This window comes from Pantoea ananatis PA13, from assembly GCF_000233595.1.
In the GTDB taxonomy this organism is placed as follows: domain Bacteria; phylum Pseudomonadota; class Gammaproteobacteria; order Enterobacterales; family Enterobacteriaceae; genus Pantoea; species Pantoea ananatis.
In genome coordinates, this window is the sequence record NC_017554.1 from 3,389,443 (window position 1) to 3,443,447 (window position 54,005).

At 55.0% G+C, this 54,005-nt stretch carries 64 protein-coding genes, 1 tRNA gene and 1 other annotated feature (2 of these 66 only partly in view); of the genes, 43 read left to right on the forward strand and 22 right to left on the reverse strand.

Annotation, left to right across the window (positions count from 1 at the left end; genetic code table 11):
* From PAGR_RS24455 to PAGR_RS16135, 20 genes are all read left to right on the forward strand, one after another.
* On the forward strand, positions 1-156 hold the 3' portion of the coding sequence (locus PAGR_RS24455) for a transcriptional antitermination N peptide (RefSeq protein ID WP_014606393.1). Its footprint begins 120 nt before the window's first position; only the last 156 of its 276 coding nucleotides appear in the window; the start codon falls outside the window, past its left edge; its stop codon occupies positions 154-156.
* A gap of 7 nt (positions 157-163) precedes the next feature.
* Positions 164-538, forward strand: coding sequence for a beta-sandwich lipoprotein (locus PAGR_RS16050; RefSeq protein ID WP_014606394.1), 375 nt, complete (start codon positions 164-166; stop codon positions 536-538).
* Between the two features lie 120 nt (positions 539-658).
* Positions 659-910, forward strand: a complete 252-nt coding sequence (locus tag PAGR_RS16055) for a hypothetical protein (RefSeq protein ID WP_014606395.1) — start codon at positions 659-661, stop codon at positions 908-910.
* 3 nt (positions 911-913) lie between these two features.
* On the forward strand, positions 914-1,138 hold the full coding sequence (locus PAGR_RS16060) for a DUF551 domain-containing protein (RefSeq protein WP_044042428.1): 225 nt from the start codon (positions 914-916) through the stop codon (positions 1,136-1,138).
* A 134-nt stretch (positions 1,139-1,272) separates the two neighbouring features.
* Positions 1,273-2,244 (forward strand): coiled-coil domain-containing protein, encoded by a 972-nt coding sequence (locus PAGR_RS16065; RefSeq protein WP_014606396.1) that lies wholly within the window; start codon positions 1,273-1,275, stop codon positions 2,242-2,244.
* Positions 2,245-2,267: 23 nt separating this feature from the next.
* On the forward strand, positions 2,268-2,405 hold the full coding sequence (locus tag PAGR_RS23765; protein ID WP_151243572.1) for a protease FtsH-inhibitory lysogeny factor CIII: 138 nt from the start codon (positions 2,268-2,270) through the stop codon (positions 2,403-2,405).
* Positions 2,406-2,517: 112 nt separating this feature from the next.
* A complete protein-coding gene (locus PAGR_RS16070; protein WP_014606397.1) occupies positions 2,518-2,829 on the forward strand; it encodes a hypothetical protein in 312 nt (103 codons plus the stop codon).
* The gene (locus PAGR_RS16075; RefSeq protein WP_193372487.1) at positions 2,826-3,725 is read left to right on the forward strand and encodes a RecT family recombinase; all 900 of its coding nucleotides are present in this window, start codon (positions 2,826-2,828) and stop codon (positions 3,723-3,725) included. Before PAGR_RS16070 ends, PAGR_RS16075 begins: the two co-directional genes overlap by 4 nt.
* Positions 3,722-4,204, forward strand: a complete 483-nt coding sequence (locus PAGR_RS16080) for a siphovirus Gp157 family protein (protein ID WP_014606399.1) — start codon at positions 3,722-3,724, stop codon at positions 4,202-4,204. Before PAGR_RS16075 ends, PAGR_RS16080 begins: the two co-directional genes overlap by 4 nt.
* 12 nt (positions 4,205-4,216) lie before the next feature.
* On the forward strand, positions 4,217-4,615 hold the full coding sequence (locus tag PAGR_RS16085) for a hypothetical protein (RefSeq protein WP_014606400.1): 399 nt from the start codon (positions 4,217-4,219) through the stop codon (positions 4,613-4,615).
* A gap of 14 nt (positions 4,616-4,629) precedes the next feature.
* Complete coding sequence (locus tag PAGR_RS23770; protein WP_151243573.1) at positions 4,630-4,842, forward strand: hypothetical protein; 213 nt, start codon at positions 4,630-4,632, stop codon at positions 4,840-4,842.
* Entirely contained in the window at positions 4,839-5,465 is a 627-nt protein-coding gene (locus PAGR_RS24185) for a YfdS family phage-associated protein (RefSeq protein WP_014606401.1), read from the forward strand. Before PAGR_RS23770 ends, PAGR_RS24185 begins: the two co-directional genes overlap by 4 nt.
* A 1-nt stretch (position 5,466) precedes the next feature.
* Positions 5,467-5,700: a hypothetical protein gene (locus PAGR_RS16095; RefSeq protein WP_014606402.1), complete on the forward strand. Its 234-nt coding sequence runs from the start codon at positions 5,467-5,469 to the stop codon at positions 5,698-5,700.
* A complete protein-coding gene (locus PAGR_RS16100; protein ID WP_044042430.1) occupies positions 5,690-6,016 on the forward strand; it encodes a hypothetical protein in 327 nt (108 codons plus the stop codon). Before PAGR_RS16095 ends, PAGR_RS16100 begins: the two co-directional genes overlap by 11 nt.
* Before the next feature lie 276 nt (positions 6,017-6,292).
* On the forward strand, positions 6,293-6,502 hold the full coding sequence (locus PAGR_RS16110) for a hypothetical protein (RefSeq protein WP_044042433.1): 210 nt from the start codon (positions 6,293-6,295) through the stop codon (positions 6,500-6,502).
* Positions 6,499-6,750, forward strand: coding sequence for a hypothetical protein (locus tag PAGR_RS16115; protein ID WP_044042434.1), 252 nt, complete (start codon positions 6,499-6,501; stop codon positions 6,748-6,750). Before PAGR_RS16110 ends, PAGR_RS16115 begins: the two co-directional genes overlap by 4 nt.
* Positions 6,751-6,759: 9 nt before the next feature.
* The gene (locus tag PAGR_RS16120) at positions 6,760-6,984 is read left to right on the forward strand and encodes a hypothetical protein (protein WP_014606403.1); all 225 of its coding nucleotides are present in this window, start codon (positions 6,760-6,762) and stop codon (positions 6,982-6,984) included.
* 249 nt (positions 6,985-7,233) lie between these two features.
* On the forward strand, positions 7,234-7,830 hold the full coding sequence (locus PAGR_RS16130) for an MT-A70 family methyltransferase (protein WP_014606404.1): 597 nt from the start codon (positions 7,234-7,236) through the stop codon (positions 7,828-7,830).
* A 100-nt stretch (positions 7,831-7,930) separates the two neighbouring features.
* Positions 7,931-8,278 (forward strand): helix-turn-helix domain-containing protein, encoded by a 348-nt coding sequence (locus PAGR_RS24190; protein WP_014606405.1) that lies wholly within the window; start codon positions 7,931-7,933, stop codon positions 8,276-8,278.
* The gene (locus tag PAGR_RS16135; RefSeq protein ID WP_237711090.1) at positions 8,161-9,318 is read left to right on the forward strand and encodes a tyrosine-type recombinase/integrase; all 1,158 of its coding nucleotides are present in this window, start codon (positions 8,161-8,163) and stop codon (positions 9,316-9,318) included. Before PAGR_RS24190 ends, PAGR_RS16135 begins: the two co-directional genes overlap by 118 nt.
* Before the next feature lie 15 nt (positions 9,319-9,333).
* Here the strand turns inward: PAGR_RS16135 and PAGR_RS16140 are convergent.
* Positions 9,334-9,410: transfer RNA gene (locus PAGR_RS16140), tRNA-Arg, on the reverse strand.
* 94 nt (positions 9,411-9,504) lie between these two features.
* The gene (locus tag PAGR_RS16145) at positions 9,505-10,008 is read right to left on the reverse strand and encodes a DUF1198 family protein (protein ID WP_014606407.1); all 504 of its coding nucleotides are present in this window, start codon (positions 10,006-10,008) and stop codon (positions 9,505-9,507) included.
* Between the two features lie 174 nt (positions 10,009-10,182).
* On the opposite strand from PAGR_RS16145, the gene folD reads away from it, so the two are divergent.
* Positions 10,183-11,049 carry a bifunctional methylenetetrahydrofolate dehydrogenase/methenyltetrahydrofolate cyclohydrolase FolD gene (gene folD / locus PAGR_RS16150; protein ID WP_013024950.1) on the forward strand — a complete coding sequence of 289 codons (867 nt, stop codon included), beginning with the start codon at positions 10,183-10,185 and terminating at the stop codon, positions 11,047-11,049.
* A complete protein-coding gene (gene ybcJ, locus PAGR_RS16155) occupies positions 11,049-11,261 on the forward strand; it encodes a ribosome-associated protein YbcJ (protein WP_013024949.1) in 213 nt (70 codons plus the stop codon). The genes folD and ybcJ overlap by 1 nt, the downstream gene beginning before the upstream one ends.
* A 28-nt stretch (positions 11,262-11,289) precedes the next feature.
* On the opposite strand, the gene PAGR_RS16160 is transcribed toward ybcJ, so the two are convergent.
* Both PAGR_RS16160 and cysS read right to left on the reverse strand, forming a co-directional pair.
* The gene (locus tag PAGR_RS16160) at positions 11,290-12,396 is read right to left on the reverse strand and encodes an AAA family ATPase (protein WP_014593112.1); all 1,107 of its coding nucleotides are present in this window, start codon (positions 12,394-12,396) and stop codon (positions 11,290-11,292) included.
* A gap of 42 nt (positions 12,397-12,438) precedes the next feature.
* Entirely contained in the window at positions 12,439-13,824 is a 1,386-nt protein-coding gene (gene cysS / locus PAGR_RS16165) for a cysteine--tRNA ligase (RefSeq protein ID WP_014606408.1), read from the reverse strand.
* 214 nt (positions 13,825-14,038) lie between these two features.
* On the opposite strand from cysS, the gene ppiB reads away from it, so the two are divergent.
* Both ppiB and lpxH read left to right on the forward strand, forming a co-directional pair.
* On the forward strand, positions 14,039-14,533 hold the full coding sequence (gene ppiB / locus PAGR_RS16170; protein WP_014593110.1) for a peptidylprolyl isomerase B: 495 nt from the start codon (positions 14,039-14,041) through the stop codon (positions 14,531-14,533).
* A complete protein-coding gene (gene lpxH, locus PAGR_RS16175) occupies positions 14,533-15,249 on the forward strand; it encodes a UDP-2,3-diacylglucosamine diphosphatase (RefSeq protein ID WP_014593109.1) in 717 nt (238 codons plus the stop codon). The genes ppiB and lpxH overlap by 1 nt, the downstream gene beginning before the upstream one ends.
* Here lpxH and PAGR_RS16180 read toward each other — a convergent pair.
* Positions 15,225-16,547 (reverse strand): DUF2254 domain-containing protein, encoded by a 1,323-nt coding sequence (locus tag PAGR_RS16180; RefSeq protein WP_014606409.1) that lies wholly within the window; start codon positions 16,545-16,547, stop codon positions 15,225-15,227. The two genes, lpxH and PAGR_RS16180, sit on opposite strands and share 25 nt — an antisense overlap.
* A 267-nt stretch (positions 16,548-16,814) precedes the next feature.
* Between PAGR_RS16180 and purE the strand changes: the two genes are divergently transcribed.
* Positions 16,815-17,324 (forward strand): 5-(carboxyamino)imidazole ribonucleotide mutase, encoded by a 510-nt coding sequence (gene purE, locus PAGR_RS16185; RefSeq protein WP_014606410.1) that lies wholly within the window; start codon positions 16,815-16,817, stop codon positions 17,322-17,324.
* The gene (gene purK, locus PAGR_RS16190) at positions 17,321-18,385 is read left to right on the forward strand and encodes a 5-(carboxyamino)imidazole ribonucleotide synthase (RefSeq protein ID WP_014606411.1); all 1,065 of its coding nucleotides are present in this window, start codon (positions 17,321-17,323) and stop codon (positions 18,383-18,385) included. The genes purE and purK overlap by 4 nt, the downstream gene beginning before the upstream one ends.
* Before the next feature lie 42 nt (positions 18,386-18,427).
* Here purK and ybbP read toward each other — a convergent pair whose 3' ends face one another.
* Positions 18,428-20,845, reverse strand: a complete 2,418-nt coding sequence (ybbP, locus tag PAGR_RS16195; RefSeq protein ID WP_014606412.1) for a putative ABC transporter permease subunit YbbP — start codon at positions 20,843-20,845, stop codon at positions 18,428-18,430.
* Positions 20,842-21,528, reverse strand: coding sequence for a putative ABC transporter ATP-binding protein YbbA (gene ybbA / locus PAGR_RS16200; protein WP_013024940.1), 687 nt, complete (start codon positions 21,526-21,528; stop codon positions 20,842-20,844). The genes ybbP and ybbA overlap by 4 nt, the downstream gene beginning before the upstream one ends.
* On the opposite strand from ybbA, the gene tesA reads away from it, so the two are divergent.
* From tesA to PAGR_RS16225, 5 genes are all read left to right on the forward strand, one after another.
* Positions 21,496-22,119 (forward strand): multifunctional acyl-CoA thioesterase I/protease I/lysophospholipase L1, encoded by a 624-nt coding sequence (gene tesA, locus PAGR_RS16205; RefSeq protein ID WP_022622644.1) that lies wholly within the window; start codon positions 21,496-21,498, stop codon positions 22,117-22,119. The two genes, ybbA and tesA, sit on opposite strands and share 33 nt — an antisense overlap.
* 20 nt (positions 22,120-22,139) lie before the next feature.
* Positions 22,140-22,913: an SDR family oxidoreductase gene (locus PAGR_RS16210; protein ID WP_014606414.1), complete on the forward strand. Its 774-nt coding sequence runs from the start codon at positions 22,140-22,142 to the stop codon at positions 22,911-22,913.
* Between the two features lie 79 nt (positions 22,914-22,992).
* A complete protein-coding gene (locus PAGR_RS16215) occupies positions 22,993-23,850 on the forward strand; it encodes a co-chaperone YbbN (RefSeq protein ID WP_014593103.1) in 858 nt (285 codons plus the stop codon).
* Between the two features lie 58 nt (positions 23,851-23,908).
* Positions 23,909-24,823 carry an SPFH domain-containing protein gene (locus tag PAGR_RS16220; RefSeq protein WP_014606415.1) on the forward strand — a complete coding sequence of 305 codons (915 nt, stop codon included), beginning with the start codon at positions 23,909-23,911 and terminating at the stop codon, positions 24,821-24,823.
* Positions 24,823-25,281, forward strand: a complete 459-nt coding sequence (locus PAGR_RS16225) for an NfeD family protein (protein WP_014606416.1) — start codon at positions 24,823-24,825, stop codon at positions 25,279-25,281. Before PAGR_RS16220 ends, PAGR_RS16225 begins: the two co-directional genes overlap by 1 nt.
* On the opposite strand, the gene cueR is transcribed toward PAGR_RS16225, so the two are convergent.
* On the reverse strand, positions 25,257-25,673 hold the full coding sequence (gene cueR, locus PAGR_RS16230; RefSeq protein WP_014593101.1) for a Cu(I)-responsive transcriptional regulator: 417 nt from the start codon (positions 25,671-25,673) through the stop codon (positions 25,257-25,259). The genes PAGR_RS16225 and cueR overlap by 25 nt on opposite strands.
* 422 nt (positions 25,674-26,095) lie before the next feature.
* On the opposite strand from cueR, the gene PAGR_RS16235 reads away from it, so the two are divergent.
* From PAGR_RS16235 to ybaK, 4 genes are all read left to right on the forward strand, one after another.
* The gene (locus PAGR_RS16235; protein ID WP_013024933.1) at positions 26,096-26,428 is read left to right on the forward strand and encodes a hypothetical protein; all 333 of its coding nucleotides are present in this window, start codon (positions 26,096-26,098) and stop codon (positions 26,426-26,428) included.
* A 501-nt stretch (positions 26,429-26,929) separates the two neighbouring features.
* Positions 26,930-29,440 carry a copper-exporting P-type ATPase CopA gene (gene copA, locus PAGR_RS16240; RefSeq protein WP_014606417.1) on the forward strand — a complete coding sequence of 837 codons (2,511 nt, stop codon included), beginning with the start codon at positions 26,930-26,932 and terminating at the stop codon, positions 29,438-29,440.
* Positions 29,441-29,515: 75 nt separating this feature from the next.
* On the forward strand, positions 29,516-30,319 hold the full coding sequence (locus PAGR_RS16245; protein WP_013024931.1) for a TraB/GumN family protein: 804 nt from the start codon (positions 29,516-29,518) through the stop codon (positions 30,317-30,319).
* Between the two features lie 182 nt (positions 30,320-30,501).
* Complete coding sequence (gene ybaK, locus PAGR_RS16250) at positions 30,502-30,981, forward strand: Cys-tRNA(Pro)/Cys-tRNA(Cys) deacylase YbaK (RefSeq protein WP_013024930.1); 480 nt, start codon at positions 30,502-30,504, stop codon at positions 30,979-30,981.
* Here ybaK and PAGR_RS16255 read toward each other — a convergent pair.
* Positions 30,978-31,847 (reverse strand): LysR family transcriptional regulator, encoded by an 870-nt coding sequence (locus PAGR_RS16255; protein WP_014606418.1) that lies wholly within the window; start codon positions 31,845-31,847, stop codon positions 30,978-30,980. The genes ybaK and PAGR_RS16255 overlap by 4 nt on opposite strands.
* A gap of 87 nt (positions 31,848-31,934) precedes the next feature.
* On the opposite strand from PAGR_RS16255, the gene PAGR_RS16260 reads away from it, so the two are divergent.
* Positions 31,935-32,366, forward strand: a complete 432-nt coding sequence (locus tag PAGR_RS16260) for a multidrug/biocide efflux PACE transporter (protein ID WP_014606419.1) — start codon at positions 31,935-31,937, stop codon at positions 32,364-32,366.
* A 33-nt stretch (positions 32,367-32,399) separates the two neighbouring features.
* Here the strand turns inward: PAGR_RS16260 and ushA are convergent, their stop codons facing one another.
* A complete protein-coding gene (gene ushA / locus PAGR_RS16265) occupies positions 32,400-34,121 on the reverse strand; it encodes a bifunctional UDP-sugar hydrolase/5'-nucleotidase UshA (RefSeq protein ID WP_246872115.1) in 1,722 nt (573 codons plus the stop codon).
* Positions 34,122-34,928: 807 nt separating this feature from the next.
* Here ushA and ybaL point away from each other — a divergent pair.
* Entirely contained in the window at positions 34,929-36,626 is a 1,698-nt protein-coding gene (gene ybaL, locus PAGR_RS16270; protein WP_014606421.1) for a YbaL family putative K(+) efflux transporter, read from the forward strand.
* Between the two features lie 54 nt (positions 36,627-36,680).
* Here the strand turns inward: ybaL and PAGR_RS16275 are convergent, their stop codons facing one another.
* From PAGR_RS16275 to PAGR_RS16310, 8 genes are all read right to left on the reverse strand, one after another.
* Positions 36,681-37,982, reverse strand: a complete 1,302-nt coding sequence (locus tag PAGR_RS16275) for an inosine/guanosine kinase (protein WP_029568497.1) — start codon at positions 37,980-37,982, stop codon at positions 36,681-36,683.
* Between the two features lie 233 nt (positions 37,983-38,215).
* A complete protein-coding gene (gene adk, locus PAGR_RS16280) occupies positions 38,216-38,860 on the reverse strand; it encodes an adenylate kinase (protein WP_014606422.1) in 645 nt (214 codons plus the stop codon).
* A 279-nt stretch (positions 38,861-39,139) separates the two neighbouring features.
* Positions 39,140-41,008: a molecular chaperone HtpG gene (gene htpG, locus PAGR_RS16285; RefSeq protein WP_170934917.1), complete on the reverse strand. Its 1,869-nt coding sequence runs from the start codon at positions 41,006-41,008 to the stop codon at positions 39,140-39,142.
* 104 nt (positions 41,009-41,112) lie between these two features.
* Positions 41,113-41,718, reverse strand: a complete 606-nt coding sequence (gene recR, locus PAGR_RS16290; RefSeq protein WP_014606423.1) for a recombination mediator RecR — start codon at positions 41,716-41,718, stop codon at positions 41,113-41,115.
* Positions 41,718-42,047: a YbaB/EbfC family nucleoid-associated protein gene (locus tag PAGR_RS16295; RefSeq protein WP_013024920.1), complete on the reverse strand. Its 330-nt coding sequence runs from the start codon at positions 42,045-42,047 to the stop codon at positions 41,718-41,720. The genes recR and PAGR_RS16295 overlap by 1 nt, the downstream gene beginning before the upstream one ends.
* A gap of 56 nt (positions 42,048-42,103) precedes the next feature.
* Positions 42,104-44,074: a DNA polymerase III subunit gamma/tau gene (gene dnaX / locus PAGR_RS16300; protein ID WP_014606424.1), complete on the reverse strand. Its 1,971-nt coding sequence runs from the start codon at positions 44,072-44,074 to the stop codon at positions 42,104-42,106.
* Positions 42,701-42,762 (reverse strand) — a sequence feature (DnaX frameshifting element). It overlaps the preceding gene by 62 nt.
* A 156-nt stretch (positions 44,075-44,230) precedes the next feature.
* The gene (gene apt, locus PAGR_RS16305) at positions 44,231-44,782 is read right to left on the reverse strand and encodes an adenine phosphoribosyltransferase (protein WP_014606425.1); all 552 of its coding nucleotides are present in this window, start codon (positions 44,780-44,782) and stop codon (positions 44,231-44,233) included.
* Positions 44,783-44,935: 153 nt separating this feature from the next.
* Positions 44,936-45,325 (reverse strand): DUF454 family protein, encoded by a 390-nt coding sequence (locus PAGR_RS16310; protein ID WP_013024916.1) that lies wholly within the window; start codon positions 45,323-45,325, stop codon positions 44,936-44,938.
* A 57-nt stretch (positions 45,326-45,382) separates the two neighbouring features.
* Between PAGR_RS16310 and priC the strand changes: the two genes are divergently transcribed.
* Complete coding sequence (gene priC, locus PAGR_RS16315; RefSeq protein WP_014593092.1) at positions 45,383-45,913, forward strand: primosomal replication protein PriC; 531 nt, start codon at positions 45,383-45,385, stop codon at positions 45,911-45,913.
* Positions 45,914-45,988: 75 nt separating this feature from the next.
* A complete protein-coding gene (gene rsmS / locus PAGR_RS23285; protein WP_013024914.1) occupies positions 45,989-46,144 on the forward strand; it encodes a pleiotropic regulatory protein RsmS in 156 nt (51 codons plus the stop codon).
* Here the strand turns inward: rsmS and acrR are convergent.
* On the reverse strand, positions 46,141-46,779 hold the full coding sequence (gene acrR / locus PAGR_RS16320) for a multidrug efflux transporter transcriptional repressor AcrR (protein ID WP_014593091.1): 639 nt from the start codon (positions 46,777-46,779) through the stop codon (positions 46,141-46,143). The two genes, rsmS and acrR, sit on opposite strands and share 4 nt — an antisense overlap.
* Before the next feature lie 142 nt (positions 46,780-46,921).
* Here acrR and PAGR_RS16325 point away from each other — a divergent pair, with 142 nt between their 5' ends.
* From PAGR_RS16325 to ykgO, 4 genes are all read left to right on the forward strand, one after another.
* Positions 46,922-48,127 (forward strand): efflux RND transporter periplasmic adaptor subunit, encoded by a 1,206-nt coding sequence (locus tag PAGR_RS16325; RefSeq protein WP_013024912.1) that lies wholly within the window; start codon positions 46,922-46,924, stop codon positions 48,125-48,127.
* A 16-nt stretch (positions 48,128-48,143) separates the two neighbouring features.
* Positions 48,144-51,293, forward strand: a complete 3,150-nt coding sequence (locus PAGR_RS16330) for a multidrug efflux RND transporter permease subunit AcrB (RefSeq protein WP_014606426.1) — start codon at positions 48,144-48,146, stop codon at positions 51,291-51,293.
* Positions 51,294-51,582: 289 nt separating this feature from the next.
* On the forward strand, positions 51,583-51,837 hold the full coding sequence (locus PAGR_RS16335) for a type B 50S ribosomal protein L31 (protein WP_014606427.1): 255 nt from the start codon (positions 51,583-51,585) through the stop codon (positions 51,835-51,837).
* Positions 51,838-51,848: 11 nt separating this feature from the next.
* Positions 51,849-51,989: a type B 50S ribosomal protein L36 gene (gene ykgO / locus PAGR_RS16340; RefSeq protein ID WP_014606428.1), complete on the forward strand. Its 141-nt coding sequence runs from the start codon at positions 51,849-51,851 to the stop codon at positions 51,987-51,989.
* 59 nt (positions 51,990-52,048) lie between these two features.
* Here ykgO and PAGR_RS16345 read toward each other — a convergent pair whose 3' ends face one another.
* The 3 genes in view from PAGR_RS16345 to PAGR_RS16355 are tightly spaced (at most 12 nt apart) and all read right to left on the reverse strand, a layout consistent with a single transcriptional unit that may run on beyond the window.
* Positions 52,049-52,927: a metal ABC transporter substrate-binding protein gene (locus PAGR_RS16345; RefSeq protein WP_013024908.1), complete on the reverse strand. Its 879-nt coding sequence runs from the start codon at positions 52,925-52,927 to the stop codon at positions 52,049-52,051.
* 12 nt (positions 52,928-52,939) lie between these two features.
* On the reverse strand, positions 52,940-53,779 hold the full coding sequence (locus tag PAGR_RS16350; RefSeq protein WP_013024907.1) for a metal ABC transporter permease: 840 nt from the start codon (positions 53,777-53,779) through the stop codon (positions 52,940-52,942).
* Positions 53,776-54,005, reverse strand: partial view of a metal ABC transporter ATP-binding protein gene (locus tag PAGR_RS16355; RefSeq protein WP_014606429.1) — the end only. 439 nt of this gene lie beyond the right edge of the window; only the last 230 of its 669 coding nucleotides appear in the window; its start codon lies off the right edge, out of view; its stop codon occupies positions 53,776-53,778. Before PAGR_RS16355 ends, PAGR_RS16350 begins: the two co-directional genes overlap by 4 nt.

Genomic DNA, 54,005 nt, shown 5'->3' on the forward strand with positions numbered 1-54,005 from the left:
GCTGGCACCGGATGCAGCCTGACAGTCTCCCGCGCAATCAACTCTCCTTCTCTGCGTAGTAAGCATGAGAGTGGGTCAGCTTGTTTGCCAGAGGTTGCCTTGTATCAGGCAGGTCACAGAGCTGTCCGCAAGGACGCAACGCACATTGTTAAGTGAGGGTGGAATGAAAAAAATAATAACGGTGGTTGGAATGCTAATTCTTGCAGGTTGCGATAGCGCCAGCGATGTTGCCAGCCGGAACCTGTCAACAGCCTCTGACAACTTCGAAGTTAACCGGCGGTTCGTGTTCTACAACGGCATCACCGGCGACTATATCCTCACCATTGAGGGCCTTTGCTCCAAAGACAATTCCAGCACCGATAAAACCCTGGGTGTTGTCTGTAAAGTTGGTCCGAACACTTACAAAAAGCACATGCTCGGTCTATCAGACAACGTGACTTGGTTTATGGAGCAAATGCAGCCAGTCAATGCCAGTGAATACCACTATCGAGTAGTGTTTAAGCCGTCCGTAATCATCCCAGATATTGAAATCAAATAGGTCGCTTAGGCGGCCTTTTTACTGGAGCACTCCCATGATATCCACTGACAACTATTGGCTAGGCTGGGCAGTCTTTGCGGTTATGGGAGTGTGTGTTTATGCGTTTGTTTAGGGGGTTGTATGAGTGAAGAAGCGGGTGGATATGCATTCCCGATACCAAATGCGGATTTCCAAACATTTGCTCCAAAAACTGTTGATGAGTATAGGCGCATACAGTCTGGAATGACGCTTCGTGATTATTTTGCAGCAAAAGCACTAGCCAGCATTCCGCTTTCAATTGATAGCAGAGAGCAGGAGCTTATTGCCAATGCAGCTTACAGGCAGGCCGACGCAATGCTACGTGCCCGGGCCAGTAACCACTACAGGAGATAGAGGATGGAATGGATTAAGTGCAGTGAGCAAATGCCAAATGATGAGGAAGCAGTGGCTGTTGTTGTAAATGGTGAGGTGCAGCTCGAGGCGTTCTCAGTTGAAGAAATAAAGAGCGATGAAGGCGAGTGTGATTTGTGGTTCATTTCACGCGTTGATGATTATCACGAGGGTTTCCTTGCATCCAAGGTTTCTCATTGGACCCCATGGTTTTCTCCCCCAACTGAGTGACACCGTAAAGCTGTCTGTTTAGACGGCTTTGAGGTGCTACGCACCAACGCCTTTAGAGGGCTCAGATAACCAGACAGTAATACCCTTAACGGCCGGCGCAATGTCGGCCTTTCTTTTTCCTGAAGGATAACGAAATGAGCGAGTCAACGGATTTAGCCTTGGTTGAAATAAAGCCGGAACAGGCACCTGCACTTTATGTAAAGAATGGCCTTGATGCTTACCTTGATCAAATTCGCCAGTTTGCGAAAGAGGTTCCTGATGTAAGCACGAAAAAAGGGCGCGACCGAATCGGATCACTCGCCCGCTCTGTTGGTGCCAGCAAAAAAGCTATCGAAGAGCCTGGGCGTGCTTACCTGAGACACCTCAAAGAGGCCGTCAAGCCAGCCGAAGAAGAGCTTCGCCGCTTTACCCGGGAATGTGATCTGATTCGTGACGCAATACTCGCACCACGCGCTGAGTGGGAAGCTGAGCAGGAGCGCATTAAAGCCGAGGAAGAGGCGCGCATTGCCGCTGAGAAGATGGCGGCGCAAATCGAATCAGATTACGAAATCGCCCTCCTCATGGATGAGAAGATTGATCGTGAGCGTGCGGAAGCTGCTGCAGAAGCAGAGCGTAAGCGCATTGCACACGAAGAGGAAATTCGTCGCCAGGCTGCTGAACAGGCTCGCATTGAAGCCGAACAAGCAGCACAGCGTGAACGTGATGCTGCAGCCAAACGCGAAGCCGATTTGCAGGCAGCAAAGGAAAAAGCTGAGGCTGATGCCAAAGCTGCGCAAGAACGCGCAGAGCGTGAAAAGCGTGAAGCGGCAGAACTGGCAGAGCGCCAGCGCATTGAAGCAGCCCAGCGCGCAGAGCGGGAAAAGCAGGAGGCTATCGAAGCTGAGCGCCGCAAGGCTGAAGCAGCAGAAGACGCACGCAAAGCTGAAGAAAGGCGCATCGCTGATGACGCAGCTGCGCGGGCAGCAAATGAAGCACATCGCAAGGCAATTGGCACAGCAGTAGTCAACGCACTAATTGCGCACGCTGGCCTGTCACGTGATGACGCAATCAAAACGCTTGTAGCACTGAAAGACGATCTTATTCCCCATACCAGCATCACCTACTAATTATCTAACACAGGATACCCACGATGAACTATGCCATCGCGGGCGGCACCATCGTGGGTGTCGCCTCATTAAACACGTCTCAACTTTCCCGCTTAACCGAACAGCTTCGCCGTATTGGCCGCTGGTTCATTGACACGCTTACACAGCCTGGGAGGCCATAGCCATGAAAACCAACTTCTTTAAACGCGCTCAGGAGCTTTCAAGAGAGGCTCAGCTATACGGCGACAAGGTTAAGTGGGCTATGGCAATGAAGCTGTTAAGGAGGGCGTGCAAATGAGATTCAACATCAAAGAAAAACGCGAGATTCAGGATATTGCAGACACCCTTCCTGATGATGAATTAGAGCGCATCGGCAAGGAAGTCGATGACAACATGGAACGTCACAAGATTAACCCGCTGATTGCGCCCGCCTGCCAGTTCCTGACACGTTTTTTCGACTACCCAGCTATTGAGATGTTCGATGAGGACGACGACCAGCACATTGAGGCTGAAGCGTTCCTGCGCGACATGATGGTGAAGGTGGCACGGCGCGAGCGGGCAATTGCAATCTGGACCATTAAAAACAGCTTTGACGAGGTGGCGTGATGAATATTGTTGAGTTCGTGAAGTCTCAGGAGTCGCTTTTTTCCGGCGCTGTGACTGACCAGTCTGTTACATGGTCAAAGGAAAGCCAGTTCGCCATTCAATTATTTCAGAAAAACGACTTCCTAGCCAAAACCGCAATAGCCAACCCAACCAGCGCGCAGAACGCAATCATAAACGTGGCAGCCATTGGTATCAGCCTTAACCCTGCAAGCAAGCTGGCTTACCTGGTTCCAAGGGATGGCATGGTTTGCCTCGATATTTCCTATATGGGTTTACTCCACATAGCCCAGTCAGCAGGCGTAATTCGCTGGGGCCAGTGCAAGCTTGTGCATGCAAATGACAGCTACGAATCGAATGGCCTCGATAAAGCACCCACGCACAAATACAACGCCTTTGCATCTCCTGAGCATCGAGGCGAAGTAGTTGGCGGTTATTGCACAGTTAAAACCTGCGACGGTGATTATCTCACGGAAGAGATGAGCTTGGCGGAAATTAAGCAAACGGAAGCAACCAGCAAAGCTAAAAACGGGCCATGGAAAAACTTCTGGTCAGAGATGGCGCGTAAGACGATCGTCAAGCGCGCGAGCAAATACTGGCCTCGAGCTGAGCGTCTGGATAACGCCACCAACATGCTGAATGAGGATGAGGGCGTTTTCACTGAGCCTGTAATGTCTCATACGCCAACCGAGCGAGTGATTGAAGGTGAAAGCCAGCGACAGACAGAAACTGAAAATAAGGTTTCTGAGCTTTGCGATCAGATGGGAATGGCCGAAACACTAAATGAGCTTAAAGGTCTTTTCCAGCAAGCCTATCGCATGACCAATGGCATGCCGCTGCAGAAAAACGTTCAGCAGATTTATGCCGAAGCAAAATCCAAGCTTGAGGTGACTCAATGACAGCCTTATATCAAATCGCAAATGAATTCGCGAAGCTGTGCGACTCTGGCATGGAGCCTGAATTAATTGCCGATACGCTTGATGCGATTGAGTGGGAGTTAGAGGGAAAGGTTGAGCAGATACTGGCTATATGCAAGAACGAGCTGGCAATGGTTGCTGCTCTCAAGGATGAGGCAAAAAACCTTACTGAACGCGCCAGAGCCACAGAAAATCGAATCGCAAGCATGAAGGAATACATTGCTCTCTCTCTTGATGCGGCGGGAAAGAAAACCCTTAAAGCGGGGATTCATCAGGTGACAGTTCGCGCCCCATCTAAATCGGTAGAAATAACTGATGCCAATGCATTACCTACCGATTTTGTAGAGTACGAGACCACAATAAAGCCTGACAAGTTGGCAATTAAGCATCAGTTAGAGGCTGGAATTGATATCCCCGGGGCGATCATACGGATCGGGAAGCCATCTTTGGTTATTAAGTAGCGAGGTTCTGAAATGAGAAAGCTCGCTCAGTACCGGCGCAACAATCACCCGAACAGCGGATTCAAAGAGAAAGTCACCTTCCAGCTATCCAAAAGACCACAAACAGGGCGCGAATTAAGCGCCTTTTTTCATGTGACGCTCGGTGAGTTTAACGGGCTGATGCGCGGCTGTTTGCGCGGTAAGACGGCGGTGATTGAGGCAGCCAATCCGGTGCCGGTTGATGGATGCACCGATTATACCTACACGCTAATCAGCACCAGTCGAATCACGCCAGCAAGACCGCAAACCATGATCATCAGTCGCCGGTCACTGGCAGAGCGCGGAGAAGATAAACGCCAGCAGCATATCGAAGCCGCTAAACGCCGGGCGCGCTTAATCAAAAAAGGCATCAATCCCGGCCTGTTTGACTAACCGGACACACTCCCATGCAAACACTTCACCGCAGGCAATGCCGTATACCGGCCTATCGCCTCAACAGCTTCATGTTCATCGTATTAGCCGATGAGCAGTTAGCCATGGTTACCAACGTCAGGCACCTTGCCAGTAAGGTGCTTTGTTACATCAACGATAAGCAAGAGTCATTCGATAACGATGAGCTTGTCGTGGTGTCTGTAGCGGATTCAGGAGAAGGGAAATGAAAATCACCGAACACGAAATGCGCGGGTTACTGGCGGGCAAATGCTTACCTGGCGACATGCGTATTAACGAAGAATTACCGGTTTATCTGGTACGCAAGTTTGATGAGTTGCAGCAGAGGCTGGATGCGCTGGCGGCGGAGAGCGATACCAATCTTCGCAGTGCTGCAAGCGAACTGAATACATCCTGGATGTTGCACAAAACAATGATGGGCGCTCAGGCCGCGCTTCTCTGCCTGTCTCAGGGGGACATTCTTTCTGCCAAAGAATGGCTGGAAGGCACCACTGACGAAGCAATTATTGAAATGCCTGACGATTTGAATCCCCGCGACCTCCAGGAGTGGTTTGACAGCAATATGGTCAGCAACGGCGGCTCCAACGGCTTCCTGACGCATAGCGAGGCGCTTGAGTTGTTACGTAAACGAGCGCCAGCCACCGACGCTTACATGAACTCGGTGCGGGCGGAAGGCGTGGAAATTCTGACATCAAGGTTGCAAACGCTGATTGATGAAGGAGTGTTTGACGCTAAAGAAATTGGCGTGGCAGCGGGTGCTGTTTATGAAGGTGCTCAAATAGCTGCAAGCCTCCGCTCCGGCACCCATGACACTGCGGATAAGGCGGGTTGATATGGATAAGTTCGTCCGTCATTACGACAGCAAAGAAAAAGAAACCTCTTTCACTCTCAAGTCGAGCGGTAAAGTCGTAACCCGCCTGGCAACCAAACTGAGTCGCGATGACTGGGAACAGATGCACGCTCTTTTAGGAATGGTCTATCGCATGGGCATTCAGGACGGAAGCGAAGACCGCGCTAAACAGATTCGCACCGCATTAGGTTTTTCGGAGGCCAAACATGACAACTAATTCCCCCAATCCATTTGTAGGTGATGTGCAGGCGCTGATTGATTGGCTAAAGCCGCAGATTGCCGAACTGGAAAACATCTGCGATGAGCTTCCTTTTGGCCTGGATGAAGATGACGCAATGCAGCTTAAGGTTATGCGCTTTGCTCTGGATCGCCTTAACGCCACCGCACAGCCAGTAAGCGATGGCTTGTATCGTATCGCCAATCACATAGCTGGAGCCAAAAACTCATTGCCGCAGGAGTGGCAGGATTGGGCCGAAGAGATTGAGTCAGATTTGCGCAAGCTGGCAGCAGCGCCGGGAGGTCAGGATGATTAGTGATGCGCGCATTGATGAGCTAGCCAGCGATAATGTTATTTGCGTTGTGAGTTGGGATGAGCGAATCGCTATGGCGAGGGAGATACAGGCATATCGCAAGGCATTTAACAACCCCGTCGCGTGGGAGGTTAAGGGCGTTTACTGTGGCTCTTATAGCGAGGCAAAATCCATGTTCCCACAGAGAATTCCATACCCACTATTCGAAAAACCAACCATCCCCGAATAACCAACCTGCTCCGGCAGGTTTTTTTACGCCCAAATTCAGGAGTAACCACTATGTGCGCAGATATTCTCGACGAAGCTGCCGAACACACGCAGCACATGATTGACCTGGCATTGGCCAACCGTCAGCATCCGACAATGCAATTCACCGGCACCTGCCATTACTGCGAAGATAAGGTATCGACCGGATTCTTCTGCTCACCAGAGTGCTGCGAGGACTACGAACGTATTGAGTTTGCCAATAAAAACCGGAGGGTAGCATGACTTTACTTGAATTATTGGCGCATGAGTTGCCAAAGCGTGGTGGCTGGCCTGAAGGTGCAACGTGCGCGCGTCAAGACAGAGATAAAGAGGTTTGCTTCATCGGCACGGGCTGCGTGGATGACTTTACTGCCTCTGAGCTTGCTTCGGATGTGAATGAGTATTTCCTGGATCGTCCGCGAGCTAGTACAAGCGACGTTTACATCACAAAGAAACAATATAAAGACATTCTGGCGAAAAATCGCAAATAAGGCTGACCGATGACGCCGGAAACTGAAAACGCCATCCGCGCCGTAGCCCGCAAGTGCAGACAGGAAATCATCAAAGCCACTGACGGCAAGCCTAAAGCAGACCACGACGCCATCACCACCGCTATCCTCGATAAACACGCCAAATCAATCACCGCCCTGCCGCCAGATACCTTCACAGCAAAGCTGTGGCTGAGCTATTTTGTGCGGCAGGTAGACAGGGAGATAAGACAGTGAGCAAAACTTTTACTGAGCGCCTGATGGAAATTCTTGCCAGGCGTGATGCGGCAATCCGCCTATGCGGTGACTGTGAATGTTGTGGTAGTGAGCAGGTTCAGATGGTTGACTGGCTAGGACTGCAATTTAAATACCGATGCCGAAGATGCTGTCAGGAGTGGTACATCGAGCCAACAGCAGAAGAGCTTCAGTCCAGAAGCAAATAACCCACCTCATTTATCTTTATCGCGCTCTGCGTGAGGAGTTGTTATGTCCGGAAAGTACCGGCTCATTTACGCCGATCCGCCATGGTCATACCGCGACAAGGCCAATGATGGCAGCCGCGGTGCATGTCACAAATACCCGGTTATGACGCTGCAGGATATCTGTCGTTTGCCGGTGTGGTCACTTGCCGATCCTGATTCCTGCCTGCTTGCTATGTGGTGGGTGCCAACTCAGCCTCTGGAAGCGTTGAGGGTTGTCGAGTCGTGGGGCTTTCGGCTAATGACAATGAAAGGCTTTACCTGGCATAAGACGAACAAGCTCAAAGGGAACAGCGCGATCGGCATGGGCCACATGACACGGGCGAACAGCGAAGATTGCCTGTTTGCAGTGAAAGGTCGGCTTCCAGAGCGCATGGATGCATCCATATGCCAGCACATCAGCGCGCCACGCATGGAGCACAGCGCTAAACCACAGGTTATCCGCGACAGCCTGGTAAAACTCATCGGCGACGTTCCGCGCATTGAGTTGTTCGCCCGCACCGCCGATCAGGGTTGGGATTCATGGGGTAATGAGCTGGATACCAGTGTTCATTTAACCGAGGGAGGTTTTCGCCAAGTCATTCGCAAGAGTGCTGCAGCATGAACATCACCATCACCGCCGACCCGGGCGACTTAATCTCAATCGCCCTTCTCATCGCGCTCATTTACGCATTCAAACGCAGCAAGCCACCTGAGGAGTAGATATGGAAAACGACGAGCCATTGACGCTTGCCGAGGCCGCGCTTTACCTGAAAGTTTCAGCAAGAACAGTAAGTAACCTGATCCGCCGCGGAGAGTTGCCGGCGCGCAGAACAGGTGGTGGCAGCGGCAAGTACCTGGTGCTTCGCTCCGCCTGTATTGATTATGTTCGCAATCCATCACAGAATCGCCCGGCGAGCATGGGTGATGGCACAAACGGAGGTCCATCATGTCAATCACCCTCAGAGGCGGGGTATGGCACTGTCATTTCTTTACCCCGAATGGCAAAAGAGTTAGGCGATCGCTTAACACAGCGGACAAAAAGCAAGCGCAGGAGTTGCACGACAGGCTGAAAGCGGAGGCGTGGCGGGTCGAGGAGATAGGCGACCTGCCTTTGAGGTCTTTCGAGGAGGCATGTATGCGCTGGCTTGATGAGAAAGAGCACAAGCGAAGCCTGGATGATGACAAGGTAAAGATTGAGTTCTTTCTTGGTTATTTCTCAGGACGGGATATTGCTTCTATTACCGGCGAGGAGGTGCAGAAGATTGTTGGCAGGATGATCAACCGCAACCACCGCAGGAAATGGGAGATACAGCGCGATGCGGCCATAAGGGACAGCAAGCCTGTTCCTGAATACAAAGACCGGCCAGTCAGCGCAGGAACCAAAAGCCATTACCTTTCTTTTATGCGGTCACTTCTTCGTGCCGCGGCTAACGAATGGGGATGGATAAAGACCGCGCCAGTTATCAAGACCAAGAAGCCCGTAAGCAAAAGGATTCGCTGGCTGACCAGAGAGGAAGCAAACAGGCTCATCGACTGCATGCCAGACAGCATCAGACCGGTTGTGGTGTTTGCGCTGTCCACCGGGTTACGCCGTTCAAACATTTTGGATCTGGAATGGACTCAGGTTGATATGCAAAGGAAAGTGGCATGGATAAATCCGGAGAACGCCAAAGCGGGCAAGGCTATTGGCGTGGCGTTGAATGATACCGCATGCCGGGTGCTGAAGGAGCAGATAGGAAAGCATTCACGATGGGTTTTTGTTCACACGAAGGAGGCAACCAGACCAGACGGCACCAAAACGCCATCAGTCCGGAAAATGCGCTGTGATGATAACACGGCGTGGCGGATAGGACTCAAGCGGGCAGGCATTGAGGATTTCCGTTTTCATGACTTACGGCATACCTGGGCAAGCTGGCTGATTCAGGCAGGTGTTCCACTTTCTGCATTGCAGGAAATGGGGGGATGGGAAAGCATCGAAATGGTACGCAGGTATGCACACCTGGCACCTAACCACCTGACCGAACATGCGCGCAAAATTGACTCACTTTTGGGTGATAACGACACAAATACGACACAAGGAGAAAATCAGGTAGGCTTGAAGCTTGCTTAAGTCATTGAAATATATTGGCGCGCCCTACAGGATTCGAACCTGTGACCTACGGCTTAGAAGGCCGGTGCTCTATCCAGCTGAGCTAAGGGCGCGGAGAGGTTGGGTCGAATTATACGGTTGAACGCTGTTACGTCAACGTTTTTGCCGCTGAGGCGCGGCGAGTGCCCAGGTAATAACCAATTTGCGCTAATGACGGTCGCGCCAGGCGCTGAGCGAGACCAGATTGCTTACTTTTGTCGTTTCCCCTTCCAGCTCAACGCCCTGCTGCGTTACGCGCGCGTTGTATTGCTCGCGAAGCGCATTCAGCTCCTGGCTGTCGGGCTCTAACTGGCGCAAAAAGCCCAGTGCCAACAACAGTTGCTGTCGGGTAAGCGTGGCAGAGAAACCGGCTCGGGTTAGCACGCTGTGCCAGCGCCAGGTATTTTCATCGCTGCCATCCACAATCAGCACCTGCCAAATCAGCAAAACCGCTGCGCCGTTGTTTAAGTGTGCTTCGTTATCACCCGCGATGTAATCAGTAAACTCTTTCGCCGCCTCTTTACCCATCTGCGACAGCATTGATTCAATATGGACCGGCGGCAGTTGCAGACGCTTGCTGAGTGCCTGTGCGGCATGGCGTGAACCGGCGGTCAGCAACTGAAATCCTACAACAAATACAACAGCCAGAGTGGCAAGCATTAACCAAATCATCACGTCATCCAGTAAGGTCCCTGTCTGGCATCATAAGCGTTAACCCACACTTTCGTCACGGCGAAATGTCGTAAACCAACCTGCTGCAAGAATCTCTACCTGACAGCCGGACGTGCTTCTGACAAAATAGGCGCCATCCCCGACTTAAACTCAACACAGTGGATTTACGCTCTGATGGCAGCAAAAATTATTGACGGTAAAACGATTGCGCAGCAGGTACGGCTTGAGGTTGCAGAAAAAGTGAAGCAACGTCTGGCAGCCGGTAAACGTGCTCCGGGTCTGGCAGTCGTTCTGGTGGGTGAAAACCCTGCATCGCAGATCTACGTCGGCAGTAAGCGTCGTGCCTGTGAAGAAGTGGGCTTTATCTCCCGCTCTTACGATCTGCCCGCCGCCACCAGCGAAGCCGAGTTGCTGCAGCTGATCGATAAACTTAACAGCGACAACGAGATTGACGGCATTCTGGTGCAGCTGCCGCTCCCGGCAGGCATTGATAACGTCAAAATCCTGGAGCGCATTACGCCCGATAAAGACGTAGATGGCTTCCATCCTTATAACGTTGGTCGCCTGTGCCAGCGCGCACCAAAGCTGCGCCCTTGTACACCACGCGGCATCGTCACGCTGCTGGAGCGCTACAACATTGATGCCTATGGCCTGAATGCCGTCGTGGTGGGCGCCTCAAACATTGTGGGGCGTCCAATGAGCATGGAGCTGCTGTTAGCGGGCTGCACCACGACCGTAACGCACCGCTTTACCCGCGATCTGCGCCATCACGTTGAGCACGCCGATCTGCTGATCGTCGCGGTAGGCAAGCCCAACTTTATTCCAGGTGACTGGATTAAGCCGGGCGCTATTGTTATCGACGTCGGGATTAACCGTCTGGAAAGCGGCAAAGTCGTCGGTGATGTGGATTTTGATGCCGCCGCTGAGCGTGCCGCTTATATCACGCCCGTTCCAGGCGGCGTTGGGCCGATGACGGTCGCAACCTTAATCGAAAATACCTTACAGGCATGTGAAGAGTTTCACGATGGAGAGCAGGCATAATGGCGACGTTTTCTTTAGGTAAATTCCCACACGTTGATCTCTGCGATCTGCTGAAACTGGAAGGTTGGGTGGAAAGCGGCGCGCAGGCCAAAGTCGTGATTAGTGAAGGTGAAGTGCGAGTGGATGGGGAAGTTGAAACCCGTAAGCGCTGCAAAATCGTTCAGGGGCAAACGGTGGAGTTTGCCGGACAGCGCATCACTGTCGTTGCCTGATCGTCAGGTGCCCTGTGCCCGGGGCACCTTAAATCCTTTCTTCCCCAACTATCCGCGTTTCCCCGTTAATCTGCTCCAGCTCAATGTGATTCACTTCTGCATGCTGCGCGATCAGTGCGGCCAGCTTCGGTGAGTGACTGGTGATCCACAGCTGACTAAACTGGCTGGCTTCAGCAATCAGCGCCGCCAGCGCCGGGAGCAAATCCTCATGCAGGCTGTTCTCGGGTTCGTTGAGCGCCATAAAGGCAGGCGGGCGGGGGCTGAGCAGTGCAACCACGAGGCACAGAAAGCGCAGCGTCCCGTCAGAGAACTCGGCGCTTTCCAGCGGGCGCATAATGCCCTGTCGCCGCATCAGCATCTGGAAACGGCCGTTCTGGACATCCACCTGAAATTCGGTATCAGGGAAGGCTTTCGCTGTCACCTTGTAGAGCAGCTCATGATGACCCCGCTCAACAATGGTTGCCCATGCCGCCGCGAGGTTAGCGCCATCGTGCGCCAGAATGGGCGCGCGCACGCCAATCTGCGGCGCACGAATCGGCGAACCGGGCCAGACGGCAAACTCGTGATAGAAGCGCCACTGGCGCAGACGTTCACGCATCTGAGAAAGCTCAGGATAGCGGTGCGGCTCACCGAGCTGACCAAACAGGGACTCTTCGGGATGTAATACGGCCGGATAGCTTACGCGCTCCCCTTCTACATTATGCAAAAATGCGGTCTGGTTCGTGCGCTGCATGATGCAGGAAGAGGGACGCCGCTGCTGACCACTCAGCCAGATACGTTCTTCTTTGACCAGCGGATCGAGGTTAAACAGGCTGGTCTCAAGCTTCTGAGGAAACCCCACCGCAAGCTCAAAATCCATGTCGTCCATCAGGACCGAGAGGATGAGTCGGCTGGCATCCTGACGACGAGCGCTGCGATGCAGTTCCCCTGCCCACATGACTTTTTGAATGCCGCCCTCTTCTGCCAGCGCTAACGCCAGGCGACCATTGGCGGCCTCGTGCAGCAGGCGCACGGCCTTATACAGGTTGGATTTACCACAGCCATTAGGCCCGCTTACCACGTTCAGTTGCTGAAGCGGCAGGGTCAGATCGCGTACCGAGCGGAAACCGCGAAGGTGAATCTGTTTTATCGTCATAGACAAAAAAGGGCGATGACTCGCCCTCTCCTGTATTGCCCGTTATTTACGTCGCCAGCTGGAGCCCTGAGGGCCATCTTCGACAATCACGCCAAGCGCGTTCAGCTTGTCGCGGGCTACATCAGCCTGCGCCCAGTCTTTTGCCGCGCGTGCGTCGGCACGGGCTTTCACCCAGCGTTCGATTTCTGCCACTTCTTCATCGTTGCCCTGCGCACTGCTTTGCAGAAACACTTCTGGCTCCTGCTGCAGAATGCCCAGCACGTTGGCAATTTCACGTAGCTTTGCCGCCAGCGCATTGGCTGCCGTCATGTCTTCGCCTTTGAGACGGTTCACTTCACGCGCCATGTCGAACAGCACGGAATAGGCTTCCGGAGTGTTAAAATCATCGTCCATCGCCTCGCGGAAACGGGCCTCGAAGGCTTCACCGCCGTCGGCAACCGCGTTGCGATCGGTATGTCGCAGCGCGGTATAAAGACGTTCCAGCGCCGCACGTGCCTGGTTCAGGTTATCTTCGCCATAGTTAAGCTGGCTACGATAGTGGCCGGACATCAGGAAATAGCGCACGGTTTCGGCATCATAATGCTGCAGTACGTCGCGCACGGTGAAAAAGTTATTCAGCGACTTCGACATCTTCTCACGATCGATCATCACCATGCCTGAATGCATCCAGTAGTTCACATAGGGACCATCATGGGCGCAGGTAGACTGGGCGATTTCGTTTTCATGATGTGGGAACATCAGGTCAGATCCGCCGCCGTGGATGTCGAAATGCGCGCCAAGCTGTTTGCAGTTCATGGCTGAACACTCAATATGCCAGCCTGGGCGCCCCTGGCCCCACGGTGAAGGCCATGAGGGTTCGTCCGCTTTAGACATCTTCCACAGCACGAAATCCATGGGATTACGCTTCACATCCGCCACTTCAACGCGGGCGCCGGCCTGAAGCTGGTCCAGATCCTGACGCGACAGCGCACCGTAATCCACATCGCTCAGCACATCAAACATGACATCGCCGTTTTCCGCCACATAGGCATGACCGCGGGCAATCAGCTTTTCCACCAGCTCGACGATTTCCGGAATATGGCGCGTGGCGCGCGGTTCCCGATCTGGCGGCAAAATGCCCAGCGCATCAAAATCGCTGTGCATCTCGGCAATCATGCGATTGGTCAGGGTTTCGATGCTCTCGCCGTTCTCGTTGGCACGCTTGATAATTTTGTCGTCGATATCGGTAATATTGCGCACGTAATTTACGTCAAAACCGACGTAACGCAGATAGCGCGATACCACATCAAACGCCACAAACGTGCGCCCGTGCCCAATGTGACAGAGGTCATACACCGTGATGCCGCAGACATACATGCCGATTTTGCCAGCATGAATAGGGGTAAATTCCTCTTTTTGTCGACTCAGGGTGTTATAAATCTTCAGCATTGGGGTTTCCGTAGTAAGCGTGCGTAACGCACCGTTTTAAGTATCCTGATATTGTGCCGTATTTTTATCTGTCACGCGATGCAAAGCAAGCCAACTGCGCAGCCTGGCTGACGTATTATCGGAAATTATGATATAAGAACGTTCGAGAAAAAGGCGTGTGCACCCTAACCGCGCACCCTATGCTACTGACGACAACCTTTACAGGACGAAAAAAATGGTAACTTTCCAGACTAACCATGGCGATATCGTGATCAAGACCTTCGATGACAAAGCGCCCGCAACCGTAAAGAACTTCCTGGATTACTGCCGTGAAGGTTTCTACGACAACACCATTTTTCACCGTGTGATTAACGGCTTTATGATTCAGGGTGGCGGTTTTGAACCCGGCATGAAGCAGAAAGCCACCAAAGAAGAGATCCGTAACGAAGCCAACAACGGTCTGAAAAACACCAAAGGTACGCTGGCGATGGCGCGGACTTCTGCCCCGCACTCTGCGACCGCACAGTTTTTCATTAACGTGGCTGACAATGACTTCCTGAACTTTCGTGACGAAAGCCTGCAGGGCTGGGGTTACTGTGTGTTTGCAGAAGTGGTTGAAGGTATGGATGTGGTTGAGAAAATCAAAGCCGTTTCAACCGGCCGCAGCGGTATGCATCAGGACGTGCCGAAAGACGACGTTGTGATCCAGAAAGTGACCGTCAGCGAGTAATGCCGCGCACGCTGTTTATCGCAGATCTTCATCTGTGTCAGGAAGAACCGGCGATCACCGCCGGTTTTCTGCATTTTTTACAGCGCGAAGCCCCACACTGCGACGCGCTCTATATTCTCGGCGATCTGTTTGAAGCCTGGATAGGCGATGACGATCCCAATCCCCTGCATCAACAGGTTGCTGATGCCCTGCGAGCCGTGCCTGTTCCGGTGTACTTTATTCATGGCAATCGCGATTTCTTAATCGGTCAACGTTTCGCCCGCGCCAGCGGCATGACGCTGTTGCCTGAAGCGCGCGTGCTGACGCTTTACGGCCATCGAGTGCTGATTATGCACGGCGATACGCTGTGTACCGACGATGTGGGTTACCTGCAGTTCCGCGCTAAAGTCCACAACCCCTGGATTCAACGTCTGTTCCTGGCGTTGCCACTGTTTATTCGCAAACGCATCGCAGAACGTATGCGCGCCAACAGTAAACAGGCCAATCAGCATAAGTCGCTGGAGATTATGGATGTGAATCAACAGGCCGTGATCGATGCCCTGCTTCAGCATAAGGCGCCACTGCTGATTCATGGGCACACGCACCGTCCCGCGATACACGATCTGTCGCTGAATGGCGTAAACGCTCAGCGTGCCGTATTAGGGGCCTGGCACAGTCGGGGATCCATGATTCAACTCGATGCCAGCGGCATTCAGCTGATCGATTTCGACTTCTGACAGGGCGAATCGGTTAGCTTCTCATCCAGGAAGGGATGGGGATAGTCTGCACCAAATTGTTCACGCCATGTGCGCTCAATTCGTGCTCTGTCCGTCTGGATGATCGCTTCCCGCGCCAGGTATGCCATGGCTTCATGCGCATGACGCAACGCTGCAGCCTGGTACGCATCCGGCCAGGCGACAGACAACATGCCCAGCGCCTTAAGTAACCGTAACTGCACTTCTTTTATCGCCGAGCCGTCTCGCGCGACAGGTGAGAAAAAATCATCGAATAATGCGTCTACTGACAAGGGCGCGACGTGAATGGCGGGATAGATCACCGTTGGCGCCGCACATTCGCGTGCAAAGCAGGAGAGTATTCTGACGGCTCGCCCGATCACATCGATGGCGGTGCCAGGGTCATTAGTCGCAGGCGACAGCGCACGCGAGGCGATTTCTGCCATCACACACAGGCAAAAACGTGGATCCTGGGCGAAAGTGCGAGACGCGGCTATTGTCAGGGCAGACAACATCAGTTTGCGTTGCTCCGCAGACAGGGCGTGGGTGACATACATGACCGGGCGGGCGGGATGAACAAAAAATCCGGGTTGCGCGACCAGGTAAACATGTACAGGACTGTCTGTCATCGCCTTATGTAGCCTGTCCATATCAATATGCTGAACATAGCCAATAGCGTCCGAATAAACAGCAAACGTGCCCGCAGGTTGACGATCGCTTTCCCGCCAGGGCCTGGCGCCGAAACAAGGAGATTGAGCACGCGCGCTAAAAACATCAAGCGCCATGCGTTCCACACGTGAGGTCGTTTCATCTACGCTGCCAAGCGAGGTGAGATGGTGAATCCAGCGCAGAAGCGTCACCAGAATTAATGCAATGACCACCAGCGTGACCGCAAACAGGATCACTCGCCCCTGTTCACCATAAGCCCCCATATTCAGTGCGATGATGCCGACCAGACTAAACAGGAATGAGCCAATAAAGGTCGCAAGAACATTTTGTGTTGTACTGTCTTCAACGACCAGTTTCGTGGCGCGCGGCGTAACATGGGTAGTTGCTGAACCAAACGCCGTTACCATCGTACTCAAGGAAAACGTGGTGACCGCCAGCATGCTGGACGCCAGAATATTCAGGATATTGTCCACTGCGTCAGCACCCACCTTTACCGAAACCGAGGGGGGAATTGCAGATTTAAAGACAATGGAGGCCAGGGCGCTGACAACCGCAGCAAGGGCAAATAAAGTTGCCCTGAACCACAGTTTTCTGCCTGCTTGTCTGAAAATCAGTTGCCAGCGTGAAATCATCCTGTTCCTCTTTCTGTCAGTTAACGTCATCCCTTACCAACCGGGTGCAGCGCGGCTTATCATGTCAGTCACCTTGCAACTCTGTTAACTAAAGTTCAGCGTTTCTTGCGCGTCAACGTCAGAGAACAGAATGTCGATAAAACCCTGCCAGCGCGACGTGTAATCCCGACGCAACCGTTTTCCTTGCGCCCTTCTCATGCTATTCTCTTTGCCCTTCAAAACCTGTCCGCCTGGTCAGGTGTGTTTTCATTCACAGGAGTTGACCGCATGTCGTCGAATGCCGCCCCGGCCCGCATCGCTGTTGTTATGGGTTCCAAAAGTGACTGGTCCACCATGCAGTTCGCTGCGGAAATCCTCTCCAGCCTGGACGTGCCCTTCCATGTGGAAGTGGTCTCAGCGCACCGTACCCCGGACAAGCTGTTTAGCTTTGCCGAAACGGCTGCAGATAACGGCTTTCAGGTCATCATTGCCGGTGCCGGTGGCGCGGCGCACCTGCCTGGCATGCTGGCGGCAAAAACCCTGCTGCCGGTGCTGGGCGTGCCTGTGCAGAGCGCAGCGCTGAGCGGCGTCGACAGCCTCTACTCTATTGTGCAAATGCCGCGCGGTATTCCGGTCGGCACGCTGGCAATCGGTAAAGCCGGTGCCGCCAATGCGGCATTACTGGCCGCGCAGATTCTGGCGATTCACGACAGCGCGCTGTCATCTCGTCTGGCCGCCTGGCGTGAGGCACAGACCGATGAGGTGCTGGATAATCCGGATCCGCGGGAGGACGCATGAAGCCGGTTTGCGTACTGGGTAACGGTCAGCTTGGCCGCATGTTGCGCCAGGCGGGCGAGCCGATGGGCATTGCCGTTCATCCCGTGGGGCTGGATGCCGATCCCGCCGCCCTACCTATCGCCGAAAGCGTGATTACGGCCGAAATCGAGCGTTGGCCCGAAACCGCTCTGACGGGCGAGCTGGCGAATCATCCGGCCTTTGTGAACCGCGATATTTTTCCGCGTCTGGCCGATCGCCTGACGCAAAAGCAACTGCTGGACGAGCTTAATCTGGCGACTGCGCCCTGGCAGTTGCTGGCGGATAAAAGCGAGTGGCCTGCGGTTTTCTCTCGGCTGGGTGAACTGGCGATTGTTAAACGCCGCACCGGGGGTTACGACGGTCGCGGTCAGTGGCGTTTACGGGCCAGCGAAACGGCCACGTTACCCGACGACTGCTATGGCGAGTGTATCGTCGAACAGGGCATTCACTTTTCAGGTGAAGTGTCGCTGGTCGGCGCGCGCGGCCACGACGGCAGCACCGTGTTTTATCCCCTGACACATAATCTGCACGAAGAAGGCATTCTGCGGACCAGCGTCGCTTTTCCCCAGGCAGATGTGGAACAGCAGCAGCAGGCCGAAGGAATGCTGGGCGCGATCCTTCACGCGCTTGACTACGTTGGCGTGATGGCGATGGAATGTTTTGTGACGCCTCAGGGTCTGTTGATTAATGAGCTGGCGCCGCGGGTGCATAACAGTGGACACTGGACGCAGAACGGCGCCTCGATTAGCCAGTTCGAACTGCATCTGCGCGCGATTTTGGGGCTGGCGTTGCCCCAGCCGGTCGTCATTGCGCCCTCGGTCATGATCAACCTGATTGGCACCGATGTGAACCCAGACTGGCTACAGCAGCCGCTTGTCCATCTGCACTGGTATGACAAAGCGGTTCGGCAAGGTCGCAAGGTGGGCCATCTGAACCTGACCGACAGCGATCAGCCCCGACTCAAAGCTGCACTGCATGCGCTGTTGCCCCTGCTGCCGGCTGAATATGCCAGCGGTATTCGCTGGGCCACAGACAAGCTTTAAGACGGACTGACGCCGTGCGCAGCCTTGCCGCGCACGGCGTTTTTATGCGCCGTCGAACGTCCTGAACAGCGCTTTGCCCTTGAGCAAACGCACGCCCAGCCAACCTCCGCACAGCGACAACAACAACGCGCCACACAACGGTAACGCCAGCCACAAGGCCCAGTCGGGCTGCCACGGGTAATCGAAGATTTTACGCTGCAGCGCCCAGAGCGCCGCTTCAGCCCCCACTGCGGCCGCAACGCCTGACACTACGCCAATCAGCGCAAACTCACACCACAAGGTCGTCCGCAGCAGTCGCTTGCCTGCACCCAACGTGCGGTACACCACCAGTTCCTGACGGCGCTGACGCATGCCCACCTGAATCTGGGCCATCAGCAGCAATATGCCACAGGCGGTCACCAGCACCACCATAATCTCCAGGGCCTGGCTGACCTGGGTCAGCACCTGTCCGATCTGACGCATGATGCTGCCAATATCCAGCAGGCTCAGGGTCGGGAACTCACGGTTTAGCTGCGCCAGCAGCGTGGGGTTATTGTCCAGCCGAAAGCTGGTGAGCCAGGTCAGCGGCTGGCTGTCGAGCGCACCGGGTGGAAAGATAAAGAAGAAGTTTGGCTTCAGGCTTTCCCAGTCAACCTTGCGCAGACTGGTAATTTTGGCACTGAACTGTTGCGTATCCCCCTCAAACGTTAAGCTGTCTCCCAGCTTCACCCCCAGCCGCTCCGCCAGCTCGGCCTCAATAGACACTTCCCCCACGGCAGGCGGCCAGTTGCCCGCCACCAGCGGATTATGCGCAGGGAGGGCCGCCAGCGAAGTCAGGTTGAGCTCACGGTTAAGGGCATTATCCCGTTCAGGATCGGCGGCTTGGCCGTTCAACTCGCTCAGCCGCATCCGTGCGATGGGATAAAAGGTTTCTGGTTTAATCTGATGCGTCTGCAGGAAATCACGCACCTGCGGCACCTGATCGGCCGTCATGTTAAGCAGGAAAAAGTTCGGGCTGTCGGCGGGTAACTGCTGCTGCCAGCGATCCAGCAGATCGCCCCGCATCACCAGCAGCAGGGCCAGCAACATAAACGACAGTGAGAACGCGGCAAGCTGGCTCAGCGTCATCGCGGGCTGTCGCAGTAGCCGATTAATCGCCAGACGCAGCGCCAGATTTCGCACTGTCAGACGGCGCAGAAGCAGTAACGTGCCCCAGCCAAGCAGCGCCAGTAGCCCCGCCAGCACCACCACGCCCGCCAGCAGCGCCCACAGCATTTTACTGCCGCCCACCAGCGCCGCCAGCAGCCCCACCACCACCACGACCATCGCCGGCAGGTAGATTTTCAGCGGCCAGACGGTGGCGACGGCATCGCGCCGAAATACGCGCACAGGCTGCGTCGCCAGCAGCAGGCGATAAGGACGCAATCCCACCAGCAGGGAAATGACAAACAGCGACCCCGTGGCCCATACCCACGGCCACAGGCTCGCATCAGGCAGGGATGCGGGCAGAACGGGTTTAAGCATTCTCATCAACAGGGCTTCGACGCCCAGCCCTGCTGCCCCGCCCGCTACGGCCGCCAGCAGTAATACCGCCAGCCACTGTCCAATAATCAGCTTTTGCAGCGCGCCGCGCGTAGCACCCAGCGTTTTCAGCACCGCCACCAGATCGTAACGACTTCGGCAATAATGGCTCATTGCCACGGCCACGGCAGCGATTGCCAGCATCAGCGTTAACAACGCCGATAACAGCAAAAACTGCTGCGCGCGCTGCATTGAACGGCCCAGCGCATCTTCGCTGTTCTCAATACTGATCCAGCGTTGACCGGTTTTTATTTGCGGCGTTATCCAGCGGTCGTAGTTTTCCAGCTGCTGAGGGGTGCCTGCGAACTTGTAGCGCCAGGTGATGCGACTGCCGGGCTGGATCGCGCCGGTCTTATCGGCATCGGCCAGATTAATCAGTAAACGCGGCGCCATTTCGAACGGATTGAAACCGCCATCCGGTTCCTGTATCACCTCTCCGGCAATACGCAGCGTGGTATCTCCCACATCGAGTTCATCGCCCACGTGGAGGTTAAGCAGCGCCATTAAGCGCGGAGCGGCCAGCGCCGTGCCGGGCTGAGGTTTCAGGCCCGGCGGGCGGGTTTGCAGCTCGCCAAACATCGGGTAGTGGTTATCGACGGCTTTGACCGACGCCAGCTGCGGCGTCTGGCCGGCAAAGGTCATGGTCATAAAGCTCAGCTGACGGCTAACCGATAATCCCGCTTGCTGCGCTTTCGCCAGCCAGTCGGGCGGTGCCGCCGTGCTGGTGCGCAGGGTACGATCGCCCGCCATAAAGTCGCGACTCTGCTGACTCAGCCCTTTTTCCATCCGGTCGCTGATTGATCCCAGCGCCAGCACGCAGGCCACCGCCAGAGTGAGTGCCAGCCAGACGATTAACAGTGAGGGCGAACGCCACTCACGCCAGAACCAGCGCCAGATCATTGCTCCTCCCACAGTTTGCCGTCACGCAGACGCAAGCGTCGGTTACAGCGCGCCGCCAGCTGTTCATCATGAGTGACCAGAATCAAGGTCGTGGCAAAATCGCGGTTGAGGGAAAACAGCAGATCGACAATACGCTCGCCCGTTTTACGATCCAGATTCCCCGTGGGCTCATCGGCAAACAGCAGGCCCGGACGACCGCTGAAGGCCCGGGCAAGCGCGACGCGTTGCTGCTCACCACCGGATAACTGCGCGGGCAGATGCAGCAAACGCTCACCCAGGCCTAACTGCGTGAGCAGTTCCCGTGCCTGGTCACGGCTCTGACGGTCGCTCTCACCGCGCAGCAGTGCAGGCAACTGGACATTTTCCAGCGCATTTAACGTTGGCACCAGCATAAAAGACTGGAACACGAATCCTACCTGCTGCGCACGTAAGGCCGCCCGCTGCTCTTCATTCATCTGATGCAAGGGCTGGCCCAGCAGATGCACCTCGCCCTGGCTGCCGTCATCCAGACCGGCCAGAATCCCCAACAGCGTAGATTTGCCCGATCCTGACTCGCCAATCAGGGCGATTGTTTCAGCTGGTTTGACAACTAACTCAACTCCGGTAAGGATGGTTAACTGATGCTCTCCCTGACCCACGGACTTAGTAAGATGATGAACTTCAAGAATGTTTTCCGCTGGCATTATCCTTTCCTGTTATTGTGCTGTCTGTTGGTGTCCCGTCTTGCTGCGGCCGATACGTTGCTGGTGCTGGGCGACAGCCTGAGTGCAGGCTATCAAATGTCGGCCAGTAAAGCCTGGCCCAGCCTGCTCGATAAAAACTGGCAGCAGCAGCCCAGAGTGATTAATGCCAGTATTAGCGGCGATACCGCCGCACAAGGACTGGCGCGCTTACCTGCCCTATTAAAACAGCACCAACCGCAGTGGGTGTTAATCGAATTGGGCGGTAACGACGGCTTACGTGGCTTTCCGCCAAAGGATATAGAGCAAACGTTAAGCACCATCATCGAGCAGGTAAAAACCGCCAGGGCTAAACCGATCCTGATGCAGGTACGTTTACCCGCCAACTACGGCCGCCGTTATACGGATGCGTTCCGCGCGATTTATCCGCAGTTGGCGAAACAGCACGATATTCCTTTACTGCCCTTTTTCATGGAGCAGGTTTATTTAAAACCCGAATGGATGCAGCAGGATGGTATTCATCCCAATCCTGACGCCCAACCCTTTATCGCTGAACTGATGGCGAAAGAACTGGCCCCATTAGTTAAGCAGTAGTTGTGCAAAAAAGGTAACACATGCAAAAAACCATTTTGATCACGGGCTGTTCGAGCGGTATTGGCCTGGTTGCAGCCAATGACCTGCTGGCTCGCGGCTATCACGTTATTGCAGCCTGCCGAAAAGCCGACGACGTGGCGCACATGCAAAGCCTCGGCTTTACGGGGCTGATGCTGGATTTGGACGACGCAGAGAGCGTTGACCGCGCTGCCGATGAGGTGTTGGCGCTGACCGGTAACCGGCTGTTTGCCCTGTTTAATAACGCCGGCTTCGGCACCTATGGTCCGTTAAACACCATCACGCGTCAGCAATTTGAACAGCAATTTTCCAGCAATGTGTTTGGCACCCACCAACTCACTATGCGGCTGCTTCCGGCGTTGAAGGCTTTTGGCAATGCCCGGATCGTGAATACCAGTTCGGTGTTAGGCCTGATTTCCACGCCAGGTCGGGGCGTTTATGCCGCCAGTAAATATGCGCTAGAAGCCTGGAGCGATGCGTTACGCATGGAGCTGCACGCAAGCGGCGTGCGCGTCAGCCTCATTGAACCGGGTCCAATCCAGACCCGATTCACCGATAATGTGACGCAGGGTGAGCAGGATAATCCGGTGCTGAATCCCGGTCTGGCCGCGCGGTTTACGCTGCCGCCTGAGGCCATTTTACCTAAGCTGCGCCATGCGCTCGAAAGCAAACATCCGCGTTTGCGTTATCCGGTGACGCTGGTCGCACACGCGATGGGCCTGTTGAAACGCGCGCTGCCAGGCTGGATACTGGATCGCATAATTCGCAGTCAGTAAAGGTATTGCGCGAATACAGCTTGAAGCAGGGCCAGTCGGCCCCATATTCTTTAAACATTTTCTGCAAAGAGACTTAGTCATGTCACCACACGCTTCGATTATCGACATTAACGAATCCAACCTGCAACAGACCCTTGAGCAGTCAATGCAGATACCGGTGCTGTTCTACTTTTGGTCGGATCGCAGCCAACATTGCCAGGAACTGACGCCGTTGCTGGAGCGACTGGCTCAGGAATACGCAGGCCAGTTTATTCTTGCCAAACTGGATTGTGATAAAGAGCAAAGGGTGGCATCGCAATTTGGGTTACGCTCCATTCCCACCGTCTACCTGTTCCAGAACGGCCAGCCTGTTGACGGTTTCCAGGGGCCACAGCCGGAAGACGCCGTGCGCGCCCTGCTGGAAAAAGTGCTGCCGCGTGAGGAAGAGTTAAAAGCCCAGCAGGCGATGGCGCTGATGCAGGAAGGCAAACCGCTGGACGCATTACCGCTGCTGAAAGAGGCATGGCAGCTCAGTAATAAAGACAGCGAAATTGGTTTTCTGCTGGCGGACGTGCTGATTACCCTGAACCGTAGCGATGAAGCAGAAACGGTACTCAACGCCGTGCCGTTGCAGGATCAGGACACCCGTTATCAAAGCCTGATCGCCCAGATCGATTTACTGAAACAGGCGGCCGATACGCCTGAAATTCAGCAGCTGCAATCACAGCTGGAAAGCGACCCGGATAACGCTGAACTGGCGACCAAACTGTCACTGCAGCTGCATCAGGTCGGGCGTAATGAAGAAGCGCTGGAACTGCTGTTTAACGTCATTAAACGCGATTTGAACGCCGCTGACGGCCAGGCGCGTAAAATGTTGCAGGAGATCCTGGCGGCATTGGGCACGGGCGATGCGCTTGCCGCACGCTATCGCCGCCAGCTCTATTCCCTGCTTTACTGATGTAAGCAGAAAACGGGCCGAACGATTTGGCCCGTTCATCTGACAACCTGGAGGTTATATGCTCACCGTGATTCCTGTTCTCATCCTGGTCGCCCTGGTCACCGTATGGTCCGGCGTGAAAATCGTTCCGCAAGGCTATCAGTGGACGGTCGAACGCTTTGGCCGCTACACCCGCACGCTTCAGCCCGGCCTGAGTCTGGTTGTTCCCTTTATGGATCGTATCGGTCATAAGATCAATATGATGGAACGGGTGCTGGATATTCCCTCTCAGGAGATCATCTCCAAAGATAACGCCAACGTCACGATTGATGCGGTCTGTTTTGTCCAGGCCATCGATCCGGCGCGGGCCGCCTATGAAGTCAGCAATCTGGAGCTGGCGATTCTTAACCTCACTATGACCAATATGCGCACCGTGTTGGGCAGCATGGAACTGGATGAGATGCTGTCTCAGCGAGACAGCATTAATACCCGCTTACTGCATATCGTTGATGAAGCCACCAATCCCTGGGGCGTAAAAATCACCCGTATTGAAATTCGTGACGTTCGTCCGCCACAGGAGCTGATTGGCGCCATGAACGCCCAGATGAAAGCGGAGCGTACTAAACGAGCCGATATTCTGGCGGCGGAAGGTGTGCGGCAGGCGGAAATTCTGCGGGCCGAAGGGGAAAAACAGGCGCAGATTTTGAAAGCGGAAGGGGAACGAACGTCGGCTTTCCTGCAGGCTGAAGCCCGTGAACGTCAGGCGGAAGCGGAAGCCCGCGCCACGAAAATGGTATCGGAAGCGATAGCCGCCGGCGATATTCAGGCCATAAATTACTTTGTGGCGCAGAAATACACGGATGCGCTGCAAAAAATTGGTGAGTCCAGTAACAGTAAAGTGGTGATGATGCCGCTGGAAGCCAGCAGCTTGTTGGGTGCGATCGGCGGAATTGGTGAGCTGTTAAAAGAAACCCGCAGCGAGTCGAAACGCTGATGGTGAGTGAGATTGTTGCCCATCCGCACTGGTTCTGGCTGACGCTGGGCGGGCTGCTACTGGCGGCTGAGATGCTCGGCACAAATGGCTACCTGCTCTGGAGCGGGCTCGCAGCCATGCTGGTCGGTATCACAGAATGGGCTTTGCCGCTCAGTTGGACAGCCCAGGGCTCTTTGTTTGCCGCATTAACGCTGGCGAGCGTATTTATCTGGCATCGCGTAATGCGCTATCGCGAGCGCAACCAGCAGCCAAATTCCCTTAATCAGCGCGGCAACCAGATGATCGGCCTGCAGTTGACCCTGGACACTGCGTTGCAAAACGGTATCGGTCACGTCCGCGTTGGCGACAGCAGCTGGCGCGTTCAGGCAGACCAGAATCTTCCTGCCGGTACGTTGGTTGAAGTGGTAGCTGTGGAAGGTATTACACTGCGCATTCAGTCTCGCGTGCCGTCACCCTGACTGCAGCAGCCTGCCAGGTTATTGATGATCGGGCAATCGGCGCTGTCATTACCCGGGCAGGCCGCCGCCAGCGCCAGCAGGCGTGCGCGCATGGCGTGCAGTTCTTCAATATGCGCAGCAATTTCGTCAGCTTTCTGCAACGTACGCGCCTTAACGTCCGCGCTGTGGCGTTCAGGGTCGTTAAACAGCCCGACCAGCTCGCGGCACTCATCAAGGGTAAAACCCACCTGCCGTGCCTGGCGTAATAAATTCAGCTCATCAAGATGGTGTGAATTGTAATGCCGGTAGCCGTTATCGCCGCGCAGCGGGGGCGTGACTACGCCCTTTTCTTCATAGAAACGAATAGCCTTACTGGTTAGCCCGGTCTTTTTCGCCACGGTACTAATATTCATAACAGTTTTCCTGATCTTCCCCTATACGGGGCGCTTCTAAAAGGCCCAGCCCGTGAGCTGCCGGGCTAAATCAGTGTTTGATTCTACTTCACTCGTGCCCGACTCTGTCGTTTTGCACCCGAGAACAGGTGGAAAACAAGGCATTTCATGCAGGAGATTATAGATCACCCTGCCAGGTAAAAGGGTTCTCGTCCCGGTATCTGAGTCAACGCGGTCGCTGCAGAGACCTTCGGCTGACGCTTCCGGTTAACCTGAGTAATGCCAAAACGCGCCTGAGTGCAGAACAAACTGGCCAGCCGGTCAATCTGCCATCAACCTCATCAAAAATAAGATGATAACGCTTGTCAATGATGATAATTCCGATAAAATCCCGCCAGTTTGTAACAAATCATTATCATCATTAAAGTATAGGGGATTGGATTATGGCTTTAGTCAGCTGTCCAGAATGTCATAAGGAAGTGAGTGATTCAGCATTACGTTGTCCATCATGTGCCAGGCAGCTCAGAAAGCCGCGTCGCTCTTTTTTTGGCAAAATGGTTAAGTGGACTTTCATTCTGTTTAACATTCTTATGGTGTACTGCCTGTTCGCAGGATTAGGTGGAAGTGGCGACGTTATCAATAACGCGGCTTCCGATGCGGAAAAAGCCGGTGCTGCGCTTGGAGCAGGTTTAGGTTTAATGGCGATCGGCACCCTTTGGGTTATTGGCGACATCATTATCGGGACGCTGGTCTTCTTTACCAGACCCAAAGGGTAATTGACTCATCCTGCGTGCCTGCAAAGGGTTTAGCATGCCTGGCGAAAACTGTTGCACAGCAGGGAACAGCGAAATGTCGATCCCGTTAACGCGGATAGCAGGTAAATCAGTCCCGCTTATCTGGCGAAGCACGGAACTGTGTATATCTTGAGCGACAGGCATGATCGAACAGGATGAAGCCTCGGCAGTAAGCGCAGGGCTGGCCGTCATTTCGTCACCCCTTTTCATCAGCGGGCTTGCACGCCTTTAAGCCGAATGAAAGTCAAAAAAAAGCCCTGCTTATCTGGACTGCCGCAAAAGTTGGACAGTGCAGGTTACGCGGGGCTTTCTTCTTGTGGCGTCCTGAATAATGTCAACACCAGCAAGCCGGGTACACCACCGGTGAATAAACTTCCTTTATCTGGCCATTCAGGATTTGACCTTCCCCTTGAGGGAAGGTTTAACCTGAATAACAGTCACATCTAAACGATCAACCCCGCACATCTGATAAAGGAGTCAACCATGTCAAACACGATTGTTCTGGCGCTGGACGGATTGTCCTGCGGCCACTGCGTAAAACGCGTCAAAGATGCGCTCGAACAGCGCGACGATGTCGAGCTGGCGGAGGTTACTCAACAGGAAGCCCGCGTGTCAGGCCGTGCAGACGCTACCGCGCTGATCGCTACCGTTGAACAAGCGGGCTACCATGCAACATTAAAAGCTGCGGGTTCCAGCCCAAAGCCTGAGCCGTTGACAGCAGCAGAGCCGCCGCCGGAGGCGCTGACAACGGAGTCTTCTCCTCTTCCGGCAACTGAAAATCAGCCCGCTCACGTGCTGTTAATCGACGGGATGAGCTGCGCCAGCTGTGTCAGCCGGGTTGAGAAAGCCCTTGAGCAGGTAAGTGGTGTGCAACAGGCCCGCGTGAATCTGGCCGAACGCAGCGCGCTGGTGATGGGCAATGTGGCACCCCATCTGCTGGTCGCCGCTGTGGATGCGGCCGGCTATGGGGCGGAAGTGGTCGAAGACGAACAGCAACGCCGTGAAAAACAGCAGCGCAGCGCCCGACGCGCCATGCGACGTTTTAGCTGGCAGGCGGGACTTGCACTGCTGTTTGGCGTGCCGTTAATGATCTGGGGCATGCTGGGCGACAACATGATGCTCACCGAGGACAATCATACCACCTGGCTGGTGTTGGGCACGGTTACGCTGTTGGTGATGGTCGCCACGGGCGGTCACTTCTACCGCAGTGCCTGGCGCAGCCTGCTCAACCGCAGCGCGACAATGGATACCTTAGTCTCGCTGGGCACCGCCGCTGCCTGGATCTACTCCTTTAGTGTGGTGATTTGGCCGGCGTTCTTCCCGCTGCAGGCGCGTCATCTCTACTTCGAAGCCAGCGTAATGATTCTCGGCCTGATCAATCTGGGCCATGCGCTTGAACAACGCGCGCGCCAGCGTTCCTCGCGAGCCCTGGAACACCTGCTCGATCTGACGCCGGAACAGGCAAGAGTCGTAACGGAACAGGGTGAAACCTCAATGCCGGTTAGCGCGGTACAGCCCGGCATGATCCTGCGGCTGGTCGCGGGCGATCGCGTGCCGGTCGATGGCGAAGTCCAGGACGGTGAAGCCTGGTGTGATGAGGCCATGCTAACGGGTGAGGCGGTGCCGCAAAGCAAAACGCAGGGCGATCGTCTGTTTGCCGGCACCCTGGTGCAGGACGGGACAGTACGCTTCATTGCCCGCGCGACCGGCGGCAATACGACGCTGGCGCGCATCATTCAGTTAGTCCGTAAAGCCCAGAGCAGTAAGCCAGATGTGGGTCGCCTGGCCGATCGTATTTCTGCCGTGTTTGTGCCGGTGGTGGTGCTTATCGCCCTGATAAGCGCCGCAGTCTGGTATACCGCCGGTCCGGCGCCTCAGATTGCCTACGCGCTGGTGGTGGCCACCACAGTGCTGATTATTGCCTGCCCCTGCGCGCTGGGCCTGGCCACGCCCATGTCGATTATCGCCGGAACCGGCCGCGCCGCCGAATACGGCGTGCTGGTTCGCGATGCCGATGCACTGCAGCGCGCCAGCCGTATCGATACGCTGGTGTTTGATAAAACCGGCACGCTGACAAGGGGCACACCGCAGGTGACCGAGGTGATGAGCTGGAACGGCAGCACGCGCGATTCGGTCCTGTCTTCGGCGGCGGCGCTGGAACAGGCATCGGGTCACCCACTGGCGAAAGCGATCCTGGCGGAAGCGGGTACCGCAGCAACGCCCGCGATTGCGCAATTTCGTACAATACGCGGCAAAGGCGTAAGCGGCATACTCAATGGCAGACAGCTGTTACTGGGTAATGTCAGTCTGTTACACGATTACGGCGTGGATTGCCAACCGGCGCGGGCTGAAATTGACAGGCTCACCCGGCAAGGGGCAACCCCGGTATTACTGGCACAGGATGGACAGCTTACCGGTCTGATTGGCTTGCGGGATACGCTGCGCCCCGAAGCGAAAGCAGCACTGCAGCGGCTGCATGAAGCGGGTTACCGACTGGTTATGCTGACCGGGGATTATGAAAATACGGCCCGGGCTGTTGCGCATGAAGTCGGCATTGATGAGGTGATTGCAGGCGTACTGCCCGAAGGTAAAGCCGATGCGATAAGCCAACTACAGCAGCAAGGAAGGCAGGTTGCCATGGTGGGCGATGGTATCAATGATGCTCCTGCACTGGCGCAGGCTGATGTCGGTATTGCGATGGGCGGCGGCAGCGATGTGGCGGTAGAAACCGCAGCGATTACGCTCATGCGGGCCGATCTGCATGGCGTGGTGGATGCCTTAAAGATTGCCTCCGCCACCCTGGGCAATATCCGGCAGAATCTGTTTGGCGCGTTTATTTACAACGTTATCGGTATTCCGCTGGCGGCAGGCGTGCTCTTTCCTTTTACCGGCCTGTTGCTTAGCCCGGTTTTTGCCGGTGCCGCCATGGCGCTGTCGTCAATAACCGTGGTGAGCAATGCTAACCGCCTGTTGCGCTATAAGCCGCGCGTTTAGCAATAACTGCCCTGCTCTGTCTTTCGCAACGGGATCCCGCTAGCATGGTGGCTTTCAAACAGTGAAGGACAGGGAATGACAGCGCGCCTTTTGCAACGTTTACGTAACTGGATTAATCCGCTTTTTCCAGCCAGCTATCGTTGGCCCGCCGTGGATATTCAGTCGGGCGAATGCCGGTTTCATCTGGTGGGTAGCATTCATATGGGCACCCGTGACATGCAGCCCCTGCCGGTCCGGCTGCTACAGCAGTTGCAAAAAGCCGATGCGCTGGTGGTTGAAGCGGATATTACCCAGGGAGGATCGCCATTTGAAAACACGGAAGAGCGTCCGCCACTGATCGCCAGAATGGATGATGATGCGCTGGCGAAGCTTGAAACACTGTGCAACGAAACCGGTCTGTCCCTGAGCCGGTTTGATACGTTACCGGCCTGGCAGATTGCGCTGATGCTACAGGCCCAGCAGGCCCAGCGGCTGGGGTTACGTCCTGATTTCGGGATTGATTATCAGCTGCTACAGGCCGCGCGGGCGATGGATAAACCCGTGATTGAACTGGAAGGTGCGCAGGCGCAAATCACCCTGCTGAAATCCTTGCCCGACGATGGCATGGCGCTGCTGGCGGATACGCTGACCCACTGGCACACCAACGCACGCATGTTGCAAACGATGGTGAGCTGGTGGCTGGAAAGCCCGCCACGCGATCCCCAGATTGCGTTGCCAGCGACATTCAGTCAGACCCTGAACGACACGCTGATTAGCCAGCGTAACAGCCAGTGGTGTGATCATTTACGTCGCCTGCCTTCGGGCCGATATGTCGTCGCGGTCGGCGCTCTGCATTTATATGGCGAGAATAACCTGCCGGGAATGATGCGCGTCAGATAACTCACGGCAAAAAAAGAGAGCCGACAGTCATATCGGCTCTTCAAAGAGGAATGTGTTAATGATTTTAGTTGTCGCCAACAACAGGATTGCTGGCGCGTGGCAATTCTCGCCTAAAGCACATTATTTCGCCACATTTATTGTTCATTAATACGTAATAAGATTTTTCTGAATATGAGGCAACAATGACGCCCGCGGTAAAACTACTGGAAAAACAAAAGGTCAGCTTCACACTGCATCCTTATGAGCATGACAGTAACGAAACCAGTTTTGGCGACGAAGCGGTTCGTAAGCTCAACCTGGACGCCCGGCAGGTGTATAAAACCCTGCTGGTGGCGTTGAACGGCGAGGCGAAACACCTTGCCGTGGCCGTTACGCCCGTCGCCACTCAGCTCGACCTCAAGAAAGTGGCAAAAGCGTTCAATGCCAAAAAAGCCGAGATGGCCGATCCCATGCTGGCCCAGCGCATCACCGGTTATCTGGTGGGCGGTATCAGCCCGCTGGGCCAAAAAAAGCGCCTGCCTACGGTGATCGACAGCTCGGCAAACGCCTTTGCGACGCTGTTTATTTCCGGCGGTAAGCGCGGGCTGGATATCGAGTTAAGCCCACAGGATCTGTCACGGCTGCTGGAGGCACCCTTAGCGGATATTGCCCGACGCGACTAAGCCGGTTGCAGTGCGCAGAGTTCATCAATCATCCAGCGCCCGGCAGGGCCGGGCGGATTGCGGCGCGACCAGACGACGTCAACTGCGATGCGCTGCGGCCATCCTGGTAAGGGCAACTCCTTTAAAACACCATGTCCAAACTGTTTCACCAGCCAACGGGGTAAAATACTCCAGCCAAAGCCCTGTTCCGCCATCTCCAGCAGCACATAATAGGTTTGAGCAGACCAGGCTCTCCCCTGGAAAGTCGGTGCACGACGATCGGTCCAGGTATTGAGGCGCAGGTGACGAAGAGGTTCGAGCTGACTTTCGCTGATCGTGGTTTCCCGCGCCAGGGGATGATCACGATGCAGATAAACCCCTAATTCAGCATCAACCTGCAGGCGCGCGATCGCAATGTCAGCCGGCAGCGTTGGCTGTGCACGAATCACCCCAATATGCGCACGCCCGGTTTGCAACAGCTCAACGACATCATCATCTTCCGCCGCAATGCCTTCCAGCTCGACATCAGGATAATGCTGATCAAATTGCTTAAGCAGTCGCTGATGGTAATGCGTTTGCCAAAAATCTGAGACTGCGACGCTGAGCCGCGGCTCTGTTCCCTCGGACAAGCGCGTCGCCAGCGCATCCAGCCGCTCGCTGGCGGCGAGGATCTGCTGCACCTGAGGCAGCACGCGTCGCCCCTGCTCGGTGAGCTGTGGCTGGCGGCCGCGCCGGTCAAACAGGGCGAAACCGAGATCGGCTTCCAGATTAACCACAGCCACGCTGACGGTAGACTGGCTTTTTTTTAACGCCCGCGCGGCGGCTGAGAACGAGCCGCTGGCAACGGTCTGGACAAAGGCTTCCAGAGATTCCGGTGAGTAACGCATGAGAACCATCGCTTTTATCGATAGATGATCATTTTATCTTAGCATTTTGTCGTGGGAGAATGCGCAGCCTGAATAAAGGAGATTGAAATGCAAACCCGTTCACTCACAGAGCGCATCGTCCATGCCACCCTGTTTGAAGGCCTGGCCATCGTGACGATTGCTCCGCTGGCAGCATGGTTTATGAATAAACCCCTGTTTCAGATGGGAGCGCTGGCGATCATGCTGTCTACGGTGGCAATGCTATGGAATATGATTTACAACAGCGTGTTTGATCGGTTTTATCCGCCAGGGAAGAAACGCCGCGCCCTGCTTCGAGCGCTGCACGCATTGGGTTTTGAGGGCGGTTTTATCCTGATAGGCCTGCCGCTGGCGGCCTGGATGCTGGAGATTTCACTGTGGCAGGCATTTTTAATTGAAGTCGCGTTTTTTCTGTTCTTTCTGCCCTACACCTTCGTCTACAACCTGGTGTGGGACAAACTGCGTCCACACTGGTTCGGCCGCAAATCCTGCCGCGCCTGAAAAAAAGCAGGGAGGCGTTCTCCCTGCCTGGACTTAATGCAGCGTTGCACTCTCTCCATTCCAGTGCCGGATCCACGTCAGTACCATTTTGGGATAGCGCCGCAACGGCGTCGCGTCTTTCGCTTCATCCTTTGGTGGTGCTGCCTGCTCAGCCTGATAAATAACCGCCTCACGTGGCTGGTAATCGCTGGCGTTCACCGGAGAATGGGCGCTTAGCCAGTCCCGCAGGACCTGCGCATCCACCTTGCCGCTGTTCACATAACCCGGATGCGTGTCGATGCGCGGATAGCCATCCCCGCCTGCGGCATTAAAACTGTTTGTCGCCATACGATAGGTTTTTTCATCTGCCAGCGGCTGTCCGTTGATCCTGACCTGGCTGACGCTGCTGCCGTTGGCGATCAGACTGACGTTGGCCAACTGGGCAAAACCGCCTGAATCAGGTTTGATGTTTGCCACAACCGCCAGATAGCGTTTGATTTCTGCGCCGGTCAGCGTGACGGAAACGACCTGATTACCGAAGGGTTGTACCTGTAACAGATCGCGCCAGGCAACCGGGCCGGATGTCAGCGAGGTACGGATCCCGCCCCCGCTCATCACGGCGAAGTCAGCCTGCGTTGCGGCCATCTGCGCACGCAGTATTAACTGCCCAATGGCGCTTTGTTTAAACCGCACGGTTTCTTTTTCGCCGGGAAAATCCCCTTTAATGCTTCCCACGTTGACCCGTAGCTTCGCGTCTGCGCGCTTTTGAAAAGGCGTCAGTAGTTTCATCATTGCGGTGTTAGCCGGGATGGCTTCCTGCCAGGTCAGTGAGGATTCACTGCCATCAAGATTTTTGATTTTGTGTTTGAGGTTGACCGGTATCAGCTGGTAGGCCTCCAGCGTCACCTCTCCATTGCGGTAGGTAAAATCGCCGCGCCCTACGTATTTACCCCATTTTTCCGCCTGCATGATCCAGACGCCGTTCTGCCGATCGGGCTCACAGGGTTGGCCTGGCTGATAGTCTTTACGGCTGACATTCTCTTTTTCCATACATACCGCATCGTGAGAATGCCCCCCGACAATCATATTGAGGGTTCCCTTTGGCAGACTGCGGGCCAGCGTCACGTCATCAACACCGTTACTGCCGTGTTGACCGTCGTCATAATGGCCAAGATGGGTTAACGCGACGATAACGTCGGGCTTCTCAGTAGCACGCAGCTCGGCGACGGCCTTTTCGGCCTCGGCAATGGGATCGCGGAATTCGATATCGCTTAACTGCGCAGGATTTGTCAGCCGGGCGGTATCGGGGGTAATCAATCCGAGCACGGCGATTTTTAACCCCATGCGCTGAAATACAGCCCAGGGCTTAAACAGGCGCTTACCACTGCTTTTTTGATAGACGTTGGCGGCCAGGAACGGAAATTTGGCCCATTTTTCCTGCTTACGCAGGACGGCGAGCGGTTTATCGAACTCGTGATTGCCCAGCGTCATGGCGTCGTAGCCAATCAGGTTCATGCCGCGAATGTCGGGTTCCGCGTCCAGCTCATCCGACTCAGGCACGCCGCTGTTAATATCGCCAGCAGACAAGATTAACGCCCCACCGCCTTTGGCCTGAATATCGTAACGCTGCGTATCCATTAGCGTTTTTTGCGCCGCCAGCCCGTATTCACCCTGATCATTAGTCCAAAAATGCCCATGTTGATCGTTGGTATGCAGAATGCTGAAACGGTAACTGCGGTCAGGCACTGCAGCATGGGTAAACAGCGACGATAACATCACGAGCAGTGCCAGACCTGCTCCTGCCCCTCGAAATATCAACACAGCCCTTCTCCTTTGATTGTTATCCGTTTCACCCGCCGGCCATCGGCGCCCTTCTGTGTCGCACAGAAACGGCCGTAACTCAAGATGAATACGGCTCCGTCTGGCCATTATGGCAGGCCAGGCGACCTGGCAGGAAACGCCAACCGTCTGATTTCTCCGCTCTCTTCTCTCTGACGCGCTGTTAAAAGGCTAAATGTTGACGGGATATGAAGGTGTTGTTCATTAAACCTGCAACATTGTTAACCGCTGCGACATCAACTCGACAAAGTGGGTCTTTGCGCTTTTTCCGGCATGACTGCTGTTTTCAGCTCAACCTGACAGCCAGACTTTTTTCATGAGTGCTGTCAGCTTTGCGCTGTAGCTTCGGCACAATAGTCTGTTTTCACGATGTTTTTACCCGACATCCAGCAAAGCGATGGCACCGCTGCTTCAATCTGAAAAAACCGTTATTACGCTTGTGAGGCTGACTGGCCTCAGCAAATCTCACACTGGTTCCGGTTGGTGACGGTTTATAGCGCATTCGCGCATCATTGGCGTCACGTCTGTGTCATTTAACGAGCGTAAACTTATTCCGTTCTGTTCCTGATGAAGCGCTAAACCAGCCGATGATAGGGATAAGTGATAAAAACAGCCTTCCGATTGCATTTCTCTCGTATTTGCATAATTTTTTCTGTTAATCCCACAAATTATTCAGCGATCCTTTCCGATATGCATTAGACTCATTTGTTACAAGCGGACACATTTATACCCATGGAGACTGGCATGCATCACACCACACCGTTGATTACGACTATCGTCGGGGCTCTGGTCCTGGCTTTTCTCCTTGGAATGCTGGCAAATCGGTTACGCATTTCGCCGCTAGTGGGTTATTTAGTCGCGGGCGTACTGGCTGGCCCTTTTACGCCGGGGTTTGTGGCTGATACCAATCTGGCACCGGAACTCGCAGAGCTGGGCGTTATCCTGCTGATGTTCGGCGTCGGCCTGCACTTCTCACTGAAGGATCTGATGTCGGTAAAGCGGATAGCCATTCCCGGCGCTATCGCACAGATCGCTGTGGCGACCTTACTGGGAATGCTGATGTCGTGGGCGATGGGCTGGTCCTGGATGACGGGCTTAGTGTTCGGTTTGTGTCTTTCTACCGCCAGTACCGTGGTGTTGCTGCGCGCATTAGAAGAGCGTCAGCTTATTGAAAGCCAGCGCGGCCAGATTGCTATTGGCTGGTTGATTGTTGAAGATTTGGTCATGGTGCTTACGCTGGTCCTGCTGCCCGCGATTGCCGGCATGATGGAACAGGGTAACGCCAGCGCCAGCCTGGTGATATGGGACCTGCTCTGGACCATCGGTAAAGTCGCCGCCTTTATGGTGTTAATGATGGTCGTTGGTCGCCGTGCCGTGCCCTGGATCCTCGCGAAAAGTGCCGCAACGGGTTCACGTGAGCTGTTTACGCTGGCCGTATTAGCCCTGGCGCTGGGCATTGCGTTTGGCGCCGTCGAGTTCTTTGACGTCTCTTTTGCCCTCGGGGCCTTCTTTGCCGGTATGGTGCTGAACGAGTCCGAGTTAAGCCAGCGCGCCGCCCGCGACACGCTGCCGCTGCGTGATGCCTTTGCGGTGCTGTTCTTTGTGTCTGTCGGGATGCTGTTCGACCCGATGATCCTGGTGAAAGAACCGCTGGCGGTGCTGGGGGCGCTGGTGATCGTCGTGATAGGAAAATCTGCCGCGGCGTGGCTTCTGGTCTCGCTGCTGGGTCATTCACGCCGCACCGCGATGACTATTTCGGTCAGCCTGGCGCAAATCGGCGAGTTTGCCTTTATTCTTGCCGGGCTGGGGATCTCCCTGGGGCTGCTGGATGAAGAGGGCCGTAATCTGGTGCTGGCTGCCGCCATTCTTTCTATCATGCTCAACCCGGTGCTGTTTACCCTGCTGGGGCGCTATCTGTCTAAGAACGAAACGATGGAGCAGCAGACGCTCGAAGAGGCGCTGGAAGAAGAAGAACAACAGATTCCGGTGGATATCTGCCATCACGCGGTAATCGTTGGCTATGGTCGCGTCGGCAACCTGCTGTGTGAGCAACTGATGGCGCTCAATATTCCGGTGGTGGTGGTCGAGAGTTCGATTCCTCGCGTCAAAGCACTACGCGATCAGGGCATTCGGGCCGTGCTGGCCAATGCTGCCCGCGCAAACACGCTGGAGTTAGCCCGTGTGGACTGTGCAGCCTGGCTGCTCATCACCATTCCCAACGGATATGAGGTGGGGGAAATCGTTACCGCCGCCCGCCAGAAAAAAGCGGACATCAACATCATTGTGCATGCCCATTATGATGATGAGGTGGAGTACATTCTGGAACGTGGCGCAAACCATGTCGTGATGGGCGAACGCGAGATTGCCGCCAGCATCATTCAGAAACTGCAGGAAAACCTTGAGCAGGAGCACACCAGGCTCGCCTGTGAAGGCAACAGCTAATGACCTGCCCTTCAGCAGCGGCAGCGTTGCTGAGGGGCAGTTTGTCTTTCCGGCTTAACGATCCCAGTAGGACTCTTCCAGGCTGTCTTCCCGCTCGGGCAGGCCGCGCGTCAGTCGGGGAGAATGCTGGTTCAGCACCTGATAGCTTACCCGGTTCGCATATTTGCAAACCTGCGCCAGGGACGAATAGGTGAGATAAGCGCGCGCATGCTTACTGGAATTAGGCACGTTGCGGCGATGATAATTGTTTGCCGTAATATCGTGCAGCAATGCGGCCAGTGCGCCGTCCCCTGCCCCGTTGGTATTCATGATCTTTTCCGGGCCGCCCATATAAGGGGCGATGTGAGAAAAAATGCGTAGCGGCTGCTGGCAGTCCTGTTTACGCATCGCCCGGCTAAATTCGTACAGGTTGAACTCCGCAATCGCGCCAGGCAGCAGCGGATGATTCGTTTTGCGCTTGAACGCCTCTTCCGTATAACCCGCCATATACAATCCGGTCGGCCCTGCGGTACACAACACCAGGTCAACCCATTCCAGCGCCATATCCGATGCCAGCAGAGGATCGGCTTCGCCGGTCAGCGCCAGGGCTTCTTCTTCGTTCATGGCCACAATTGAAACGTGATCGCGCAGAAAATCGCGCCAGAACTGCGGGTTGTCGCCGATGACGTGTTTGGTGCCCAGCGTCAGGACCACGGGCACGTTGTGGCGTTTGGCGTATTCAATGGCCTTTAACGTTGCCTCAGGCATGGGCTCGCCCGCCTCGCAGCGGATTAGATAGGAGGTCAGCACCAGCGCAGAGGCGCCCGCAATAACGTCTTCAGGGACGTTTTCCGCCCTGAGCTGATTCATTTGCCCCGGGCTGATAGCAAAGGTGCGGTCGCCCTGATCGCCAATCAGCGTAAAGCAGCGGCCAATCGCACCGTCAACGCCCTGCAGATAGTTCAGGTCCATTCGGCTGGAGGTATTACACAGATAGCGGTAGGCATAACCGCCAATCTGGATATTGTTGCACATCACCCCCAGCAGTACGGAACGATCGTCCGCCAGCACCGAGAAATTATGCAGCGTATTACCAATTGTGCCGCCCGCAAACTGGTGGGTCACCAGTTCGTCACGCATCAGTTCCGCATACAGCGCTTCCGCCACGGCATCGTCGATAACCAGCGAATGGCCAGCGCTCAGGCCGTAGCGAACAAGAAAGGCGTCATCGACTTTGGCTTCGATATCGACCAGCGTCTGATCGATGCCGACCACCCAACTGCCGTCTTCACTATCAAATTGGGAGGACTGTAACAGCGGATCGCGGGCGCTAACGGGGAAGTAATGTTTGGATTTACGTTTGCCGGGAAATTTCATGGTAACTGCCGTGAGGAAAAACAGGCAGAGAAGCATATCACATTCTGTATCGTGACTTTACTGTCGCAAGTAGACCCACTGCATATTCATCTCAGTATGTTCTGCCATTGTATTTAGCACCAGGCGAACCTCGGCCTTCTGTCCAGCAGCATGCAGTAAGAGGAGAGAAACAGACACAGGGGAAATCAACGCGTTGAGGGCAAAAGGGGCCAGCCTGGCCAGCCCCAATCCGCTTAGCCGAGAATCTTAGCCAGCTCTGCGCTCACGTCGGACACGTTGCGCGTACCGTCGATCTTGTGATACGCGGTGTGCCCCGCTTCCGCTTCTTTGCTGTAGTAAGCAATCAGCGGCGCAGTCAGCTGATGGTATTCCACCAGACGTTTGCGCACCGTTTCTTCCTGATCGTCTTTGCGCGTGGTCAGCTCTTCACCGGTCACGTCATCCTTGCCTTCCACTTTCGGTGGATTGAATTTGACGTGGTAGACGCGGCCTGATGGCGCGTGAACACGGCGGCCTACGATACGCTCAACAATCAGCTCGTCCGGTACGGCGAACTCCAGCACGTAGTCCACTTTAATACCGGCTTCTTTCATTGCGTCAGCCTGAGGAATGGTGCGTGGGAAACCATCAAGCAGGAAACCGTTTTTGCAATCTTCCTGGGTGATGCGCTCTTTAACCAGCGCAATGACCAGCTCATCAGTAACCAACTTACCGGCATCCATAATGGCTTTCGCCTGGTTGCCAAGTTCGGTGCCAGCTTTAACCGCTGCACGCAGCATGTCGCCAGTGGAGATCTGCGGAATACCGTATTTCTCCATGATGAATTGGGCTTGAGTCCCCTTACCTGCGCCCGGAGCTCCGAGCAGAATAATACGCATTGCGTAAATCCCCTTGCGAATCGCATTGATGAATCTGAGAAGCGGAAGAACATACCATTATGACCCGCCCACCACAAGGAAGCGGCGGGTCAGGAAAGTTTAGTGTACTGGCTTTAGCGCGTGATAGCAGTGTGTCAGGTCAGCGAAAGGGCATTTTCGGACTGGCGGCTTAGGCTGAATGCATTTCATGGCGTTTGCGCAACAAAACGGCTCGCTGAAATCAGGCGATGCACTTAAGCAAAAAAAAACCGGTGGACCTTGCCACCGGTTTTGATTGGCTTACGCCGTCAGTAACTGATTCATACGGCGGATAAACTGGTTAGGATCGTCCAGCGTGCCGCGCTCGGCCAGCAGCGCCTGATCCAGTAACAGCTCTATCCACTCACCGAAGCGGGTTTCATCCTGGGTATCCGCCACGCGTTTCACCAGTTGGTGATCGGGGTTGATTTCAAAGATGTATTTCACTTCCGGCACGTCCTGACCTGCCGCAGCAAACAGTTTGGCCATTTGCGTGGTCATCTCGTTCGCATCCGTGGTCACAATCGCCGGCGTATCGGTCAGGCGGTGCGTCAGACGCACTTCTTTCACGCGCTCACCCAGCAGCGTTTTCACGCGTTCAACAAACGGCTCCAGCGCTTTTTCAGCTTCTTTCTGCTCTTCCGTCTCTTCGTCGGCCAGCTTATCCAGTGCGTCATCGGCTTTGCTGACAGACTGGAAGACTTTACCGTCGAACTCGGTCAGGTAGCTCATCATCCATTCGTCGATGCGATCGGACAACAGCAGCACTTCGATGCCTTTCTTACGGAACAGCTCCAGATGCGGGCTGCTGTTGGCGGCGGCATAGCTGTCGGCCGTGATGTAGTAGATCTTCTCCTGACCTTCTACCATGCGGCTGACGTACTCTTCCAGCGAAACGGTTTGCGCCGCGCCTTCGCTTTGGGTACTGGCAAAGCGCAACAGTTTAGCAATCGCTTCTTTATTCGCGTGATCTTCCGCCGGGCCTTCTTTCAGTACCAGACCGAACTCTTTCCAGAAGGTCTGGTATTTTTCGCTGTCGTCTTTTGCCAATTTCTCCAGCATCTGCAGCACACGCTTGGTCAGCGCGCCACGCAGGCTCTGGGTTACCCGGCTGTCCTGCAGGATTTCACGCGATACGTTAAGCGGCAGATCGTTTGAGTCAATCAGACCGCGCACGAAGCGCAGGTAATTCGGCATGAACTGCTCGGCATCATCCATGATAAACACGCGCTGTACGTACAGTTTCAGGCCATGTTTATGATCGCGGTTCCACATGTCGAACGGCGCACGCGCCGGGATATAAAGCAGGCTGGTGTACTCCTGTTTACCTTCAACACGGTTGTGGCTCCAGATTGCCGGATCGCTGAAATCGTGGGCGATGTGTTTGTAAAACTCGTTGTACTCTTCATCGCTGATGTCAGCTTTGTTGCGCGTCCACAGCGCCTGGGCCTTGTTGATTTTCTCCCAGGTGGTGGTGCCGGTCTCTTCGTCTTTGCTTTCGATTTCTACCGGCAGGGCAATGTGATCGGAGTACTTACTGATAATGTTGCGTACGCGCCAGCTATCAAGGAACTCATCTTCGCCCTCGCGCAGGTGCAGGGTAATTTCGGTACCGCGTTCGGCTTTGCTGATATCCGCGATGGTGTAATCCCCTTCACCCGCGGATTCCCAGAAGACAGCTTCGTCTTCTGCCGCGCCCGCTGCACGGGTGCGCACAGAGACCTTGTCGGCCACGATAAACGCCGAATAGAAGCCTACGCCAAACTGACCGATCAGCTGGCTGTCTTTCGCCTGGTCTGAGCCCAGAGACGCCAGGAAGGATTTGGTGCCTGATTTAGCAATGGTGCCCAGGTTTTCAATCACTTCATCACGACGCATGCCGATACCGTTATCGCTCAGCGTAATGGTACGGTTGTCCTTATCCACAGAGAGACGCACGCGCAGGTCGCCATCGCCTTCATACAGGCTGGCATCAGACAGCGCGCGGAAGCGCAGTTTATCTGCCGCATCCGAAGCATTGGAAATCAGCTCACGCAGGAAAATCTCTTTGTTTGAATAGAGAGAATGGATCATCAGGTGCAGAAGTTGTTTTACCTCTGACTGAAAGCCACGAGTCTCTTGTCCTTTCATGGTCATTGCTACCTCAACAGAATCAGATTTAACGAACGTTGAGGAGGATGTGGGGATAAATGAGAGGTTTTCAAGCCGGTGTCTTTCACAACACCGGCAAGCGTTTAAAATTTAATCTTTTGACGACCGGCCAGGGAGTGGGACAGCGTGGTGCCATCGACCATTTCCAGTTCACCGCCCATCGGAACCCCATGCGCAATACGGCTCGCGTCGACGCCATACTGTCCGCACAATTCAGCGATGTAGTTCGCGGTAGCTTCACCTTCAACCGTGGGATTGGTCGCCAGAATCACTTCGTGAAGCGTTTCTTTTTCCAGCCGTTGTTCCAGTCGGTCAAGACCAATATCGGCTGGACCAATGCCGTCCAGCGGCGAAAGATGCCCCATCAACACGAAATAGCGGCCGGCAAATTGCCCGGTTTGCTCAATAGCATGGATGTCTGCCGGGCTTTCAACCACGCAGATTTGACCATTTTGCTGTCGCCGGGGATTGGCGCAAATGGTGCAAATTTCCTGCTCGGTGAAGGTGCGGCAATCGGCACAGTGGCCGATTTCCGACATCGCCCGGGTCAGAGCCTGCGCCAGCCGCATTCCGCCACTCCGATCGCGCTGTAGCAGTTGAAACGCCATACGCTGGGCCGATTTAGGCCCAACGCCCGGCAAACAGCGCAGCGACTCCATTAAAGACTCTAGCAGGGGGCTGGTTTGCATCAGAACGGCATCTTGAAGCCTGGTGGCAGCTGCATGCCTGAAGAGACAGAGGCCATTTTCTCTTTCTGCACTTCGTCAATGCGACGAGCGGCATCGTTGAATGCGGCGGCAATCAGATCTTCCAGCATGTCTTTGTCGTCCTCAAGCAGGCTCGGATCGACTTCTACCCGGCGGCAGTTGTGAGCACCGTTGATCGTGACTTTGACCATGCCAGCACCTGATTCACCCGTGACTTCCAGGGCGGCAATTTCTTCCTGAACCTGGGCCATTTTGTCTTGCATCTGCTGGGCCTGCTTCATCAGGTTGCCCAATCCGCCTTTACCAAACATAGTTTTCTCTCTCTGCTGAGGCTACAACGCGGTTTATTCAGACCGTTGCAGCGTGTTCAAACGGGTCGAATGCTTTCCTCATCCAAATCGGCATCAAAAAAGCGACGAAGGGTTTGAATGTGGGTGTCACTCAAGATTGACTGACGCGCCTGCGCCAGCTTCTCTTCATAAATGGCCTGACGCCACTCCAGTGGCGTCAATACCGAAGAATTATCGTCTTCAATAACCGACAGTTCAACCTGATGGCCTGCTGCCTGACTTAACGCGGCGCTCAGGGCCTGCTGCGCCGACGCGGAATTCAGGTGGCGCTGACTGGAACGTAAATGCAGGCAAATGCCGTTATCCGTGGTTTCTTTCCATGCATTCAGGGCCAGTTGCTGAACCAGTTTAGGCAGCGGTAAGCCCGCGACCTCTGCCGCCCATGCATCGCGCTGCTGGGCTTCTTCCGCCAGTCGCGCGGCCAGCTCAGGATTTTTCTCATGCTCCAGCGCAGAACGCAAGGCTTTTGGCGTCGCGACCGGCTCAGCGACCTCTGTCACTGGCGTCTGTGCTTTCCAGCGGTAAGCCTCTTTTTTTACCGGTGCCGCAGGCGCGCTGTCTCGGACTCGCTGCTGGCTGCGTTCGGTAACAGAGGCCAGTCGTTCCAGCGCAGAGTTGGCCGGCCGCGCACCTGGCGCTGCCGGCTCACTCTTTTTTGCTTTGTTTGCTCCCTGGCGCAGCAACTGGGTGCGCGCCTGCAGGAGCTGGCTGGTGGAGCTGGACAGTGACGGATCGGGCGAAGCCGGCGGCACGGCCTGCTGACTGACAGCCGGTTCCGGCGCGGCCATTTGCGGCTGCGCCGCGGGCGCCTTTTGAGCGGGCTGGGCAGCGACATTCTGCACCGGTGCCGGTGCCGACTGCGCCGTCAGCGTTGGCCGCGCGATCGGTTCGGCGATGGCTGCCTTGGGATGGAACGCCAGGGCGCGCAGCAATGTCATTTCAATCCCCATGCGGCGATCGGGCGCAAGCGGTAAATCTTTACGCCCCATGAGCAGGGTTTGGTAGTACAGCTGGAGATCGGCCGGTGGCACCGCGCGCGCCAGCTCACGCAGGCGTAGCGCATTGCTCTCTTCATCGTCATTGAGCGACGTGGGCAGGAGCTGCACCATGGCAATCCGGTGCAGCAGGCGCAGCATCTCAACCAACAGCGCTTCCCACTCAACGCCGCGTGAAGCCGCGTGGGCTAGCAGCGTCATCATCTGTTCGCCATTGCCCTCAACCACGGCTTCGAGCAGGCCAAGCGGCTGTTCATCATCAAGCGTTCCGAGCATCGTGCCCACGGTGGCGCTGGTCACGCTGCCCTCGCCCATTGCAATGGCCTGATCGGTAAGGCTTAACGCGTCACGCATGCTGCCATCGGCGGCTCTGGCGAGCAGTTGCAGGGCGCGTGGCTCACGCGCGATCTGCTCCTGCTCTAAAACATGATCCAACTGCTGGCGGATCTGATCGACCTCAAGCGCTTTTAGATGAAACTGCAGGCAGCGCGACAGAATCGTCACCGGCAGTTTTTGCGGATCGGTCGTGGCCAGCAAGAATTTTACATGCGAAGGCGGTTCTTCCAGCGTTTTCAGCAGGGCGTTGAAGCTGTGACGCGACAGCATGTGCACTTCATCGATCAGGTAGACTTTAAACCGGCCGCGCGCGGGCGCGTACTGCACGTTATCGAGCAGATCGCGTGTGTCTTCCACTTTGGTGCGCGAGGCCGCGTCAATCTCAATAAGATCGACAAAGCGCCCCTGCTCAATCTCACGACAGTTGTCGCACTGACCGCAGGGTGTTGCGGTAATACCGGTTTCGCAGTTAAGCCCTTTTGCCAGCAGACGGGCAATCGTGGTTTTCCCTACGCCCCGCGTGCCGGAGAAGAGATAAGCATGATGGATGCGTCCCAGAGACAATCCATTCGCCAGCGCCGTCAGAACATGTTCCTGACCGACAACATCAGCAAACGCCTGTGGACGCCATTTTCGGGCAAGTACCTGATAGCTCATGTGGTTTCGACGAATTTGGATGGAAATGTGAGCGCAGACGCACTGCAACCCCTGTATATGATTGCAGTAGTCTAACAGCTACGCTTTCACCTATCACTCGTTATCTTGAACAGGGAAAGATGTGCGGCCTGCGGAGCACGAGGCCGCAAGCGAGGGTTAGTGGCCGGGAAAATTGACCAGGCTGTAGCTGTCAACGCCCAGCGCCTTGAGACGCGCTTCACCTGCCAGATCGAACAGGTTGATAATAAATGCCGCATCCTTAACTTCGCCGCCTGCACGACGAATCAGTTTGATGGTCGCTTCGAGCGTGCCCCCCGTTGCCAGCAGGTCGTCGACCACCAGCACCACATCGCCTGGCTGAATAGCATCTTTGTGCAATTCCAGTCGGTCGGTACCGTATTCCAGCTCGTAAGCTTCGCTGAAGGTTTCACGTGGCAGTTTGCCCGGCTTGCGCACCGGAACAAAGCCCAGCCCCAGTCCGAGGGCGACAGGTGCCCCGAACAGGAAACCCCGCGCTTCCGTGCCCACCACTTTGGTGATGCCTTTATTGCGATAACGCTCTACCAGCAGCGAGATGGACGCGGCATAGGCTTTTGGGTCTTCCAACAGGCTGGTGACGTCACGGAAAAGAATACCCGGCTTCGGGTAATCAGGAATACTTTTGATACTGTTTTTAATCAGTTCAAGCTGCTGCGCAGTGTCGGTCATAATCTTAAGCCTGGTAAAAAAAAAATTCTGTTCTGTTTTGCGCAGCTTCAATAGCGCCAACACCGGGTTAAAGGCTCAGCGAAGAGGCATGAATAATGGGAAGCTACACACGAAGAGGCCCAAATCTAAGCAAATGGTCGGCTAATTGCAACTTTATCGCGGCGGTAAACGTTCATCCGCTGTTTCTGCCACCACCGGCATGCGCCCGATAAACAGCAGTAGCACAGCCAGCATAATAAGTAACATGACGCGTACCCACCACAGCGGAACCAGCCAGAGAGACACCGCAAAGGTTATTACAATCACGATCATCGCCCGGCTTTTTGCACCGGGGGGCATGCCACGGTGCTGCTGCCAGTGGCGGATATAACGGCCAAAAGGCGATCTCCAGAGCAGCCAGTAGTGGAATCGGGGAGAAGAGCGGGCAAAACACCAGGCCGCCAGTAGCATAAATGGCGTGGTGGGTAATAAAGGTAATACAATACCCAGTATGCCAAGCACAATCGCCAGCCAGCCAAGGGTCAATAATACAATGCGTTGCATAACGATCGCTCAGCGCGTTTCCAGTCACGTAACCTTAGCATACCTGAGTCTCGGGCGATGAGTTACGTCACTGCACACCAACGCCTGCTTAACTGCATGCTTGATTTACGACAGGATATTGCCAGCCATCCTGATGGATACTGCCGTTCCCCCCGCTTTGACAGCCAGCTTTTTACCACCAAAGGCACCCGGCTGGCGGATTATTTGCAGGAGATTGAACACAATTATCAGCGTTTGTGCCAGCCCAACGGTGACGTGGCCCGCAGCCAGTGGCTGGCCAGCCATCTGGTCGATCAGATTGCTGCTCTGCAACGTGAGGCCCGCACCCAACAGTTGCGTAGCCCACAGGAGCGCGCTCAGCCCTCTTCCCGGCAGCGAAAATATCAGGAATACCGCGAGTATGAACGTCGACTGCAGGCTATGATCGACCAGCGTGAACAGCGAATGGCGCTGGCGGAAACGCTGGCCGTGCAGCAGCAGTTGAAGAAAGACCTGGAGGTGCTCGAAGGTCGTATGGCACGCTGTCGACAGGCCATACGTTCGGTGGAGTGGGCAATGTCGCTGGCAAACAGCGCCTTTAACACTTAATGCGCTATCCGTGCTGGAGGGGATTCACGGATGGCACGCTTATCTGGCCCATGATACAACTGCTCAGGAGGAAAGATGTCCCTGGAAACGGCGCCTGAAGAGGTAAAACTGGCCGTCGATCTCATTCAGCTGCTTGAAGAGAATCAGATCGCGGTAGAAACCGTGCTGTCTGCACTGGCCATCGTTCAGCGCGACTTTGAAAGAAAGCGCGACACGCAGCGTAAAGATTAGGCCTTTTTAGCCAGCGTTGGGCTGAAGCGCAGCATATCAATCAGCGCATCAACCAGCACAGGCGCATCGGTAACCAGATCAAACTTATCGGGTGTAAACAGCCAGCTTTCCATCATGCCGTTCACGTAGCCGCGCATAATCAGCGCGGCCTGACGCGTCTGGAAGGTTTCCGGGAGCTGCCCGGCATCAATGCACTGGCGCAAAACGTCTTCTATTTCATTGTAACGCTCCAGCAACAGGCTTTGCTGAATGCTTTTTACCGCCGCCATTTCCCCCACAAACTCGCATTTGTGGAAGATAATTTCCATTAGCGCGCGGCGCTGAGGATCTCTGGCCGTCGCCTGAAAGATATACACCAGCATCGCTCGCAGAATGGAAAGTGGATCACCGGGGTATTTTGTCTGATACTCAAGTTTCACATCATCCAGCCCTGCATCACTGCGAAGCCATATTTCGTTTAACAAATCGGCTTTGTTTTTGAAATGCCAGTAGATTGCCCCCCGTGTTACGCTGGCTGCGGATGCGACATCCGCCAGGGAAGTGGCTGAAACCCCCTCTTTAGAAAAAAGGGCAAGTGCAGCGTCAAGAATTTGATGCCGGGTTTCAAGAGCTTGCGCTTTGGTTTTTCGTGCCATAGGGGACTTTTTTTACAATCGAGTAAGTTTACATACATTTGTGAATGTATGTACCATAGCACGACCTAAACTCTTACGCAGCAATGGGTTCCTGGCTTTGTGATCCATTGATCATTCGATATCGGACTCTAGAGGTTTATTTATGACTAAATTCAGAGGGTTAACGCCTCTGGCGGCCGTCCTGATGCTATCAGGCAGCTTCGTGTTAACAGGATGTGACGGAAATAAATCCGACCAGGCCGCCCAGCAGCAGCAGCCACCTGAGGTGGGTGTTGTTACGGTTAAAAGTGAACCCCTTAAAATTTCGACTGAATTACCCGGCCGCACTTTGGCTTTTCGTATTGCTGAAGTTCGCCCGCAGGTTTCCGGTATCATCCTGAAGCGTAACTTCATTGAAGGCGGAGAGATCAAAGCAGGGGAATCGCTGTATCAGATCGATCCGGCGACCTATCAGGCGTCCTACGACAGTGCTAAAGCCGATTTAGCGAAGGCGGAAGCTAACGCACGCATTGCGCAGCTTACCGTGAATCGCTATAAGCCGCTGCTCGGCACTAAATACATCAGTCAGCAGGATTATGATACGGCTGTGGCCACCGCCGCGCAAAACAATGCCGCGGTTCAGTCAGCCAAAGCCAATGTGGAAACCGCCCGTATTAATCTTGCCTATACCAAAGTCACCTCGCCCATCAGCGGCCGTATCGGTAAGTCTTCCGTAACGGAAGGTGCTCTGGTGCAGAGCGGGCAAACTACGGCGCTGGCAACCGTGCAGCAGCTTGATCCGATGTATGTCGATGTCACCCAGTCGAGTGAAGATTTCCTGCGTTTACGTTCAGAACTCGAATCGGGTCAGCTGAAACAGAACGATGGCAAAGCGAATGTCACCCTGCTGATGCAAAACGGCAAAGACTATGCTCAGCCGGGTACGCTGGAATTTTCCGACGTGACCGTTGACCAGACCACCGGATCCATCACCCTGCGTGCGATCTTCCCGAACCCTGACAAAGCGTTGCTGCCTGGCATGTTTGTCCGTGCTCGCCTGGAGGAAGGCACCAACCCGAACGCCCTTTTAGTGCCACAGCAGGCGGTGAGCCGTACCCCAACCGGCGATGCCTCTGTCATGGTGGTGGGCGCGGATAACAAGGTTGAAGCACGTAAGATTAAAGCGGCCCAGGCTATTGGCGACAAATGGCTGGTGACTGATGGGCTTAAAGCGGGTGAGCGCGTGATCTTTACCGGTCTGCAACGCGCAAAACCGGGTGCGCAGGTTACGCCTAAAGAAGTCACCGATGATGCCAAAGCCGCCAGCGGCGATCCGTCCAAAGCGCAGTCTGCTAAAACATCGTCATAACAGGAGCCGTTGATACATGGCTAAGTTCTTTATCGATCGCCCCATCTTTGCGTGGGTTCTTGCTATTATCGTGATGCTAGCGGGCGCGTTATCGATTCTTAAATTACCGATCGAGCAATATCCCAATGTTGCGCCGCCGGCAATTGAGATTCAGGCCAACTACCCAGGTGCTGACGCCAAAACGCTGCAAGACTCGGTGACTCAGGTCATCGAACAGAACATGAATGGTATTGATGGCCTGATGTATATGTCATCAAGCAGTGACTCATCGGGCGCACTGACGCTGACGATTTCGTTTGAGTCAGGCACCGATGCCGATATCGCCCAGGTTCAGGTGCAGAACAAACTGCAACTGGCCATGCCTTTGCTGCCTCAGGAAGTGCAACAGCAGGGGATTCAGGTTAAAAAATCCTCCAGTAGCTTCCTGATGGTCGCCGGTTTTATCAGCGATGACGGCAGTATGAATCAGAACGATATTTCTGACTACGTTGCCTCAAACATCAAAGATCCGATCAGCCGTACGCCTGGCGTCGGTGATACCCAGGTATTCGGGGCGCAGTATGCCATGCGTATCTGGATGGATCCCAGCAAGCTTAATAACTATCAGTTAACCCCTGTTGACGTTATCAACGCGCTGAAAACCCAGAACGCCCAGGTCGCTGCCGGTCAGTTAGGCGGCACGCCACCGGTGCCGGGACAGCAGTTGAACGCCTCTATCATTGCACAAACCCGTCTGACCTCGACCAAAGAGTTCGGCAACATTCTGCTTAAGGTGAATGCTGACGGTTCTCAGGTTCGTCTGCGCGATGTGGCTCAGATTGAACTGGGTGGGGAAAACTACGAAATCATCGCACGTTATAACGGTAAACCCGCTTCCGGTATTGGTATCAAACTGGCGACCGGCGCTAACGCCCTGAACACGGCGGAGGCGGTGAAGGCAGAGCTGGCTAAACTGCAGCCCACTTTCCCGGCGGGTATGAAGGTCGTTTACCCTTATGACACGACACCTTTCGTAAAAATCTCGATTTTCGAAGTAGTGAAGACACTGATGGAAGCCATTCTGTTGGTGTTCCTGGTGATGTATCTGTTCCTGCAAAACTTCCGTGCCACGCTGATTCCGACCATCGCCGTGCCTGTTGTTCTGCTGGGTACCTTTGCCATTATCAGCGCCTTTGGCTACTCGATAAACACCCTGACGATGTTTGGGATGGTGCTGGCCATCGGCTTGCTGGTCGATGACGCCATCGTAGTGGTCGAGAACGTCGAACGCGTAATGGCGGAAGAAGGGCTGCCGCCCAAAGAGGCCACCAAGCGATCGATGGAACAGATTCAGGGCGCGCTGGTCGGTATTGCCCTGGTGCTGTCGGCAGTATTCATTCCTATGGCCTTCTTCGGCGGATCTACCGGGGTCATTTACCGTCAGTTCTCTATCACTATTGTTTCAGCGATGGCGCTGTCGGTACTGGTTGCGTTAATTCTGACGCCGGCGCTCTGCGCCACCATGCTCAAGCCGGTGAAAAAAGGCGATCATGGCAAAACCACCGGTTTCTTTGGCTGGTTTAACCGCCTGTTCGACAAGAGCACGCATCACTATGTCGACAGCGTGGGCCATATCGTTCGCGGTACCGGTCGCTATCTGCTGCTTTACCTGCTGATTGTGCTGGGCATGGCGTTTCTGTTCCTGCGCCTCCCCTCTTCCTTCCTGCCGGAAGAAGATCAGGGCCTGTTACTGGCTCAGGCACAGTTGCCTGCGGGTGCAACCCAGGAACGCACGCAGAAGGTGCTGGATCAGGTTTCTGACTACTTCCTGACAAAAGAGAAGGACTCGGTTAAGTCGGTCTTTACCGTTGCCGGTTTTGGTTTTGCCGGACGGGGCCAGAACACCGGTATCGCCTTCGTCAGCCTTAAACCCTGGGATGAGCGTACCAGCAGCGATATGAAAGTCCCGGCTATACAGGGACGTGCCATGCAGGCATTAGGGCAAATCAAAGACGGTATGGTCTTTGCGTTTAACCTGCCGGCCATTATTGAATTAGGGAACGCGACAGGCTTTGACTTTGAGCTGATCGATCAGGCAAACCTGGGCCATGACAAGCTAACGCAGGCGCGTAACCAGCTGTTTGGCATGATTGCCCAGCATCCGGATACGCTGGTCGGTGTTCGCCCTAATGGCCTGGAAGATACGCCGCAGTTCAAGCTGGATATCGACCAGGAAAAAGCGCAGGCGTTGGGCGTGTCACTCAGTGACATTAACACCACGCTCGCAGCCTCGTGGGGCGGCTCTTACGTCAATGACTTTATTGACCGCGGTCGCGTGAAGAAAGTGTACGTGATGGGTAAAGCCGACGCGCGTATGCTGCCGGACGACATCAATAAGTGGTTTGTCCGTAACAGCAACAGCGAGATGGTGCCCTTCTCTGCCTTCTCTTCGGCACACTGGCAGTATGGTTCGCCGCGTCTGGAACGCTATAACGGTCTGCCTGCCATGGAGATCCTGGGTCAGGCCGGACCGGGCAAGAGTTCCGGTGAAGCCATGAATCTGATGGAAGAACTGGCCTCTAAACTGCCAACCGGCATCGGTTTTGACTGGACGGGAATGTCCTATCAGGAACGTCTGTCAGGCAACCAGGCACCGGCTCTTTATGCCATTTCACTGATTGTGGTGTTCCTGTGTCTTGCTGCCCTGTATGAGAGCTGGTCCATCCCGTTCTCTGTCATGCTGGTCGTTCCGCTCGGTGTGGTCGGTGCATTACTCTTCACCACCTTACGTGGCCTGAGTAACGACGTTTACTTTGTCGTGGGGTTACTGACAACCGTTGGCCTCTCGGCGAAGAACGCCATCCTGATCGTGGAATTTGCGAAGGATCTGATGGAGAAAGAAGGTAAAGGCCTGGTGGAAGCGACGCTTGAAGCCTGTCGTATGCGTCTGCGTCCGATCCTGATGACCTCGCTGGCCTTTATTCTTGGCGTACTGCCTCTGGCCATCAGCACCGGCGCAGGCTCAGGTGCCCAGAATGCGGTCGGTACGGGCGTAATGGGCGGTATGGTGACCGCCACCGCGCTGGCAATCTTCTTTGTACCGGTATTCTTTGTGGTGGTGCGCCGTCGCTTCGGTAAGAAAGCGGACATCGAAAAGGATCATCCTGTCGATAACCACTCGCATTAATCCGTAAACATAAAGGCCGCGTCAGCGGCCTTTTTTTTTGTCCTCATCGTGCCTTCTCATACCTGACTGCTCACATTCTCTGTCTGCCACGCCGATGGGCCCGATGCCCGCTTAACTCTGACTGCACCTCGCCCTCTCCGCTATGGATTTCTTTTCCGCCTGTCTCACGCGCATCGCCACCGGGCTGTATTGTTACTGCCCCTGTTTTTCCCTGCTTTTTGGAGGGTTGCAATCGAATCGGCTACGGCGCATAATATTGTTATAGTATAACATTACATTAGTGAGAATCATGAAAGCGAATATTCATCCTACCTATCGTGCAGTGGTGTTCCACGACACCTCTGCTGACGTGTATTTCAAAATCGGTTCCACCATCAAAACCGATCGTACCGTTGAGTTTGAAGGCGAAACCCTGCCTTACGTTACGCTCGACGTCTCGTCGGCATCTCATGTGTTTTATACCGGTAAGCAGAAAGACTTTGCTAAAGAAGGCAGCACTGCCCGCTTCAACCAGCGCTTTGGCCGCTTTCTGGGTCGCCGATAAGAGAGGACATGATGCAGGTATTAAGTTCGCTGCGCTCGGCGAAGAATCGCCATCGGGATTGCAAGGTTGTGCGCCGTAAAGGCCGCATCTATATCATCTGTAAAACGAATCCGCGCTTTAAAGCCGTACAGGGAAGAAAGAAAAAACGTTGATGTGTGTCGTGAACCTTAGCCGGAATGTCGCTCACCCGCCATTCCGGCTTTTTTTATGCTCAGCGCATGCTGTTCAGCATCGCCTCTACGTTATGTTTAAAAGCGGCCTCGTAGGTGGGTGCAGGGCCGGAAGCCGTTGACAGCGCTTCAGGATAAAGCTCTCCCCCCGGCTTCGCGCCTGTGGCGCTGGCAATCTGCTTCACCAGACGAGGATCGGTCTGGTTTTCCATAAAGTACGTTTTAATATGCTGCTGCTTAAGCTGCGTGATCAGGCTGGCGACATCGCTGGCGCTGGCTTCCGCTTCCGTTGAGAAACCGACAGGTGCCAGGAACGAGACGCCATAACGTTGCCCAAAATAGCCAAAGGCATCGTGGCTGGTCAGCACTTTGCGTTTTTGCTGCGGGATAGCCGCAAAAGACGTTTTGGCCCAGCTGTCCAGCTTCTGGAGCTGCTGAATATACTTTTCGCCGCGCTTACGGATATCATCGGCATCCTGCGGATCGGCCTTGATTAGCGCATCCATCACGTTTTTGGCATAAATCGTGCCGTTATACATGCTGTTCCACGCATGAGGATCGGTGATGGTTTTGCCATCTTCTTCCATCGTCCGCGTTTCGATGCCCGTTGACGCCACTACGGGTTGACCTTTATAGCCCGAGGCACTCACCAGACGATTCATCCAGCCTTCCAGCCCCAGCCCGCTGACGAAGACCACATCCGCTTTCGCCAGCGCTTCGCTGTCTTGTGGTGTCGGTTCAAAGGTGTGCGGATCGCCATTTGGCCCGACAAGACTCTTCACGTGGACGTGATCGCCACCAATTTGCTTCACAATATCGGCCAGGACGGTAAAACTCGCTACCGCATCGACCGTTTTTGCCATAGAGAATGGACTGATGACTAACGCACCGACTGCCAGACTAATGGGTAATATCTTCATAGCTACCTCTGATTAATGGCGGCGCAAAATCCCACCGCACGGCCCTGTTAAGATGGAGAGAAAGAACAGCATTGCGGCACTCAACACCACCGCCGGTCCTGCCGGCAGTGAAAAGTGCCAGGAAAGCACCAGCCCGGCAAACGCCGACAGCACGGCCATTAGCATGGCCGAGCCCAGCATGATGACGAGGTGACGACTCCAGAAACGGGCGCTGGCGGCGGGCAACATCATCAGCCCCACCGACATCAAGGTTCCCAGTACCTGAAAACCTGCGACCAGGTTGAGCACCACCAGCGTCAGAAAAATACCGTGCACCAGCGGCGCGCTCCATTTGCCCTGTGCGCGCAGAAAGTCGGAATCGAATGCATCAATGACCAGAGGACGGTAAATGACGGCCAGCATCAGTAGCGTAAACGCAGCGATACCACCGACCACCGCCAGCGCAGGGTTATCCACCGCCAGCAGGGAGCCAAACAGAACGTGCAGCAGATCAACGCTGGATCCGCGAAGTGAGACGAGCGTGACGCCCAGCGCCAGCGAGCCCAGGTAAAAGCCAGCAAAACTGGCATCTTCTTTGAGCGGCGTGTAACGACTCACGGCACCCGACAGCAGTGCCACCGCCAGGCCGGCAATCAGCCCGCCCACGCCCATCGCAACCAGGGACAAGCCGGAGAGTAAATAGCCGATAGCGGCACCGGGCAGTACGGCATGGGATAAGGCATCCCCAATCAGACTCATGCGGCGCAGAGAGAGAAAAACGCCTAGCGGGGTGGCGCTAAATGCAAGCGCGACACAGGCCACCAGCGCCCGTCGCATAAAGCTGAACTCAATAAACGGCTGAATAATTGTCACGGCGCCACGCTCCGTAAGGGCGCGGCATCGATCACACTGCGGCGGTGAGCACCATCATCCATAGACAAGACATCGCTAAAATAACGCTCAACCAGCGGGCGATCGTGGAGCACCACCATGAGCGTGGTGCCAGCCTGCTGCTGCTGCTGCAAGATGGACATCAGTAGCGTTACCGTCTTGCTGTCAATGCCGTTAAAAGGCTCATCAAGCAACCACAGGCGACTAC

What these genes read in the sequence shown, in the direction of transcription:
- PAGR_RS16310 (WP_013024916.1), bottom strand. Translation starts at nt 45,325, where the DNA reads ATGCAACGCATTGTATTATTGACCCTTGGCTGGCTGGCGATTGTGCTT.
- ykgO (WP_014606428.1), top strand. Translation starts at nt 51,849, where the DNA reads ATGCAGGTATTAAGTTCGCTGCGCTCGGCGAAGAATCGCCATCGGGAT.
- PAGR_RS16130 (WP_014606404.1), top strand. Translation starts at nt 7,234, where the DNA reads ATGTCCGGAAAGTACCGGCTCATTTACGCCGATCCGCCATGGTCATAC.
- PAGR_RS24185 (WP_014606401.1), top strand. Translation starts at nt 4,839, where the DNA reads ATGAAAATCACCGAACACGAAATGCGCGGGTTACTGGCGGGCAAATGC.
- purE (WP_014606410.1), top strand. Translation starts at nt 16,815, where the DNA reads ATGTCGTCGAATGCCGCCCCGGCCCGCATCGCTGTTGTTATGGGTTCC.
- lpxH (WP_014593109.1), top strand. Translation starts at nt 14,533, where the DNA reads ATGCCGCGCACGCTGTTTATCGCAGATCTTCATCTGTGTCAGGAAGAA.
- PAGR_RS16275 (WP_029568497.1), bottom strand. Translation starts at nt 37,982, where the DNA reads ATGAAATTTCCCGGCAAACGTAAATCCAAACATTACTTCCCCGTTAGC.
- PAGR_RS16085 (WP_014606400.1), top strand. Translation starts at nt 4,217, where the DNA reads ATGAGAAAGCTCGCTCAGTACCGGCGCAACAATCACCCGAACAGCGGA.
- acrR (WP_014593091.1), bottom strand. Translation starts at nt 46,779, where the DNA reads ATGGCACGAAAAACCAAAGCGCAAGCTCTTGAAACCCGGCATCAAATT.
- PAGR_RS16325 (WP_013024912.1), top strand. Translation starts at nt 46,922, where the DNA reads ATGACTAAATTCAGAGGGTTAACGCCTCTGGCGGCCGTCCTGATGCTA.
- ybcJ (WP_013024949.1), top strand. Translation starts at nt 11,049, where the DNA reads ATGGCGACGTTTTCTTTAGGTAAATTCCCACACGTTGATCTCTGCGAT.
- PAGR_RS16160 (WP_014593112.1), bottom strand. Translation starts at nt 12,396, where the DNA reads ATGACGATAAAACAGATTCACCTTCGCGGTTTCCGCTCGGTACGCGAT.
- ybbA (WP_013024940.1), bottom strand. Translation starts at nt 21,528, where the DNA reads ATGCCAGCGGAAAACATTCTTGAAGTTCATCATCTTACTAAGTCCGTG.
- PAGR_RS16115 (WP_044042434.1), top strand. Translation starts at nt 6,499, where the DNA reads ATGACTTTACTTGAATTATTGGCGCATGAGTTGCCAAAGCGTGGTGGC.
- PAGR_RS16215 (WP_014593103.1), top strand. Translation starts at nt 22,993, where the DNA reads ATGTCACCACACGCTTCGATTATCGACATTAACGAATCCAACCTGCAA.
- priC (WP_014593092.1), top strand. Translation starts at nt 45,383, where the DNA reads ATGAGTTACGTCACTGCACACCAACGCCTGCTTAACTGCATGCTTGAT.
- PAGR_RS16295 (WP_013024920.1), bottom strand. Translation starts at nt 42,047, where the DNA reads ATGTTTGGTAAAGGCGGATTGGGCAACCTGATGAAGCAGGCCCAGCAG.
- PAGR_RS16330 (WP_014606426.1), top strand. Translation starts at nt 48,144, where the DNA reads ATGGCTAAGTTCTTTATCGATCGCCCCATCTTTGCGTGGGTTCTTGCT.
- PAGR_RS16110 (WP_044042433.1), top strand. Translation starts at nt 6,293, where the DNA reads ATGTGCGCAGATATTCTCGACGAAGCTGCCGAACACACGCAGCACATG.
- PAGR_RS16065 (WP_014606396.1), top strand. Translation starts at nt 1,273, where the DNA reads ATGAGCGAGTCAACGGATTTAGCCTTGGTTGAAATAAAGCCGGAACAG.
- PAGR_RS16255 (WP_014606418.1), bottom strand. Translation starts at nt 31,847, where the DNA reads ATGCGTTACTCACCGGAATCTCTGGAAGCCTTTGTCCAGACCGTTGCC.
- htpG (WP_170934917.1), bottom strand. Translation starts at nt 41,008, where the DNA reads ATGAAAGGACAAGAGACTCGTGGCTTTCAGTCAGAGGTAAAACAACTT.
- PAGR_RS16120 (WP_014606403.1), top strand. Translation starts at nt 6,760, where the DNA reads ATGACGCCGGAAACTGAAAACGCCATCCGCGCCGTAGCCCGCAAGTGC.
- PAGR_RS23765 (WP_151243572.1), top strand. Translation starts at nt 2,268, where the DNA reads ATGAACTATGCCATCGCGGGCGGCACCATCGTGGGTGTCGCCTCATTA.
- rsmS (WP_013024914.1), top strand. Translation starts at nt 45,989, where the DNA reads ATGTCCCTGGAAACGGCGCCTGAAGAGGTAAAACTGGCCGTCGATCTC.
- cueR (WP_014593101.1), bottom strand. Translation starts at nt 25,673, where the DNA reads ATGAATATTAGTACCGTGGCGAAAAAGACCGGGCTAACCAGTAAGGCT.
- PAGR_RS16145 (WP_014606407.1), bottom strand. Translation starts at nt 10,008, where the DNA reads ATGATTTGGTTAATGCTTGCCACTCTGGCTGTTGTATTTGTTGTAGGA.
- PAGR_RS16050 (WP_014606394.1), top strand. Translation starts at nt 164, where the DNA reads ATGAAAAAAATAATAACGGTGGTTGGAATGCTAATTCTTGCAGGTTGC.
- tesA (WP_022622644.1), top strand. Translation starts at nt 21,496, where the DNA reads ATGATGAACTTCAAGAATGTTTTCCGCTGGCATTATCCTTTCCTGTTA.
- PAGR_RS16100 (WP_044042430.1), top strand. Translation starts at nt 5,690, where the DNA reads ATGACAACTAATTCCCCCAATCCATTTGTAGGTGATGTGCAGGCGCTG.
- recR (WP_014606423.1), bottom strand. Translation starts at nt 41,718, where the DNA reads ATGCAAACCAGCCCCCTGCTAGAGTCTTTAATGGAGTCGCTGCGCTGT.
- PAGR_RS16245 (WP_013024931.1), top strand. Translation starts at nt 29,516, where the DNA reads ATGACAGCGCGCCTTTTGCAACGTTTACGTAACTGGATTAATCCGCTT.
- apt (WP_014606425.1), bottom strand. Translation starts at nt 44,782, where the DNA reads ATGACCGACACTGCGCAGCAGCTTGAACTGATTAAAAACAGTATCAAA.
- ybbP (WP_014606412.1), bottom strand. Translation starts at nt 20,845, where the DNA reads ATGATCTGGCGCTGGTTCTGGCGTGAGTGGCGTTCGCCCTCACTGTTA.
- PAGR_RS16225 (WP_014606416.1), top strand. Translation starts at nt 24,823, where the DNA reads ATGGTGAGTGAGATTGTTGCCCATCCGCACTGGTTCTGGCTGACGCTG.
- cysS (WP_014606408.1), bottom strand. Translation starts at nt 13,824, where the DNA reads ATGCTGAAGATTTATAACACCCTGAGTCGACAAAAAGAGGAATTTACC.
- folD (WP_013024950.1), top strand. Translation starts at nt 10,183, where the DNA reads ATGGCAGCAAAAATTATTGACGGTAAAACGATTGCGCAGCAGGTACGG.
- copA (WP_014606417.1), top strand. Translation starts at nt 26,930, where the DNA reads ATGTCAAACACGATTGTTCTGGCGCTGGACGGATTGTCCTGCGGCCAC.
- ybaL (WP_014606421.1), top strand. Translation starts at nt 34,929, where the DNA reads ATGCATCACACCACACCGTTGATTACGACTATCGTCGGGGCTCTGGTC.
- PAGR_RS23770 (WP_151243573.1), top strand. Translation starts at nt 4,630, where the DNA reads ATGCAAACACTTCACCGCAGGCAATGCCGTATACCGGCCTATCGCCTC.
- PAGR_RS16210 (WP_014606414.1), top strand. Translation starts at nt 22,140, where the DNA reads ATGCAAAAAACCATTTTGATCACGGGCTGTTCGAGCGGTATTGGCCTG.
- PAGR_RS16220 (WP_014606415.1), top strand. Translation starts at nt 23,909, where the DNA reads ATGCTCACCGTGATTCCTGTTCTCATCCTGGTCGCCCTGGTCACCGTA.
- PAGR_RS16095 (WP_014606402.1), top strand. Translation starts at nt 5,467, where the DNA reads ATGGATAAGTTCGTCCGTCATTACGACAGCAAAGAAAAAGAAACCTCT.
- PAGR_RS16070 (WP_014606397.1), top strand. Translation starts at nt 2,518, where the DNA reads ATGAGATTCAACATCAAAGAAAAACGCGAGATTCAGGATATTGCAGAC.
- dnaX (WP_014606424.1), bottom strand. Translation starts at nt 44,074, where the DNA reads ATGAGCTATCAGGTACTTGCCCGAAAATGGCGTCCACAGGCGTTTGCT.
- ushA (WP_246872115.1), bottom strand. Translation starts at nt 34,121, where the DNA reads ATGTTATCGTCGCTGTTTACCCATGCTGCAGTGCCTGACCGCAGTTAC.
- PAGR_RS16180 (WP_014606409.1), bottom strand. Translation starts at nt 16,547, where the DNA reads ATGATTTCACGCTGGCAACTGATTTTCAGACAAGCAGGCAGAAAACTG.
- purK (WP_014606411.1), top strand. Translation starts at nt 17,321, where the DNA reads ATGAAGCCGGTTTGCGTACTGGGTAACGGTCAGCTTGGCCGCATGTTG.
- PAGR_RS24190 (WP_014606405.1), top strand. Translation starts at nt 7,931, where the DNA reads ATGGAAAACGACGAGCCATTGACGCTTGCCGAGGCCGCGCTTTACCTG.
- ybaK (WP_013024930.1), top strand. Translation starts at nt 30,502, where the DNA reads ATGACGCCCGCGGTAAAACTACTGGAAAAACAAAAGGTCAGCTTCACA.
- ppiB (WP_014593110.1), top strand. Translation starts at nt 14,039, where the DNA reads ATGGTAACTTTCCAGACTAACCATGGCGATATCGTGATCAAGACCTTC.
- PAGR_RS16335 (WP_014606427.1), top strand. Translation starts at nt 51,583, where the DNA reads ATGAAAGCGAATATTCATCCTACCTATCGTGCAGTGGTGTTCCACGAC.
- PAGR_RS16055 (WP_014606395.1), top strand. Translation starts at nt 659, where the DNA reads ATGAGTGAAGAAGCGGGTGGATATGCATTCCCGATACCAAATGCGGAT.
- PAGR_RS16080 (WP_014606399.1), top strand. Translation starts at nt 3,722, where the DNA reads ATGACAGCCTTATATCAAATCGCAAATGAATTCGCGAAGCTGTGCGAC.
- PAGR_RS16060 (WP_044042428.1), top strand. Translation starts at nt 914, where the DNA reads ATGGAATGGATTAAGTGCAGTGAGCAAATGCCAAATGATGAGGAAGCA.
- PAGR_RS16235 (WP_013024933.1), top strand. Translation starts at nt 26,096, where the DNA reads ATGGCTTTAGTCAGCTGTCCAGAATGTCATAAGGAAGTGAGTGATTCA.
- PAGR_RS16260 (WP_014606419.1), top strand. Translation starts at nt 31,935, where the DNA reads ATGCAAACCCGTTCACTCACAGAGCGCATCGTCCATGCCACCCTGTTT.
- adk (WP_014606422.1), bottom strand. Translation starts at nt 38,860, where the DNA reads ATGCGTATTATTCTGCTCGGAGCTCCGGGCGCAGGTAAGGGGACTCAA.
- PAGR_RS16345 (WP_013024908.1), bottom strand. Translation starts at nt 52,927, where the DNA reads ATGAAGATATTACCCATTAGTCTGGCAGTCGGTGCGTTAGTCATCAGT.